Origin of the sequence: Enterobacter sp. V87_3, from assembly GCF_029967835.1 — a bacterium.
Lineage (GTDB): Bacteria > Pseudomonadota > Gammaproteobacteria > Enterobacterales > Enterobacteriaceae > Enterobacter > Enterobacter cancerogenus.
Map to the genome: position 1 here is coordinate 1 of NZ_JASCAM010000020.1, position 42983 is coordinate 42983.

General features: G+C 57.5%; 36 protein-coding genes, 2 tRNA genes and 1 riboswitch. Of the genes, 21 read left to right on the top strand and 17 right to left on the bottom strand.

The genetic code is table 11. The features are described from left to right. The first annotated feature begins 172 nt into the window (after positions 1-172). Positions 173-260, top strand: a tRNA-Ser gene (locus QLG21_RS08865). Positions 261-317: 57 nt separating this feature from the next. Here QLG21_RS08865 and puuE read toward each other — a convergent pair. The 5 genes from puuE to puuD all read right to left on the bottom strand — a co-directional run bounded on the left by puuE (position 318) and on the right by puuD (position 5888). Then, complete coding sequence (gene puuE / locus QLG21_RS08870) at positions 318-1583, bottom strand: 4-aminobutyrate transaminase (protein ID WP_088207541.1); 1266 nt, start codon at positions 1581-1583, stop codon at positions 318-320. 39 nt (positions 1584-1622) lie between these two features. Then, a complete protein-coding gene (locus QLG21_RS08875; protein ID WP_282484244.1) occupies positions 1623-2903 on the bottom strand; it encodes an FAD-binding oxidoreductase in 1281 nt (426 codons plus the stop codon). Between the two features lie 2 nt (positions 2904-2905). Further along, positions 2906-4393 carry an aldehyde dehydrogenase PuuC gene (gene puuC / locus QLG21_RS08880; RefSeq protein ID WP_058609194.1) on the bottom strand — a complete coding sequence of 496 codons (1488 nt, stop codon included), beginning with the start codon at positions 4391-4393 and terminating at the stop codon, positions 2906-2908. Between the two features lie 159 nt (positions 4394-4552). After that, entirely contained in the window at positions 4553-5110 is a 558-nt protein-coding gene (gene puuR / locus QLG21_RS08885; RefSeq protein ID WP_006174575.1) for an HTH-type transcriptional regulator PuuR, read from the bottom strand. Between the two features lie 25 nt (positions 5111-5135). Beyond that, on the bottom strand, positions 5136-5888 hold the full coding sequence (puuD, locus tag QLG21_RS08890) for a gamma-glutamyl-gamma-aminobutyrate hydrolase (protein WP_161975893.1): 753 nt from the start codon (positions 5886-5888) through the stop codon (positions 5136-5138). Between the two features lie 224 nt (positions 5889-6112). Between puuD and QLG21_RS08895 the strand changes: the two genes are divergently transcribed. Together QLG21_RS08895 and QLG21_RS08900 are read left to right on the top strand one after the other, a co-directional pair. Continuing rightward, the gene (locus QLG21_RS08895; protein WP_006174579.1) at positions 6113-7531 is read left to right on the top strand and encodes a glutamine synthetase family protein; all 1419 of its coding nucleotides are present in this window, start codon (positions 6113-6115) and stop codon (positions 7529-7531) included. Between the two features lie 359 nt (positions 7532-7890). Beyond that, entirely contained in the window at positions 7891-9282 is a 1392-nt protein-coding gene (locus tag QLG21_RS08900; RefSeq protein WP_137848921.1) for an APC family permease, read from the top strand. Between the two features lie 52 nt (positions 9283-9334). On the opposite strand, the gene QLG21_RS08905 is transcribed toward QLG21_RS08900, so the two are convergent. Both QLG21_RS08905 and QLG21_RS08910 read right to left on the bottom strand, forming a co-directional pair. Continuing rightward, entirely contained in the window at positions 9335-10336 is a 1002-nt protein-coding gene (locus QLG21_RS08905) for a magnesium transporter (RefSeq protein WP_137271903.1), read from the bottom strand. Between the two features lie 60 nt (positions 10337-10396). After that, a riboswitch (M-box (ykoK) riboswitch) is annotated at positions 10397-10566 on the bottom strand. A 142-nt stretch (positions 10567-10708) separates the two neighbouring features. Further along, complete coding sequence (locus QLG21_RS08910; RefSeq protein ID WP_282484245.1) at positions 10709-12163, bottom strand: UbiD family decarboxylase; 1455 nt, start codon at positions 12161-12163, stop codon at positions 10709-10711. 130 nt (positions 12164-12293) lie between these two features. Between QLG21_RS08910 and QLG21_RS08915 the strand changes: the two genes are divergently transcribed. Together QLG21_RS08915 and QLG21_RS08920 are read left to right on the top strand one after the other, a co-directional pair. Continuing rightward, positions 12294-12758, top strand: a complete 465-nt coding sequence (locus QLG21_RS08915; protein ID WP_058609191.1) for a MarR family transcriptional regulator — start codon at positions 12294-12296, stop codon at positions 12756-12758. Continuing rightward, positions 12758-13771: a helix-turn-helix domain-containing protein gene (locus QLG21_RS08920; protein ID WP_282484246.1), complete on the top strand. Its 1014-nt coding sequence runs from the start codon at positions 12758-12760 to the stop codon at positions 13769-13771. The genes QLG21_RS08915 and QLG21_RS08920 overlap by 1 nt, the downstream gene beginning before the upstream one ends. Positions 13772-13817: 46 nt before the next feature. Here QLG21_RS08920 and QLG21_RS08925 read toward each other — a convergent pair whose 3' ends face one another. Then, positions 13818-15203: an MFS transporter gene (locus QLG21_RS08925; protein ID WP_282484247.1), complete on the bottom strand. Its 1386-nt coding sequence runs from the start codon at positions 15201-15203 to the stop codon at positions 13818-13820. 246 nt (positions 15204-15449) lie between these two features. Continuing rightward, positions 15450-16367 (bottom strand): aromatic amino acid DMT transporter YddG, encoded by a 918-nt coding sequence (gene yddG, locus QLG21_RS08930; RefSeq protein ID WP_006174587.1) that lies wholly within the window; start codon positions 16365-16367, stop codon positions 15450-15452. 383 nt (positions 16368-16750) lie between these two features. On the opposite strand from yddG, the gene QLG21_RS08935 reads away from it, so the two are divergent. From QLG21_RS08935 to agp, 6 genes are all read left to right on the top strand, one after another. Beyond that, the gene (locus QLG21_RS08935) at positions 16751-17653 is read left to right on the top strand and encodes a dihydrodipicolinate synthase family protein (protein WP_282484248.1); all 903 of its coding nucleotides are present in this window, start codon (positions 16751-16753) and stop codon (positions 17651-17653) included. Between the two features lie 9 nt (positions 17654-17662). Then, positions 17663-19162: an aldehyde dehydrogenase gene (locus tag QLG21_RS08940; protein WP_282484249.1), complete on the top strand. Its 1500-nt coding sequence runs from the start codon at positions 17663-17665 to the stop codon at positions 19160-19162. A gap of 68 nt (positions 19163-19230) precedes the next feature. Continuing rightward, positions 19231-19908, top strand: a complete 678-nt coding sequence (locus QLG21_RS08945) for a GntR family transcriptional regulator (RefSeq protein WP_006174596.1) — start codon at positions 19231-19233, stop codon at positions 19906-19908. A 260-nt stretch (positions 19909-20168) separates the two neighbouring features. Next, on the top strand, positions 20169-21488 hold the full coding sequence (locus tag QLG21_RS08950; protein ID WP_282484250.1) for an FAD-binding oxidoreductase: 1320 nt from the start codon (positions 20169-20171) through the stop codon (positions 21486-21488). Between the two features lie 72 nt (positions 21489-21560). Beyond that, the gene (locus QLG21_RS08955; RefSeq protein WP_220711320.1) at positions 21561-22064 is read left to right on the top strand and encodes a DedA family protein; all 504 of its coding nucleotides are present in this window, start codon (positions 21561-21563) and stop codon (positions 22062-22064) included. A gap of 90 nt (positions 22065-22154) precedes the next feature. Next, positions 22155-23396 (top strand): bifunctional glucose-1-phosphatase/inositol phosphatase, encoded by a 1242-nt coding sequence (gene agp / locus QLG21_RS08960; protein ID WP_282484251.1) that lies wholly within the window; start codon positions 22155-22157, stop codon positions 23394-23396. Between the two features lie 32 nt (positions 23397-23428). On the opposite strand, the gene QLG21_RS08965 is transcribed toward agp, so the two are convergent. After that, positions 23429-23656, bottom strand: a complete 228-nt coding sequence (locus tag QLG21_RS08965) for a YccJ family protein (protein WP_006174601.1) — start codon at positions 23654-23656, stop codon at positions 23429-23431. Positions 23657-23674: 18 nt separating this feature from the next. Beyond that, entirely contained in the window at positions 23675-24271 is a 597-nt protein-coding gene (wrbA, locus tag QLG21_RS08970) for an NAD(P)H:quinone oxidoreductase (protein ID WP_006174602.1), read from the bottom strand. A 390-nt stretch (positions 24272-24661) separates the two neighbouring features. On the opposite strand from wrbA, the gene QLG21_RS08975 reads away from it, so the two are divergent. The 3 genes from QLG21_RS08975 to rutR all read left to right on the top strand — a co-directional run bounded on the left by QLG21_RS08975 (position 24662) and on the right by rutR (position 26497). Next, entirely contained in the window at positions 24662-24832 is a 171-nt protein-coding gene (locus QLG21_RS08975) for a general stress protein (protein ID WP_137848914.1), read from the top strand. A gap of 115 nt (positions 24833-24947) precedes the next feature. Beyond that, positions 24948-25862, top strand: a complete 915-nt coding sequence (locus QLG21_RS08980) for a DMT family transporter (RefSeq protein WP_101737931.1) — start codon at positions 24948-24950, stop codon at positions 25860-25862. Next, entirely contained in the window at positions 25859-26497 is a 639-nt protein-coding gene (gene rutR, locus QLG21_RS08985) for an HTH-type transcriptional regulator RutR (protein WP_006174606.1), read from the top strand. The genes QLG21_RS08980 and rutR overlap by 4 nt, the downstream gene beginning before the upstream one ends. On the opposite strand, the gene QLG21_RS08990 is transcribed toward rutR, so the two are convergent. Together QLG21_RS08990 and putA are read right to left on the bottom strand one after the other, a co-directional pair. Next, entirely contained in the window at positions 26494-26889 is a 396-nt protein-coding gene (locus tag QLG21_RS08990; RefSeq protein ID WP_282484252.1) for a lysozyme inhibitor LprI family protein, read from the bottom strand. The genes rutR and QLG21_RS08990 overlap by 4 nt on opposite strands. Before the next feature lie 100 nt (positions 26890-26989). Further along, positions 26990-30952 (bottom strand): trifunctional transcriptional regulator/proline dehydrogenase/L-glutamate gamma-semialdehyde dehydrogenase, encoded by a 3963-nt coding sequence (gene putA, locus QLG21_RS08995; RefSeq protein ID WP_282484253.1) that lies wholly within the window; start codon positions 30950-30952, stop codon positions 26990-26992. A 423-nt stretch (positions 30953-31375) separates the two neighbouring features. Here putA and putP point away from each other — a divergent pair, with 423 nt between their 5' ends. After that, a complete protein-coding gene (gene putP / locus QLG21_RS09000; RefSeq protein ID WP_273968089.1) occupies positions 31376-32884 on the top strand; it encodes a sodium/proline symporter PutP in 1509 nt (502 codons plus the stop codon). Positions 32885-33000: 116 nt separating this feature from the next. Beyond that, entirely contained in the window at positions 33001-33420 is a 420-nt protein-coding gene (locus QLG21_RS09005; protein ID WP_282484254.1) for a DUF3574 domain-containing protein, read from the top strand. 87 nt (positions 33421-33507) lie between these two features. Here QLG21_RS09005 and QLG21_RS09010 read toward each other — a convergent pair whose 3' ends face one another. Then, positions 33508-34692 (bottom strand): nucleoside transporter C-terminal domain-containing protein, encoded by a 1185-nt coding sequence (locus tag QLG21_RS09010; RefSeq protein ID WP_006174611.1) that lies wholly within the window; start codon positions 34690-34692, stop codon positions 33508-33510. Between the two features lie 251 nt (positions 34693-34943). Between QLG21_RS09010 and efeU the strand changes: the two genes are divergently transcribed. The 4 genes from efeU to phoH all read left to right on the top strand — a co-directional run bounded on the left by efeU (position 34944) and on the right by phoH (position 39525). Further along, positions 34944-35777 (top strand): iron uptake transporter permease EfeU, encoded by an 834-nt coding sequence (efeU, locus tag QLG21_RS09015; RefSeq protein WP_088207526.1) that lies wholly within the window; start codon positions 34944-34946, stop codon positions 35775-35777. A gap of 43 nt (positions 35778-35820) precedes the next feature. Beyond that, positions 35821-36948 carry an iron uptake system protein EfeO gene (gene efeO, locus QLG21_RS09020; protein WP_137848909.1) on the top strand — a complete coding sequence of 376 codons (1128 nt, stop codon included), beginning with the start codon at positions 35821-35823 and terminating at the stop codon, positions 36946-36948. Between the two features lie 5 nt (positions 36949-36953). After that, the gene (gene efeB, locus QLG21_RS09025; RefSeq protein ID WP_282484255.1) at positions 36954-38237 is read left to right on the top strand and encodes an iron uptake transporter deferrochelatase/peroxidase subunit; all 1284 of its coding nucleotides are present in this window, start codon (positions 36954-36956) and stop codon (positions 38235-38237) included. Positions 38238-38736: 499 nt separating this feature from the next. After that, entirely contained in the window at positions 38737-39525 is a 789-nt protein-coding gene (gene phoH / locus QLG21_RS09030) for a phosphate starvation-inducible protein PhoH (RefSeq protein ID WP_171007382.1), read from the top strand. Between the two features lie 526 nt (positions 39526-40051). On the opposite strand, the gene QLG21_RS09035 is transcribed toward phoH, so the two are convergent. The 3 genes from QLG21_RS09035 to QLG21_RS09045 all read right to left on the bottom strand — a co-directional run bounded on the left by QLG21_RS09035 (position 40052) and on the right by QLG21_RS09045 (position 41835). Further along, positions 40052-40139 (bottom strand) — tRNA-Ser (locus tag QLG21_RS09035). Between the two features lie 137 nt (positions 40140-40276). Next, positions 40277-40954 carry an isochorismatase family protein gene (locus QLG21_RS09040; protein ID WP_006174618.1) on the bottom strand — a complete coding sequence of 226 codons (678 nt, stop codon included), beginning with the start codon at positions 40952-40954 and terminating at the stop codon, positions 40277-40279. Between the two features lie 11 nt (positions 40955-40965). Then, positions 40966-41835, bottom strand: coding sequence for a pirin family protein (locus QLG21_RS09045; protein WP_282484256.1), 870 nt, complete (start codon positions 41833-41835; stop codon positions 40966-40968). A 110-nt stretch (positions 41836-41945) separates the two neighbouring features. Here QLG21_RS09045 and QLG21_RS09050 point away from each other — a divergent pair, with 110 nt between their 5' ends. Continuing rightward, positions 41946-42851: a LysR family transcriptional regulator gene (locus QLG21_RS09050; protein ID WP_282484257.1), complete on the top strand. Its 906-nt coding sequence runs from the start codon at positions 41946-41948 to the stop codon at positions 42849-42851. Positions 42852-42983 lie beyond the last annotated feature (132 nt).

Here is a 42983-nt window from a genome sequence, read left to right on the forward strand (position 1 = left end):
AAACCGGCGACCCGAAAGGGTTCTAGAGTTCGAATCTCTACGCTTCCGCCAAATTTGAAAGCCCTGCGATAGCAATATCGCGGGGCTTTTTGCTTTTTTGACCCTGAATCGAAAAATAGAAAAAATGTTGCTTTACAACGCGCTAATAGATGTTTATAGTGCGCCTCACTTTGGAAGCGTGGCCGAGCGGTTGAAGGCACCGGTCTTGAAAACCGGCGACCCGAAAGGGTTCTAGAGTTCGAATCTCTACGCTTCCGCCAAATTCGAAAACCCTGTGATAGCAATATCACAGGGTTTTTTCGTTTCTCACCTCCAGCTTAGTCGCGGACGACCTCCTGCAGGATCCCCAACGCCTGGCTGAACTGCGCGTCCGGGATGGTCAGCGGATAGAGGAAGCGGATAACGTTGCCGTACTGCCCGCAGGTCAGCAGCAGCAGCCCTTTCTCGAGCGCTTTCTGCTGGATCCGCTGCGCAATGGCGGCGGAAGGTTCGCGCGTCGTCGGGTCAAAAAATTCGGCGGCAATCATCGACCCTACGCCACGCACGGCGGCAAGCGAAGGACAGCCGCTTTTGATCTCCTCAAGCGTTGACTTCAATCTGTCGCCCAACTGCCGGGCACGTTCGCACAGTGCCTCGTTATCGATGATGTTCAGCACCGCATGCGCGGCGGCTATCGACAGCGGGTTCCCGGCATAGGTACCGCCCAGGCCGCCCGGCGCAGGAGCGTCCATGATGTCCGCTTTACCGACGACGCCTGAAAGCGGCATGCCGCCCGCCAGGCTTTTCGCCATCGTCATGATATCGGGCTTGTCGTCATAGTGGTCCATGGCGAACAGTTTGCCGGTGCGGGCAAAGCCGCTCTGCACTTCGTCGGCAATCATCACAATTCCGTGGGTGTCACAGAGGCGGCGAATGGCGGCAACCAGTTCCGCTGGCGCAACGTTAAAACCGCCTTCACCCTGCACGGGTTCGAAGATAATGGCTGCCACCTGTTTCGCCTCGATATCGGCCTTGAACAGGCGTTCAATCGCGGTGAGGGAATCCTGGGTGGTCACGCCGTGCAGTTCAGAAGGGTACGGAACGTGGTAAACGGAGCCGGGGAAGGGGCCAAATCCCAGTTTATAAGGCGCGACTTTGCCGGTCAGCGCCATGGTCATGTAGGTCCGGCCATGGAAGCCGCCGCCAAAGGCAATCACACCAGGGCGGCCAGTATGGGCGCGGGCGATTTTAATCGCGTTTTCCACCGCTTCTGCCCCCGTTGAGAAGAAGGCGGTTTTCGCCGGGCCCGGGATAGGCGCCAGCTCGTTGAGTTTCTCGGCTAAGGAGACGTAGCTCTCGTAGGGCACAATCTGATACGCCGTATGGGTAAACTGCTGGAGCTGTTTTTCCACCGCGCTCACCAGTTCAGGGTGGCAATGGCCGGTGTTCAGCACCGCAATCCCGGCGGCAAAGTCGATATAGTCATTGCCTTCCACATCGGTGAGCGTGGCATTCCTGGCCGAGCGGGCAAAGAAATTGCACATTACGCCCACGCCGCGCGGCGTGGCAGAGAGTCGACGCTGATGAAATTCATTATTGCTCATGATAAAGACCCTTTTTAAAACGCCAGTCGATGAAGGAAATTACACGCCGAGACGGTCGCGCAGGCTGTAGTACGCCGCGCCCATGGCGGTAAACGGAATGCGCAGGCTGCGTCCGCCGGGGAACGGGTAATGCGGCAGGTTGGCAAAGGCATCAAAACGCTCGGCGTCGCCGCGCAGCAGTTCTGAAATCAACCGACCGGCGAGGTGCGTACAGGTCACCCCGTGCCCGCTGTAGCCCTGCATGTAATAGATGTTGTTGTCGAGGCGGCCAAACTGCGGCATGCGCGACAGCGTCAGCAGGAAGTTGCCGGTCCAGCGATAGTCAATTTTTACGCCTTCAAGCTGCGGGAAGGTTTTCAGCAGTTTCGGCATGACCAGACGCTCCACGTCCTCGGGATCGCGCGCGCCATAGACGACACCGCCACCGTACAGCAGTCGGTTGTCGGCGGTCAGGCGGTAATAATCCAGCAGATAGTTACAGTCTTCCACGCAGTAGTTGTTAGGCAGCAGCGAACGGGCAAGATCGTCAGAGAGCGGGGCGGTCGTGACTACCTGCGTGCCGCAGGGCATGCTGCGCTTCGCCAGGTCCGGCTCTACTTTGTCGCCCAGATAGGCGTTACCGGCGACGATAACGTAGCGCGCGGTCACTTGCCCTTTAGCCGTGGAGACCACCGCCGGGCTGGTGTGCGCAATGTGGGTCACCGGAGACTGCTCGTAGACGCGTCCGCCGTTCAGACGAATTGCGTCCGCTTCGCCGATGGCTAAGTTCAGGGGATGGATATGCCCGCCGCTGCGATCCAGCAGCGCGCCGGTGTAGCGTTCGCTGTTCACCTCGCGGCGGATAGCGCTGGCGTCAAGCAGCTCCAGCTGCGTGTTGCCGTAACGCTGCCAGTTCTCCTTTTGCTCTTCCAGTGTTTCGAGCTGTTTATGGTTGAGCGCCACGAACAGGCCGCCGGGGCGATAATCGCACTGGATCTGGTAGTGCTGAATACGCTCACGAATAATCTCCCCGCCTTCGAACATCATGCTGCCCAGCATGCGGGCCGTATCGGGACCATAGGTTTTCTCGATAACGTCGATGTCGCGGCTGTAGGAGTTAACCAGCTGGCCGCCGTTGCGCCCGCTGGCGCCAAAGCCGATGCGTGCCCCTTCCAGCAGCACCACGTCGTAGCCCATTTCGGCAAGGTGCAGGGCAGAGGAGAGGCCGGTGTAACCGCCGCCGACCACGCAGACGTCGCAGCTGATTGATTCGCTCAGCGTCGGGAAGGGTTCATATTTATTGGCGCTGGCGGCGTAATAGCTGGTGGTATGTTCAGTCATGATTAAGGCTCCAGGGCAATCCAGATGGTTTTCAGTTCGGTGAATTTTTCAAGCGCGTGCAGGGACTTGTCCCGCCCGTTGCCGCTCTGCTTATAGCCGCCAAAGGGGACGGTCATATCGCCATCGTTGTAGTTGTTCACAAAGACCGATCCCGCTTTCAGACGGCGGCTCATGCGGTGGGCGCGGGAGAGATCGCGCGTCCATACCGCCGCGCCAAGGCCGTACTGGCTGTCGTTCGCCAGGCGCAGCGCCTCCTCTTCGGTTTTAAAACGGGTAACAACCAGCACCGGGCCAAAAATTTCCTCCCGGCAGATAGCCGCCTCGGGCTTGACGTCGACAAACAGGGTGGGACCAACGGCGGCAGGCCAGGCGCTGTTACGCCCGTCGAGCAGCAGAGTGCCGTTATTCATTCCGTCGCGAATAAAACCGTGCACCGCGTCAGCGTGACCGGCGTCAATCAGCGTACCCATGGTGGTATCAGGATCCAGCGGGTTTCCCGGCTGCCAGTTCTGCGCCTCGGCTTTCAGGCGGCTGAGAAACGCGTCAGCGATGCTCTCCTCCAGCAGCAGGCGGGTACCGGCGATGCAGACCTGTCCCTGGTTGTAGAAAATGCCTGCTGCGGTGGTGCTGACGGCTTTGTCGAGATCCGGGCAATCGGCGAAAACGATATTGGCGCTCTTACCACCCGCCTCCAGCCAGACGCGCTTCATATTGCTGTCGCCCGCATCTTTCAGCAGCTGTTTCCCGGTGCGGGTTGAGCCGGTAAAGGTCATCACCTCCACGTCCGGATGCAGTGCCAGCGCCTGGCCCGCCTCGTGACCAAAACCGCTGATCACGTTGAGCACGCCGTCCGGCAGCCCGGCCTCTTTCGCCAGTGCCGCCAGCCTGATAGCCGTCAGCGGCGATTTTTCAGAAGGCTTGAGGATGACGCTGTTGCCCGCCACCAGCGCCGGACCGAGCTTCCAGCAGGCCAGCAGCAGCGGGAAATTCCACGGCACAATGGCCGCCACCACGCCGACCGGCTCGCGAACGATCATGGCCAGATCGTTATTCCCCGTGGGCGCAACTTCGCCATACACCTTATCGGCCGCTTCGGCGTACCAGCGAATGGCGCGCGCGGCACCGGGAATATCGTCCCGCAGGCTGTGACGGACAGGCTTGCCGGTATCCAGCGTTTCCAGCAGCGCTAATGTTTCGCGGTCGCGCTCGATCAGGTCTGCAAGGCTGTTGAGCACCGCTTTACGCCGGGCGGGAGAGGCCTGCGACCAGTCGCCACGATCGAAGACCGCACGCGCGGCCTCAACCGCCCGGTCGACATCGGCCTGTTTGCCGCGTGCCACCTGCGCCAGCGTCTTTTGCGCCGCCGGGTCCAGCGTGTCGAACGTGGAATTATCGGCGGCATCGCAATATTCGCCGTTAATAAATAAACGCGTTTCGATGTGGATATTTTTCGCTTTATCCTGCCAGTAGGTCAGGTCCTGAAAATGCATATTCACTCCTTCCTGTCGCAATCAGATAAATAAAGGCGGTCGCAGATAACAGGCGTCAAAAGGCCGCAGGGCGTCCCAGGTGATGACCTGTTAAATACCGTCAATAGGGCTTTTTATAAGCCCCGACAATAAGGCGTTATCGTCGGGGCGGGTCTGAAATCAGAATGTAGTGGGGGTGTGGGCACTGATAATTCGGCAAATCCCTGCCGAGGTGTTGCTGAAGCTGTGCGGTATGCCGGTATTAATGGCATAGCTCTGCCCTGCAACCAGGTGATAGTGCTGACCGTTAATGGTCAACATAATTTCACCTTCCAGAACGGTGCCTATCTCCTCACCCTGATGTTTGATTCTCTCCCCGGTTGTGGTTCCAGGCTGGTAAGTTTCAAAAATCATCGCCAGCGTACGGTTCGGGTTTCCGTTGTGAACCAGCTTCATCGAAACGCCCTGACTGCCCATTTCGATAAGATCGTCCTGATTGATAACCACCTGCGGTTCATCAGGCTTTTCGGGTTCAGAAAAGAATTCCGAGAGCGACAGCCCATAGACTTTCAGCAGCTTTTGCAGCGTACTGATGGCAGGACTGACTTTGTCCTGCTCTATGGTGCTGATGGCACTGTGTGTCAATCCAGACAGTTCGGCGGCACGGCGTTGTGAGAGACCCAGCTGTTGGCGGATCTCAGACAGACGTTTCCCTGGCGCCAGTCCGTCATCGCTCATAGTTGCATTTCCTTAACTGTAGTGGTCAAAGCCGCTGTTTTTCAGCAATGTGGCTCTGACAGGCGGTGATAAAACCCTCAAACAACATACGCGACAGGGCGTATTCGCTACTGTTCCATTCGGGATGCCATTGTACGCCAAGCGCGAAAGGATGGTCATTTACGCTGACCGCTTCCACCAGCCCGTCTGTGGAACGTGCTTCCACACGCAGCCGTGGCCCTAACGTTTTTGCTCCTTGTCCGTGCAGCGAGTTTACCCAAAACGTGTTGCAGCCCGGTATCAACTGAGAAAGTAATCCTCCTTCCTGAACCTGTACTTCATGAGAGGGTGCGTACTGCATCTCAACCGGCAGTTCAGGATCTTCGCGATGTTCAAGCAGCGCTGGCTCATCGAAAAGACGACGATACAGAGTCCCTTCAGTGGCGACAACCAGTTCCTGTAAACCACGGCAGATGGCGAAAATGGGGATGCGCCTTTCGAGCGCGGCGCGGATCAACGCCATGCTCAGAAGATCACGCCCGGGATCGGCGTCAGGCTCATCGCCGTTTTCACCATAAAGGTGCGGCTGCACGTTGCTGGGGCTGCCCGGCAGGTAAATGCCGTCAAGCTTTGAGAGTAAAACAGAAAGCAGCTCTGGCTCGGCCAGCGCGTGGGGCAGGGCAATCGGTAATCCGCCTGCGTGAATAATGGCATTCAGGTACTTTTCTTGCAGGGTCTGGGTCTCATGACCCTTAAGCCTGTTTCGACACATCACCACGCCAATAACTGGCTTGTACATTATATTTTCCATGATCGCCCTCACAAAGTGGACTAAATTTAGGCCGGTTTCGCATATTAAACGGCCATTTCGTTCAATATTTTCTCAATCTAGCAGTGGGATCTGCCATTTGCAAACTTAATTTAACATTTGACAAACAATTTGTTTGCATACAGATTCGATAGTATGGACATTATATTTGACAGTCGAAGTCCGCGAACGCAAACCCAAAACGGTGGTAAATCATGGAAACCAATATCGTAGAAGTTGAGAACTTTGTGCAGCAGTCGGAAGAGAGGCGGGGCAGCGCATTTAGCCAGGAGGTGAAGCGCTATCTGGAAAACTATCCGAATACCCAGTTTATCGACGTACTGCTTACCGATTTGAACGGGTGTTTCCGCGGCAAGCGCATTCCGGTTGCTGGCCTGAGCAAGCTGGAAAAAGGCTGCTACTTCCCGGCGTCGGTCTTTGCCATGGATATTCTCGGTAACGTGGTGGAAGAGGCCGGATTAGGGCAGGAGCTGGGTGAGCCGGATTGCACCTGCGTCCCGGTGCCGGGTACCTTAACCCCGTCAGCCGCCGACCCTGAATATATTGGTCAGGTTCAGCTGACGATGATTGATGAAGATGGCGCTCCCTTTGACGTTGAGCCACGGAACGTTCTCAACCGACTCTGGCAGCAGCTGCGCCAGCGCGGTCTGTTCCCGGTGGTAGCGGTAGAGCTGGAGTTCTATTTACTCGATCGCAAGCGCGACGCCGAAGGGTATCTCCAGCCACCGTGCGCGCCGGGTACCGATGTGCGTAATACCCAGAGTCAGGTCTATTCCGTCGACAACCTTAACCACTTTGCCGACGTGCTGAACGACATTGACGAGCTGGCGCAGCTCCAGCTGATCCCCGCCGATGGCGCGGTGGCAGAAGCGTCGCCGGGGCAGTTTGAAATCAACCTTCACCATACGGAAAACGTACTAGATGCCTGCGATGATGCGCTGGCCTTAAAACGTCTCGTGCGTCTGATGGCGGAAAAACATAAGATGCACGCCACGTTTATGGCGAAGCCGTACGAAGAGCATGCGGGTAGCGGGATGCACATCCACATCAGCATGCAAAACAGCAAAGGCGAGAACGTGCTGGCTGATAAAGACGGGGAAGATTCCGCGCTGCTGAAGCGGGCGCTGGCGGGGATGATCGACCTGATGCCCGCATCGATGGCGCTGCTGGCACCCAACGTCAATTCGTATCGCCGTTTCCAGCCGGGGATGTATGTGCCAACCCAGGCGTCCTGGGGGCATAACAACCGCACGGTTGCCCTGCGCATTCCGTGTGGCGATCGCCATAACCATCGCGTCGAATATCGCGTGGCGGGAGCGGATGCTAACCCGTATCTGGTGATGGCCGCTATTTTCGCCGGGATCCTGCACGGGCTGGACAATGATTTACCGCTGCAGGAAGAAGTGGAAGGTAACGGGCTTGAGCAGGACGGGCTGCCGTTCCCTATCCGCCAGAGCGACGCACTGTGGACGTTTATGCAAAACGACGATCTGCGCGAACGTCTGGGCGAGCGTTTCTGCCATGTTTATCACGCCTGCAAAAACGATGAGCTGCTGCAGTTTGAGCGTCTTATCACAGAAACCGAAATTGAGTGGATGTTGAAAAACGCCTGATATCGTGCCCCGCGAGGGGCCAGTTGAGACAGTCTAATAAGTAGCATCATACGGTCTGCGCGGAGCCTGGCCGAAAAATCTGCTGGTGATCCAGCCATTTCCCGGGTGTCGCGTTAAGGAGCGCAGGCGGCAACGGGGCTTCAGTTAACGACACTGTGTGTGACGAGGAAATGAAATGATGCAGATGTTCAAATATCCGCAAGGTGAGGGAGGCCACGCTCTCCTTCGCCCTGAATGCCAGACCGCGCTGTCCTGCTGCGACGTTCTCTCTCCCTTTTTATTATTTTCTCCCTTGCCAGGCAGGTGTGTCATAAGGCTAACGTCCCGACACGTCACTGTCAGCATGGGAGGTCAGGTCTATGGCGACTAATACCTCTCTGAACGCCCCGTCTGCCATTGAAAAACCCCGCCTGCGCAAGTCGCTAAAGCTCTGGCAGGTGGTGATGATGGGGCTGGCTTACCTGACGCCCATGACGGTTTTCGACACCTTCGGGATTGTCTCCGGCATCAGTAACGGCCACGTGCCGGCCTCTTATCTGCTGGCCCTGGCGGGCGTGCTGTTCACCGCCATCAGCTACGGCAAGCTGGTGCGCCAGTTCCCGGAAGCGGGATCGGCGTACACTTACGCACAAAAATCAATTGGCCCGCACGTAGGCTTTATGGTCGGCTGGTCGTCGCTGCTCGACTACCTGTTCCTGCCGATGATCAACGTCCTGCTGGCGAAAATTTATCTCTCCGCCATGTTCCCGGAGGTGCCGCAGTGGATCTGGGTGGTTGGCTTTGTCACCATCCTGACGCTGGCAAACCTGAAAAGCGTGAGCCTCGTTGCCAACTTCAACACCCTGTTCGTCCTGGTGCAGGTGTCGATTATGGTGGTTTTCGTGGTGCTGGTGGTGCACGGGCTGCACAACGGCGAGGGGGTGGGGACCGTCTGGTCGCTCCAGCCGTTTATCAGCCAGAACGCCCATCTGATACCGATCATCACCGGGGCGACCATCGTCTGCTTCTCGTTCCTCGGGTTTGATGCCGTTACGACGCTCTCCGAAGAGACGCCGAACGCCGCGCGGGTCATTCCGAAAGCGATCTTCCTGACCGCGCTGTACGGCGGGCTGATCTTCATCATCGCCTCGTTCTTTATGCAGCTCTTCTTCCCGGACATTAGCCGCTTTAAAGATCCCGACGCAGCGCTGCCGGAAATTGCGCTGTACGTGGGCGGCAAACTGTTCCAGTCGATTTTCCTCTGTACCACGTTTGTTAATACGCTGGCGTCGGGGCTGGCGTCGCATGCCAGCGTTTCTCGTCTGCTGTATGTCATGGGGCGCGACAACGTCTTCCCGGAGCGCGTGTTTGGCTACATCCACCCGAAGTGGCGCACGCCTGCTTTGAACGTGGTGATGGTTGGCGTCGTTGCGCTTTCCGCGCTGTTCTTTGATCTCGTCACCGCCACGGCGCTGATCAACTTTGGCGCGCTGGTCGCCTTTACCTTTGTCAATCTGTCGGTGTTTAACCACTTCTGGCGGCGCAAAGGCTACAACAAAACGTGGAAAGATCGTTTTCACTATCTGCTGCTGCCGCTGATCGGCGCAGCAACGGTCGGCGTGTTGTGGATCAACCTTGAAGCAACGTCCCTGACGCTGGGGCTGGTGTGGGCCGCAGTGGGTATTCTGTACCTGACCTACCTGACCCGACGCTTCCGTAAGCCACCCCCGCAGTATCAGGCCGCCAAGGTTGAGCAGGCCTGGGATTCCTGATGGCTCCCCATGGCGCGCGCCGTCGTTGAAAAAGGCGCGCGCCGTTCACCCATTACTCCAGGCCCAGCGTGTACTGCGCAATTTTGAAGTAGATAATCAGACCGGTTCCGTCGATAAGCGTGGCGATAAACGGCGCGGAAACCACCGCCGGATCGATACCGCAGCGCTTGAGCACCATCGGGATCACCGAGGAGACAATCGCGCTCCACAGGGTGATGCAGACAAGCGTCAGGCTGACGATGATCGTAATCTCGACCCCGATACCCATCATCCAGGCGCGGAAACAGCCCGCCATGCCCATGGTGATGGCAATCATCATTGAGGTGGTCATCTCTTTACGCAGCACGCGTCCGACATCCTTCAGCCCGACTTCCCCCAGCGCCATGGCGCGCACCAGCGTGGAGGTGATCTGCGTCCCGCTGTTCCCGCCGGTGCCGATCAGCAGCGGAATAAAGAACGCCAGCGCGATGGCGGACTCCAGCGCTTCTTCGAAATGCTGGAGCACCGTGCTGGTGTAAGCCTCCGCCACGAACAGCAGCAGCAGCCAGACCGCGCGCTTCTTCCACAGACTGAACGCGCTGGTCTCAAGATAGGGCTTTTCCAGCGGCAGGGTGGCGCCCTGAAGCTGGGCATCCTCGGTGACATCGTCTTCCAGCAGATGGGCTATTTCGCGCTCGGTCAGGCAGCCCACCAGTTTGCCATGGGTGACCACGGGCACGACATCTGCGCTACCGTGGGCCAACAGCCCGGCGATATCAGCGCGCTCATCTTCCGGTTTAACCTGCACAAACTGCGAAATCATCAGCGCTTTTACCGGCTGCTCCGTATCGGCGGCCTGTAATAATTTACGCACGGCAACCATGCCCGCCAGGCGGCCACTGTCTTCGATAAAAATATGCGATGGAATATCATCGTCTTTTAATTTTTCGAAAAAATGCGCGCGTGCCAGCGCCACGCTTAATGAAATATCGAGAACAATAAAATCGGTATTCATATATTGCGCAACGGCGCTGTCATTGAATGCCAGAGAGTGATTGTGAATAGCGTAAGACATAGTGAATTCCCTTTGAATAATAAAATCTCTCAGGGGCGAGCAAGACAGGGCATGTCGAAGAAGAGATCCCCACGTCCTGGGTTCAGCACTGTACACCGTATCCCGCAAGGGAAGTTATACTGACAAAGCCTTGATTCGACAGTGCCTGTTTTACCCTGTGCCGGTTCTCTCGAACCCACCAGAGCGATAACGTGTATTTGTACAGGAGCCTCGCCATAACGAGATCGTTGTAAATCGAGTGGAATAATACGCATTTTTTAACGGCGTGCTGTGGAATTTAAATGACGTTTATGAAGCGTTTAAAAGAATATATTTTTTAAGATGATTGATGTGCGGTTTAATAACGCCTCCGCAGAGGCGTTGATTGTTCACTTATTCGTTATCCAGTACGCGCTGGCGAATTTCCGCAGGATAACCCTGGTCAAAAGAGGCATGCAGATGGTGAGTGGTTTGCAGGGTATCAAAGACCACTTTCGGCCCTTTGCCCGCGACGTACTCCTCTTCGTCGTAGCACTGGGGCAGGCGAATCACCCGCCGATCGTGAAACACCGCGCGGCGGCCAACAGGATGCACGCGGGTCGACAGCACCCACACCACCTCGCGCAGATTGGTGGGGTCGAAATCGTCATCCACCACGTACACTTTCGGGATAAAGACCATCGCGTCGGTACTAAACAGCACCTCACCGATACGCTGTGACAGCGCATCGCTGGTCATGCCCGGCAGACGTTCCCGCCAGTTTTGCGGCATCACTACCAGCAGCCAGTGCACGGTTGAATCCTCCGGGATCCAGGCAGTTTTGACGGGCAGGTTCGCGTCGCGCAGATGGGTTAACGCATCGGCAGCCAGCCCCATGGCCCACAGGTTGTGAGACTCATCGGTTGGCCGTCCGGTGATCGACATCGGCCAGATCGGGTCATCGCGGTGGGTAATGGTGTCGACGTGGAAGGTGGGCTGCGCCGAAGAGCCTTCGCCGAGATAACCGCCGTACTCCCCGTACGGGCCTTCCTGGCAGTCGCGCTCGATGGAGACGTGCCCTTCAATGACAATTTCCGCGGTAGCCGGCACGTCCAGATCGATACTCACGGCCCTGACCACCGGGACCGGCGCACCTGCCAGCGTGCCGATATAGTCAGCCTCATCGGCGTGGGCCGGAATGGGGATCCCGGAGACGCAGGAGATGGCAGGGGCGGGCCCCTGAACCAGCGCATAGGGCATCGGCTGCCCCCGTTTGACCCATTCGGTCCAGATTTGCCCGATATGCTGGCTTGGCACGATCAGCCCTACCATGCGCTTACCGTCAACCTTCATCACCCGGGCAATCGACCAGTTGACCCATTTGCCGTCTGGCGTTTTGACGATCAGCGTGCCCCAGGTATTGGCATAGCGACCGCCGTCTTTATCATGCGCAAAGGGGATTGGGAAGCGGTCCAGCGTGGCCTCGTCACCGCGTAAAATATTCTGCTGGCAGGGGGCGTCGGCGGATCCCACGCGCACGGGCGGGATACCGGGCTGGCTGCGCGCTGCCGACAGGGCTTCGATAATCTCGGGTCCGCTGGCGTTGGGTGCCAGCCCTAACGACATGGCAACCCGGGCGTAAGGCATGTCGGCGCGGGAGGAGAGGCTCGCCGGGGCACCAAACAGGCGAAAGCCCGGGGTCACTCCCGCAACGTTGTGGAACAGCGGGGCAGGAGACTGAGTTTCGTAGCTGCGGCGGGTTATCGCGCTCGGTTCATAATCGCAATCAACTTCACGAGTAACGTGCGCAATGTCGCCCATCTCATCCAGCGCAGTGATAAAACTTCTTAAATCATCATAATATTTCATGCGGCACTCCTCAGGCCTGGCATGGAAACATCCTGTAGAATGCGATAAAGTCCGTTCAGGTTTATAGTTTAAGTTCAAACTGTTTGTGTTCGAATTATATGTTTGTCGTTATCAGGAGTCAAGAGAGCCGATGTCAGAAAAGCCCGATCTCATTCTTGCCGCGCCGCTATGGCCACACGGTGACAGTTCGTTAATGCATCTGATGCGTCGGGCAGGGCAGTACTCCTCGACGTGCTGGTCAAAGTGCGTTGATACCGGGCTCTCTGCGGTGCAATACGCCATACTGGTGGTGCTGGCCGAAGAAACCGTCTGCGACCAGCAAACGCTGGGCAACCGGGCGGGGTTTGATAAAGCCACCGGAACCTATGTCATCGATCGCATGACCAAAAGCGGACTGCTCAACGTGCAGACCGACCCTGCCAATCGTCGCCGCAAGCGGGTCACGATGACCGCCGACGGCGAAGCGATGCTCGCCCGGATGATTGAGCAGGCGAAAAATGCCGAAAAAACTATCGCAGCGGGGCTGGACGCGCAGGACATCGCCGATCTCAAGCGCTTGCTGAGCAAGCTGGGCGGATTGCAGGAGCCAACCTAATGTCCTTACTCCACGCCGGACCGAAGCCGGATTTGACCATCGGTTTTTTGCTGATGCCCCAGTTCACCCTGGCATCCGTTGCCGGGCTGGTGGAGTCTTTGCGCTTTGCGGCAGATGAATCCTTCTCCAGTCGCCAGATATTCTGCCGCTGGGAGTGGATGACCTGCGATAACCAGCCGGTCACGGCCAGCTGCGGGCTGCCGGTCTCCCCGACGGCGACGCTCGATTTCAGTAAAGCGTGGGACTACTTTGTGGTGGCGGGCGGGCTGCTTGAGGAGACGCGCAACCCGCCGCCCTGGCTGCTGCAGGCGCTGCGCGAGTTGCACGCGAGGAATATCCCGATAATCACCCTGTGCAGCGGGGCATTTGTGGCGGGTAACGCCGGGCTGCTGGACGGGCGTCACTGCGCGATCCACTTCACCACCCGCGATGAGTTCCGCATGCGTTTCCCCAGGGCGATTCCGGTCATCGACAAAACCTACATCAAGGACGGCGGCATTATCTCCTGTCCCGGCGGCACGGCGATCGATCTGGCGGCCGATCTTATCCGCCAGCACTGCGGGCTGGTTCGCTCCCAGAAGGTACTGAAATATCTGCTGGTGGACGACGCCAGTCAGCCTGCCGGTAAGGCGAAGCAGAAAGCCCCACTCAACGCCCCGGACGTGTATGAAAACGAACTGGTGACCAAGGTGATCGGCTTTATGAAACATCATCTTGATTCACCGATCCCGCTGAGCGACGTAGCGACGTTTGCGGGCGTCACCTTCCGCCAGCTCAATTTGATTTTTACCAAGTGCACCGGCCATTCCGCAGCGGTTTACTGGCGCACCCTGCGCCTTGAGCAGGCCCGTAAGCTGATGGCAGACTCAAGCAACAGCATTACGGCCATCGCTGCCGCCACCGGCTTTTCGGACGCCTCGCATCTGATCGCGTGGTTTCGCAAGCAGTACGGCGAAACGCCCAGCTCGTTTCGCAAACGGCGCCGGGAAGTTGAGAAACTGGTGAGGGAATAACGCAGTTTGCGTGCCGGGCCAGCGCAGCGCTACCCGGCGTAAGACGTCAGAAAATCTGCCGTTTCGGCATGACCGCCTGCATGGAGACCTTGTCACGCGGGGGCGTCTCTTCAAGCGATGAGGCATCTTCCAGGCTACGGGCTGTGGTCTCAGGTGCAAGGAACCATGACACCACCAGGCCAAAGAAGGTGATGGCCGCCGCAATATACATCGTCGGGCCTATGCCCAGGCTTTGCAGTGATACCGGCACCAGCCAGGTCCCCACGGCCGCGCCAATACGCGACAGCGAAGTGCCAACGCCGACTGCGCCCGCGCGGATTTCGGTGGGGAAAATCTCGTTCGGGTAGACCAGCTGCAGCACCTGTGCGCCGCCAATGAACAGGGCGTACAGGCCAAACATCAGCAGGATCACCGCAGAGGGGCCGTCGCGCAACAACCCTAGCAGCAGCAGCGCCAGACCCGACCACAGGAAACTGTGCAGCAGCAGCCTGCGGCGGCCAAGGATGTTTACCAGGCGGGTAGCGATAACGCAGCCGACCACAAACAGCAGGGTAATGGCAACCGAGCCGTAGGATGCCCAGCCGCCGGTCAGGTGCAGCGCGTCCAGCACTTTTGGGGCAAAGGCGTACACGGCGAAAACAGGGATGACGGAGCAGGTCCAGAAGACGGTGACAAACGCCATCCGTTTGCCATAGCCGGAATGCAGCAGGCTGGCAAAGGAGAGGTTTTTGCTCTCGGCCTGCACGGGCAGGTTATCCAGACCAAAACCGGGACCATAGACGCGGCGAATAATCGCTTCAGCCTCTGCATGACGCCCTTTACTCATCAGCCAGCGCGGCGATTCCGGGGTACCCAAACGGACCAGGAACAGCAGCACGCCAATAACGGCGGTGCTGGCAAGCGCCAGACGCCAGGCGTCAGGCCCGCCAAATCTGAGGATGGCTTCGCCCGTCAGATAGGCGGTTGCCGCCCCCGCGAACCACAGAATAGTCAGGGTGGCGAGACAAGGCCCTCGATTTTTCTTTGGCAGAAACTCCACCAGGAAGGCGGTTGCTACCGGGTACTCAATCCCCACGGCCACGCCATTCATAAAGCGAAGGGCAAACAGCATCTCGCCGCTCTGCACCCAGTATTGCGCCACGGAGCAGACCACGAACAGCGTCGGGCCAACGAAATAGAGCACGCGGCGGCCGAGTCGGTCGGTCAACGCGCCGCCGATAAACCCCCCGAAGAAAATACCGATCAGCGCCGAGGCGGCAATCAGCCCCTCCCAGAAGGCGCTCAGGCCCAGTGCGGGCGAGACTTTCATCATCGCGATGCCGATGATGCTTAGCACGTAGCCATCGACAAAGGATCCGCCGCCCGATCGCACGGTCAGCAGTCGGTGGAAACGATTAAGGGGAACATCTTCTACAGAAATGGTCTTTGACATGGTAACTCCTGTCTTTCCCCGACGTCGTTGAATTAACGGCTGTAACAGTCCTTAAAAGCGATGGAGGCTTATTACAGGCGCACGCAGACGGTGCCGTTAATCAAACGATTACGGTATAAATGTCGGTCAGGTAAAATAAGTAAAGCGTGATGAATAAACGGGTTTTTCTGTTATTGAGAGTTTTTCATTATCAATACTCCTCCGGTGCAGGATGGTCGGATAAGATGTTTTTTTATTATTAAGGTCTTACTTACTTTCATTGATGACGGGTAATTTCTTTGCGGCCACGCTGCGGGTAGACCACCAGCACATCAGCGACCCCAGGCTCACCATCGCGGTTCCTTGCCAGAAGGAGAGCGTCAGATGTGAGTTCAACATAAACGCGGCGAGCACCGCCGAGATAATCGGAATAAAATACGAAGCGGCAGCCAGTACCGTCACGTTGCCGTGAAGAATACCGACGTTCCAGGCGGCGTAACCAAAGCCCATGGCGATGGCGGCCAGCAGCAGGCTAATACAGGCGTGCCACGAAAGCACAAATTCCGGCTGCGGCGACGTCAGGTATTTCACCCATAATGTCAGGGCGGTTAACATAAAGAACAGGGTGATCCCGTTACTGCCTTTGGCAATTATTTTGGTAACCACACAATATATTGCCCAAATAATGGCACCGCTAAAGGCCAGTCCATAGCTGAGCGGGTTTTCCATGACGTTGCGCGTCATTTCGCTGAACGAAAATCCCTGTTCCCCGCCTAATACCCGACATATTCCTGCGACCGCTAAAATCACCCCCGGAATAATCAGCGGGCGGGTTTTTTGCCGGTTGACGATCACCGCCAGCAGGATGGTCATGCTCGGCCAGAGATAATTCACCATCCCGACTTCAATGGCCTGCCGACCCGAGTGGGTAAAGCCCAGCGACAGTGACAGACAGAGTTCGTAGCACACGAACAGGATGCTGCCGAGGATCAGATAGCCCGGCGGAAACTGCCGCAGCTTCGGAAAGCCAACGGTGAACAGCAGCAGCACTGCGCTACAGCTGTAAATCAGTGCCGCGCCGCCCACCGGCCCGAAGCCTTCGCTCACGCTTTTAATCAACCCAACGATCGCGCTCCACAGCAGGATGGCGAGTAATCCGATGAGCGTGGCTTTCTTCTGGGGCATACCCTGTACCTCTGTTTACATTTGGATCACAACCATGGCGGCTGGCTGTTAAATTCTGGTTAAATCTTGCCTTAAAACTATGCCGCCGTCGGAGCGCTGTAAATACGTCCCGGAAGCCAAAAATTCCGGAATGTGATCGTTATCTGAAATCATGTAGAAAATTACTACGACGAAAAATAACTTTTAATACATTAATATTTAATGTTTTTATTTTTAGTGTGCGTAGAAATATACAACAGAAGCGTATTTATTTTGTATTTTTTATGTATACACGAAATATTCATTTATTGACCTCCTTCACGCCGATGTGCAAATTTTTAACAAACGCAGCCTGGCGGGCTGCCGTATCGACCCGAGGGTCGCGCATTTCTCTGGAGGTTAACGTGTTAACATTTGAAGGTATTTACACCCCGGCAATTACCCCTTATGCGGCCGATGGCAGCATTGATTTTGCGCGCTTCGCCGAGGTGCTGGAGTCGCTGATTGAGGCTCGCGTTCACGGCATCATCATCGGCGGCTCAACAGGTGAGTACTATGCCCAAAGCGCGCAGGAGCGTAAGGCGCTGGCCGAACATGCGCGTCAGGTGATTGGCACTCGACTCCCGCTGATTGTCGGCACGGGGGCAACCCGCACCGAAGACGCGGTGGACTATGCGAAGCACGCCCGCGAAATCAAGGCCGATGCGATTCTGGTGACCTCGCCGCCGTACGCGCTGCCGACCGAGCTGGAAAACGCCCATCATGCGCTGACGGTCGATAAAGCCGCCCAGCTGCCGATCATGCTCTATAACTACCCCGGCCGGATGGGGATCACCATGGGTGAAACCTACTTCCGTGAGGTGAGCCGCTCGTCCAACGTGGTCGCCATCAAAGAAAGCTCGGGCGATTTTAACAACCTGCACCTGCTGGCCTGCACATTCCCTGATATTGCGCTCTCCTGTGGCTGGGACGATCAGGCGCTGGAATTCTTCGCCTGGGGCGCGCGCAGCTGGGTGTGCGCCGGGTCTAACTTCATTCCACGTGAACACGTGGCGCTGTATGAGGCCTGCGTGGTGGAGAAAGACTTCGACAAAGGTCGTCGGATCATGGCGGCCATGATGCCGCTGATGCATTTCCTGGACGGCGGCAAGTTTGTACAGTCCATCCGTTACGGCTGCGAACTGAACGGCCTGACATCCGGTCAGGTGCGCGCGCCGTTACAGGATCTGAATGAAGTAGAAAAAGCGCAATTGAAAGCGGTGATAACTGAAGTTAAACGCAACGTGGCGGCGGTAACGTCGGCGTAAGGAGAAAAGATGAACAAGCTTCAGACGCTCGGGGACGTGATGCGCCTTACGGACCATCTTCAGATCCCGGATAACGCGTTTATTAATGGCCGTTTCACCGCGGCCCATTCCGGCCAAACCCTGACAACCTATAATCCGGCGACCGGTGAACCCCTGGCCGCTATCGCCGCCTGCGATGAAAACGACGTGAACGCGGCAGTCAGCGCGGCGCGTGGTGCATTTGAGACAGGCAGTTGGCGCAAGCAGACGCCGGGTGAACGTAAGGCGGTCTTGCTCAGGCTGGCGGCGCTGATGGAGCAGGAGTGTGAGTCGCTGGCGGCGCTGGAAAGCCTTGACAGCGGCAAGCCGTTCAGCGAGTGCCTGGCGGTGGACGTGCCGGAAACTATTCATGTTCTGAAGTGGCACGCGGAAGCCATCGACAAGCTGTATGACCACACCGCGCCAACGGGCAACGCGCTGGCGCTGGTGGTGCGCGAGCCGATTGGCGTGGTGGGCTGCGTCCTGCCGTGGAACTTCCCGCTGCTGATGCTCGCCTGGAAGATCGGTCCGGCGCTGGCGGCAGGCTGCTCCGTCGTGGTTAAACCGGCAGAGCAAACCTCGCTGACGTCGCTGCGCGTGGCGGAACTGGCGTATGAGGCGGGCGTTCCGGCGGGCGTGCTGAATATCGTCACCGGAACCGGCAAGGCGGTCGGGGAGCCGATTGGGCTGCATCCCGACATCGACATGGTCAGCTTTACCGGATCGACCGCAACCGGGCGTCGTTTCCTGCATTACGCCGCCGAATCTAACCTGAAAAAGGTCGTACTGGAGTGCGGCGGCAAAAATCCGGCGCTGGTGTTTAACGATGCCGATGATGTCGCGGCGGTTGCCGGGCATGTGCTTAACGGTGCGTTCTGGAACATGGGCGAGAACTGTTCTGCCACGTCGCGCCTGCTGGTACAGGAAGGGATAAAAGAGGCGCTGCTGGCAGAGATGGCGAAGCAGATCGGCACCTGGACGATGGGCAATCCGCTCGATCCGAACAACCGTCTGGGAACGATGGTCTCGCCGGAACACTTCAGTAAGGTAAGCCGCTATCTTGATATTGCGCGTCAGGAAGGGCTGCGCGTGCTGCACGGCGGCAGTACGGAGATGGGCGCTTATGTGCAGCCGACGGTGATCGACGGCGTTACGCCGGAAAGCGCGCTGTTCCGCGAGGAGATATTCGGCCCTGTGCTGTGCGTCACGACGTTTAAAACCGAAGCCGAAGCCGTTGCGCTGGCGAACGACACCCCTTACGGGCTGGCTGCATCGGTTTATACCGGCAGACTCAATCGCGCCGTTCGCGTCTCCCGCGCTATTCGCGCCGGGACGGTGACCGTGAACTGCTTCGGGGAAGGCGACGCCACGACGCCATTTGGCGGCTATAAGCAGTCCGGTTTTGGCGGGCGCGATAAGTCAGCCTTCGCGCTCGATCAGTACACCGAACTGAAAACCATCTGGATTGACGTTTCTGACGAGGATGACTGAGGAAATTTGCCGTCGCGCGCCTTTATCTGTAGGTTAATCAGCATTACAGGCAGTTTCAGGAGGCGATAATGAGAACGGGCAAAGCTGCGCTTTATGAGGATCTCAAGCGGCTTATCTTGACGATGGAACTGGATCCCGATGCGCTGCTGGATGAAGCCAGCCTGACGGCGCAATACGGCCTGTCACGCACCCCGGTGCGCGAAGTGTTTCAGCGCCTTGCGGGGGAAGGGTATCTCGAGATTGTCGAAAAGCGGGGCGTAAGGGTGATCCCCATGAGCCACGCTACGCTGCGCAACTTCTTCCTCGTGGCCCCGATGATCTATGCCGCGGTGGGGCGCCTGGCGGTTCAGCATTACAAGCCTGTGCAGTTAAAGGCGCTTAAAGAGGCGCAAAAGCGCTTTCGCAAAGCGGTTCAAAACCAGGATGCCGACGCGCTGGCGCTGGAGAACAACCGCTTTCACGAGATCATGGGCGAGATGGCGGCGAACCCCTATCTGCAGCCGAGCCTGGGCCGTTTGTTGATAGACCACTGCCGTATCGGCCACACCTTTTTCCGTCCGCAAAATGAGGACATGGAGCGGCGGTTACTGTTGGCCGCCGATCATCACGATGCGTTTATCGCCGCGCTGGAAGCACGCGATGAACAGACGGTAGTCGATCTGGTATTTGAACACTGGGAGCTGTCCCGGGAAAACATGGAGATCTTCATCGCGCCGCAGGGGTTAAAGGCCGATGAGCGCGTGTAGATATTTGATTAATCTCACCTGACGTTCCGCCCGCGGCCTCCGCTGGCGGGCGTTTTTCACGACATTTTTTTCCTTTATTCGCCGTTCATCGGGGGCTTTTTCATGCCCAAAATTAACCTAAAATTAACTATTTTTATACTTGTTGTATACATGAGATATACATCACGTATTCATTATTCCAGTCTGGCTACCATGTTTTTCAGCAACGCTTAGTGGTCGTAAGCGAAAAGAAAAAATGACAGCGTACCGGAGTAAATCACGTGCAAAAGATCACCTCACTGCCTGCCGATGACGCCCTGCCAGGGTGGTATCACACCAGTCCATCGCGCATCCCTCGTCCTGCCCATGTAGGGCAAAAACATGCCCGCTGGGCGATCGTTGGAGCTGGATTAACCGGGCTTGCCGCCGCCCGACAGATGGCGCTGAATTTCCCCGATGATGAAATTGTCCTGATTGAGGCGCAGGAGGTGGGCTTTGGCCCGTCCGGTCGCAACGCGGGCTTTGCCATCGACGTCCCGCACGACATTGGGGCGAAGGACTACATCGGCGATGTCAAAACGGCAAATCTGATCCTCCGGCTCAACACGCTGGGGCAAAACTATCTGCGTGAGGTTGTTCAGGAGCACGGTATTGCGTGCCAGATGTCCGAGTCCGGGAAATACCGGGCGGCGGTTGGCGAGCAGGGGATAGCGATTCTGGAAGCTTATCGCAGGGGGCTTGAGAAGATTGGCCGGGAAACGCAGATGATTGCGGGTCACGATCTTCCCGACCACATCGGCACGTCGTATTACAAACAGGCGCTTTATATTCCGGGTACTATCCTTTTGCAACCCTCGGCGCTGGTAAAAGGGCTGGCAAACAGCCTGCCCGCGAACGTCACGATCTATGAGTACACGCCCATTACGTCGATTAACTACGGCGACAAAGTGACACTGGTGCATGATAAAGGCAGCATCACGGCAGATACGCTGATTCTGGCGAACAATGCCTTTGCGTCGCACTTTGGCTTTCTGCGCGGACGCCTGCTGCCGACCTTCCTGTACGGTAGCCTGACGCGGCCCCTGACCGCTGATGAGCAATCTCAGCTCGGCGGCAAGCCGGTCTGGGGGGTGATCCCGGCGCATCCCTTTGGCAGTACCGTGCGCCGGACGGTGGACAACCGCATCCTGGTGCGTAACAGCTTCAGCTTCCATCCGGATGGTCGCCCGCGCGAGCAGCACCTGAAACGGTTTATCGCCAACCACCGTAAATCCTTTGAACGCCGCTTCCCGACCCTGAAACAGGTGGATTTCGAATACTCCTGGAGCGGTGCGATTTGCCTGTCGGAGAATCACGAGGGCTTTTTCGGCCAGCTTGCGCCAAACGTGTACGGCGCGCTGTGCTGTAACGGCCTCGGGATCACCCGCGGTACGGCTACCGGCAAGCTGCTGGCGGATATGATTGCCGGCGAGCGCAATGAGCTGATTGATTTTCTTGCCGCCTCGCCGGGGCCGAATAAGACGCCGCCGGAGCCGTTCCTCTCTGTGGGCGTTAACTCGGTGCTCAGGTGGGGGCAGTACCGGGCAGGGCTCGAGGTCTAAGCGGTTTAGACGCCATTCAGGCACGTTCGTTTCTAATAGCAGGACTGACGAAACAACGATCCGGAGTGAAGCATGGCGTGGCTGGACAATCTGCTGAACCATTTTGCGCACTACCCGGCGCATCTGTTCGCGCTGCTCTTTGCAATGGCGCTGGCAAAATCGACGGTTATCATCTCCTCCGTGCTTCCGCCCGCCTCGGTAATGCTGATCGCTGGGATTGCTGCGGGCCTGTCCAGCCTGCATCCGGGGCTGGCGTGGCTCGCCGTCGCGCTGGGTGCCGCCCTGGGATCGGTGCTCAATTACCACCTCGGCCAGCGGATGGGGAACACGCGCACCATTACGCGGCTCACCGCAAAACATGCCGATACGTTTTTGCGCGTGCAGCACCGGCTGCAGAAAAACGACGTCCTGGTACTGTTCACCGCGCGCTTTCTGGCGGTACTGCGCTATATCGTCCCGCTGACCGCCGGTATGCTAAGGCTGAACGCCGGCAAAGTGTATCTCGTGAGCCTGATTTCAGCCTGCGTCTGGGCAGCGTTATACGTTGCTGCGGCCATGGGGATCGCGATTTTCTAATCTTATGAGCGGTTTGAGAAATGCTTCCCGGAAAATTGTCATCAATCTGTCACACTTAACGCGACATCAAAACCGAGTGAGGAATAAGGGATGAGAAAAGCACTACTCGCTGTTGCAGTGGCAGGTTGCGTATCAGTCACCTTTGGCGCTCAGGCGCAGGACACGCCCGAAGGATACCAGCTGGAACAGGTCTTAATCATGAGCCGCCATAACCTGCGCGCGCCGCTCGCCAATAACGGCAGCGTTCTGGAGCAGTCCACGGCGAAGCAGTGGCCTGAGTGGGATGTGCCGGGCGGCCAGCTGACCACCAAGGGCGGCGTGCTTGAAGTCTACATGGGCCACTATATGCGCGAATGGCTGGCAGCGCAGAAGATGGTGACCTCCGGTGAATGCCCGCCAGCCGACACCGTGTATGCCTACGCCAACAGCCTGCAGCGCACCGTGGCAACCGCGCAGTTCTTTATTACCGGGGCTTTCCCGGGCTGCGACGTGCCGGTGCATCATCAGGAAAAAATGGGCACCATGGACCCGACCTTCAACCCCATCATTACCGACAGCTCGCCGGAATTCCGCGAAAAAGCGCTCAGTGCGATGGCATCAGAACGACAGAAAATGCAGCTGGACGAGAGCTACAGGCTGCTGGAGCAGATGACCAACTTTGCTGATTCGCCGTCCTGCAAGGAGAAGAAGATCTGTTCCCTGACGGATGCAAAAGATACCTTCAGCGCGGATGTCGACAAAGAGCCGGGCGTCTCCGGGCCGCTGAAAACAGGGAATTCGCTGGTGGATGCCTTCACTCTGCAGTATTACGAAGGGTTCCCGATGGACCAGGTCGCGTGGGGCGAAATCAAAACCGACCAGCAGTGGCGCATACTGTCGAAGCTGAAAAACGGCTATCAGGACGCGCTGTTTACCTCTACAGCGGTGGCACAAAACGTCGCGAAACCGCTGGTGAAGTATATCGACAAGGCGCTGGTCACCGACCGGACCACCTCGCCAAAAATAACGCTGCTGGTGGGTCACGACTCCAACATCGCCTCGCTGCTGACGGCGCTGGATTTCCAGCCGTATCAGCTTCATGACCAGCAGGAGCGCACGCCGATTGGCGGGAAAATCGTCTTCCAGCGCTGGCACGATAAGAACGCCAACCGCGAGCTGATGAAGATTGAGTATGTCTACCAAAGTACGGAGCAGTTGCGTAACGCCAGCGTGCTGTCACTGGCATCCCCGGCGCAGCGCGTGACCCTGGCGCTGAAAGGGTGCCCTATTGATGCAGACGGATTCTGTCCGATTGATAAGTTTGATGCGGTAATGAACAGCGCGGCAAAATAGCGGAAAATCCCCCGCCGCGGCGGGGGACATAGTCAGACGTTTTTACGTTCGATGGTTTGCTCACCCCAGAACAGGGAGTCTTTGTCCGTTTTCCCGAAGGCCAGTTCCAGAACCTCATCGCTGCCTTCTTCCCATATCTGCTCTGCCAGCTTCTCGTCATATTTTGCGACTTCAAAGATAGCTTCGGCGATCTCCGGCGAGGTGTTGCGTAAACTGGCCCATTCACCTACGCGGTGGGCTTTCGATTCTTGAGTTGGCATGCTTGTCCTCCTGTTGGGTTAGCCGAAAAGTTTTTTGGCCAGACCCGCGACGTGTTCACCCTGATAGCGGGCGATGGAAAGCTCTTCATTACTTGGCTGGCGAGAGCCGTCGCCACCGGCAATGGTGGTTGCGCCGTAAGGTGTGCCGCCCCGAACCTCAGACACATCAAACAGCTCTTGCGCGCCGTAGCCAATCGGCACAATCACCATCCCATGATGAGCAAGGGTAGTCCAGGTTGAGGTAATCGTCTGCTCCTGGCCGCCGCCGGTCCCGGTTGAGCTGAATACGCTCGCCAGCTTGCCGTACAGCGCGCCAGACGCCCACAGTCCTCCGGTTTGGTCGAGGAAGGTGCGCATCTGGCCTGACATATTGCCGAAGCGGGTTGGGGTGCCGATGATAATGGCATCGTAGTCGGCCAGCTCCTGCGGCGTGGCCTGCGGGGCGTTTTGTGTTTTTCCCCCGGCTTTGGCGAACGCCTCGGCGTTCATGGTTTCCGGTACGCGCTTCACCACAACATCCACGCCGTCTACTCTGTTTGCGCCTTCTGCAACCGCGTGAGCCATGGTTTCAATGTGTCCATACATGGAATAATAGAGCACCAGAACTTTTGCCATTTTGCATCACTCCTCGTTTGTTGTTCTGACAGCGAATCGCTGCGTTACTTTAAAGATATGTCGTGATGGGCAGACTGCAACTTTTCAGGCCATTTCTTTGATTTATAACAATATGTTAACGTTTCGTCTCTGTAGCAAAATGAAACAACTTTCGGCCGTCAAATTTTTGGAATGATAAGAGAGGCTTATGGATGGCCGTCGCGTTATCTCATACAAAAGGCTCAGATCATGTTGCAGGATATTACCTCTGGCTTGCCGGATAGCCTCACTCCGCTAAGCTTAGTTTCACGCGACGCAGATAAAGGTACTGCGCTGACGTCGCCAGGTGAAAGAATACTCTTTTACTGAATGCAATATGATGTCTAATGTTTCACACTCTGGAGGTTAGAGATGGCAAACCATCGTGGTGGTTCAGGTAATTTCGCAGAAGACCGTGACAGAGCATCAGAAGCAGGTCGTAAAGGTGGCCAGTCAAGCGGGGGTAATTTCAAAAATGACCCTCAGCGTGCATCAGAAGCTGGCAAAAAAGGGGGGAAAAACAGCCACGGCAGCAGCAAGTAGTACGCCGGGTTGACTCCCTGCCGCCGGGTCTCCCGGCGGTTTTTTATGCCCGTAACATTGAACTGGAACGCAAGGCATCGCACACTAGGGCATTGATTCTTTTCGCCGGTGCCGCATGTCAGTTTCACGCTTTACACTCTCCGTTAAACCCCAGGAAGCCATTCTCATTTTGATCACCATGTTCTGGGGCGGAACCTTCCTCGCCGTCCAGTACGCGGTCACCCTGAGCGATCCCTTCTTTTTTGTGGGTCTGCGCTTTGCCACCGCGGCGATTGCCGTGGCGTTAATCTCACTGAAAACTCTGCGCGGGCTGACGCTCAAAGAACTGAAGGCCGGTGTGGCAATTGGTATTGCCATCGCCATGGGCTACAGCCTGCAAACCTGGGGGTTGCAGAGCATCTCCAGCAGTAAATCTGCATTTATTACCGCCATGTACGTGCCGCTGGTGCCGCTGTTGCAGTGGCTCTGTCTGGGGCGGATGCCGGGGCTGATGTCCTGCATCGGGATTGTGCTGGCCTTTATTGGCCTGATTTTGCTGGCCGGACCGGAAAATAACCTGCTGGCGCTGGGGCCGGGCGAGCTGATCACCCTCACGGGTGCCATTGCCATTGCGGCAGAAATTATTTTGATTAGCGCCTGGGCGGGAAGCGTGGACGTTAAGCGGGTGACGGTGGTGCAGCTTGCTACCGCCTCGCTGGTGGCGTTTGCCGCCATGGTTCCGGCGGGGGAGTCGGTTCCGCCAATGTCCACCGGGCTGGTTGTGGTTGCCCTGGGGCTGGGCATTTTCAGCGCCATTATTCAGGTCACCATGAACTGGGCGCAGCGCAGCGTATCACCCACGCGCGCGACGGTTATCTATACCGGTGAGCCGGTCTGGGCGGGTATTTTCGGGCGCATCGCTGGCGAGCGCCTGCCGCTGCTCGCGCTGCTGGGGGCGGCGTTCATCATCGCGGGCGTGCTGGTAAGCGAGCTAAAGCTCAGGCGCAAGAAAAAGACGCGGGTCTGTGACGAGCCGGGAGAGCAGGTATGAGCCCGCGCGCAGCGCCAAAAACCGGCAAGCGTTCCCTGGCCGTCAGCGCCAAAAAGCAGGCCATTCTCAGCGCGGCGCTTGAGACCTTCTCGCAGTTTGGCATTCACGGCACGCGTCTTGAGCAGGTGGCTGAACAGGCCGGGGTGTCGAAAACCAATCTGCTGTACTACTACCCGTCAAAAGAGGCGCTCTATGTGGCGGTGATGAAGCAGATCCTGGATATCTGGCTCGCGCCGCTGAAAGCGTTTCGCGAAGAGCTGGCACCGCTGGTCGCCATCGGGGAGTACATCCGCCTGAAGCTCGAAGTTTCCCGCGACCATCCGCAGGCGTCCAGGCTGTTCTGTCTGGAGATGCTGCAGGGCGCGCCGCTGCTGCAGGCTGAGCTGACGGGCGATTTAAAGCAGCTGGTTGACGACAAGTCGGCAATCATTGCCGGATGGGTAGCCGCCGGGAAGCTGGCTCCGGTCGACCCGCAGCATCTGATCTTTATGATTTGGGCCTCAACGCAGCATTACGCTGACTTTGCGGCCCAGGTGGAAGCGGTGACCGGAAAAACGCTGCGGGATGAGGCGTTTTTCCAGAGCACCCTTGAAAACGTCCAGCGGATGATAATCGAAGGCATCCGCGTGCGTTAGTGCGACGGGGGAAGGGGGCAGCTCAAATCGCCTTCTTCACACTGCATTAAGGACGCAAGATAGGCCTCGCGCTCGGTGGTTTTTTCCGCCAGACACTGATTGGCGATCATCGGCTGGACGCTGCCCCCCGCACTGCCGGAGGCGGCAAACGCGCAGTCTGCATCCCTTAAGACAATCCATGCCTGCTGCGCTTTTTTCAGTAGCGGCTGCTGTGCGGCGTCGGCGCGCTTCATGACCGTCTGATACGTTTGGTTCAGCTTTTTATCTGCTGCCTGATACTGCTGCGCGGTACAGCTGTTCATGTCCGTCTGGGTGTTGGCGCTGGCGCAAACATCGGCCAGCGCGCTGGTGCTAAACAGCAGTGCGGCGCCCGCAATAAGTAATGGTTTCATCTTCTCTCCCTACAAAAAAGCCGGATACGCTGCGCTTATCCGGCCTACGGTAACGTATGTAGCCCCGGTAAGCGTAGCGCCACCGGGGGATTTTACACAATTAGCCGATAGTCATCAGGCTGGCGTTGCCCCCTGCGGCGGCGGTATTCACGCTGAGCGAGCGTTCAACGTACAGACGCTCCAGCAGCAGATTTGTTTCACCGCGGGCAAAGCCCTGCACCGACACGATGGCCCCGCTGCGGGCCGCCACCTGCTCGCACAGCTCGCGCAGCTGATCCGAGTCGCCGTGGTAGATCACCGCGTCAAACGGCTGGGTGAGAAGCGCATCCGGTTTCGCAAAGTGAATGCGGGCGGCCACCTCTTTCGGCAACTGCTTGGCGAGATCGCGGTGCAGCGCGTCTTCCGGCCACAGCACCTCACAACCCGTGGCGGCAGCGGCGGCCAGCTGTACCAGCGCGTCCTGCTCGTTATCGGCCATGCACAGTACGCGCTCGCGCGGCATCAGCGTCCAGGTGTTGCGCTCGCCGGTCGGCCCCGGCAGCAGACGCTGGGTACCGGCCTGCGCCAGCTCGCCGTACTGCTGCGCCAGGGTGCGCAGTTCCGGACGCTTGTCGGCCCACTTGATGAGCGCGTCCAGCGGCTGCGTGAGTACGGCCTTGAGCTGCGCATCTACCGGGTAGGCGGCATCCTGGCGCGCCAGGGTAACGCTCAGCGCATTTTCCGGACGGTTTGCCAGCAGACGGTACAGGTACATCGGTCCACCCGCTTTCGGACCGGTGCCGGACAGGCCTTCGCCGCCGAACGGCTGCACGCCCACCACAGCACCCACCATGTTGCGGTTGACGTACAGGTTGCCGACTTTCGCGCTGCCGGTAACCTGAGCGATGGTTTCATCGATGCGGGTATGCACGCCGAGCGTCAGGCCATAGCCGGAGGCGTTAATCTGCCCGATAAGCTCGTTCAGGTTGTTTCGGTTGTAACGCACGACGTGCAGCACTGGCCCGAAGACCTCTTTTTTCAGCTCGTCGAAGCTTGCCAGCTCAATCAGCGTTGGCGGGACAAAGGTGCCGGTCTGCCATTCGCGGGCATCTTCGCTGTTCTCACGCACCGCCTGGAACACCGGGCGGCCTTTGGCACGCATTGTCTGAATATGGTTCTCGATATTCTCTTTCGCCTCGGCGTCAATCACCGGCCCAATGTCGGTGGTGAGGCGTCCCGGGTTGCCCATGCGGCATTCGGCCATCGCGCCGCGCAGCATTTTCAGCGTATGGTCGGCAATGTCATCCTGCAGACACAGCACGCGCAGGGCCGAACAGCGCTGACCTGCGCTGTCAAACGCCGAGGCCAGCACGTCAACCACCACCTGCTCGGTGAGCGCGGAGGAGTCGACGATCATGGCGTTCATCCCGCCGGTTTCCGCCACCAGCGGCGTTGGGCGTCCTTGCGCATCCAGACGCGTGGCGATGTTGCGTTGCAGCAGCGTCGCCACCTCGGTGGAGCCGGTAAACATCACGCCGCGTACGCGGTTGTCTGAGGTCAGTTTTGCCCCAACCGTTTCACCGCGGCCCGGCACCAGCTGGACCACGCCCGCAGGCACGCCCGCTTCGCGCAGGATAGCGATACCCTGGGCGGCAATCAGCGGCGTTTGCTCGGCCGGTTTCGCCAGCACACTGTTGCCTGCGGCGAGCGCGGCTGCAATCTGGCCGGTAAAGATCGCCAGTGGGAAGTTCCACGGGCTGATACAGACAATCGGGCCAAGCGGACGGTGCGTTTCATTATCGAAATCATCGCGTACCTGCCCGGCATAGTAATGCAGGAAGTCGACCGCCTCGCGCACTTCGGCGATGGCGTTGCTGAAGGTTTTACCCGCTTCGCGCACCAGAATGCCGATGAGCTGCTGCATCTGATCTTCCATCAGCACCGCCGCGCGTTCCAGAATGGCGGCACGCTCCTGCGGCGGCGTCGCGAACCAGATTGGCGCGTTGTTCACCGCACTCTCCAGCGCCTGCTCCACTTCCGCTTCCGTGGCTTCACGCGCGTAGCCGACGATATCTTTTGGCTCCGCCGGGTTGATCACCGGCTGCATTTCACCGTCGTCGACGGCGTGCTCAAGAATCGGTTTTGCCTGCCATTTCTGCAACGCGCTGTTGAGCAGGGCAGAGGAGAGCGATGCCAGACGGTGTTCGTTGGCCAGATCCAGGCCCGCGGAGTTAACACGGCCTGCGCCGTACAGTTCGCGCGGGTGGGCAATTTTCGGGTGCGGCAGACCAACCTGACCTTCCTGCGCCGCCATTTTTTCAACGGCCAGCACCGGATCGGCCACCAGTTCATCCAGCGGCAGCGTAGTGTCGGCGATGCGGTTGACGAAGGAGGTGTTCGCGCCATTTTCCAGCAGACGACGCACCAGGTAGGCCAGCAGGGTTTCATGCGTCCCGACCGGGGCATAAATACGGCACGGGCGGTTCAGCTTGCCGTCGGCCACTTTGCCGGTCACCTGCTCGTACAGCGGTTCACCCATGCCGTGCAGGCACTGGAACTCGTACTGTCCCGGATAGTAGTTCTGCCCGGCCAGGCTGTAGATCGCCGCCAGCGTGTGGGCGTTGTGGGTGGCGAACTGCGGGTAGATCAGGTTCGGCACGCCGAGCAGTTTTTTCGCACAGGCGAGGTAAGAGACGTCGGTGTAAACCTTGCGGGTGTAGACCGGATAACCTTCCAGGCCTTCCATCTGCGCGCGTTTGATTTCGCTGTCCCAGTAGGCGCCTTTCACCAGACGGATCATCAGGCGGCGACGGCTGCGGGAGGCGAGATCAATCAGATAGTCAATGACGAACGGGCAGCGTTTCTGGTAGGCCTGGATCACAAAGCCAATCCCGTTCCAGCCCGCCAGCTCCGGTTCAAAGCACAGTTTTTCCAGCAGATCGAGGGAGATCTCCAGACGGTCGGCCTCTTCGGCGTCGATGTTAATCCCGATGTCGTACTGACGCGCCAGCAGGGTCAGGGATTTCAGGCGCGGATACAGCTCTTCCATCACCCGGTCATACTGCGCGCGGCTGTAGCGCGGGTGCAGGGCAGAAAGCTTGATGGAGATGCCCGGCCCTTCATAAATGCCGCGCCCGTTGGAGGCTTTACCGATGGCGTGGATCGCCTGCTGGTAAGAGACCATGTACGCCTGCGCGTCGGCGGCGGTCAGCGCCGCTTCGCCCAGCATGTCATACGAGTAGCGGAAGCCTTTGTCCTCGAGCTTGCGGGCATTTGCCAGCGCTTCGGCAATGGTTTCCCCGGTGACGAACTGCTCGCCCATCAGGCGCATCGCCATGTCCACGCCTTTACGGATCAGCGGCTCGCCGCTCTTGCCAATAATGCGGTTCAGCGAGCGGGAGAGATTCGCTTCGTTATGGGTTGACACCAGTCTGCCGGTAAACAGCAGCCCCCAGGTGGCGGCGTTAACGAACAGCGACGGGCTGCGGCCAATGTGTGACTGCCAGTTGCCGTTGCTGATTTTGTCGCGGATCAGCGCATCGCGGGTGGCTTTGTCGGGAATACGCAGCAGCGCTTCCGCCAGGCACATCAGCGCCACGCCTTCCTGTGAGGAGAGAGAAAACTCCTGCAACAGGCCTTGCACCATCCCGGCGCGGCCGGTGGCATTTTTTTGGTTACGCAGCTTATCGGCCAACTGGTACGCCAGGCTGTGCGCCTGAGCGGCAATGTCCTGCGGCAGGCGGGCCTGCTCCAGCAGCATCGGCACGGCGTCGGTTTCGGCCCGGCGGTAGGCGCCGGTTATGGCTGCGCGGCTGACGGACTGCGGCAGGATCTGCTCGGCGAACTCCAGGAATGGCTGATGGGTCTCTTCGACAACAGCGGCGGTTTCTTCGCTTTCGTTCGCTGCGCCAGCCAGCAGGGCAGGCAGCTCGGGCAGCCCTTCGTCGCTCTCCAGCCTTTCGAGATAATTATAAATCGCCTGCTTGATTAGCCAGTGCGGCGTGCGGTCAATGCGGGTCGCCGCGGTTTTAATCCGTTCGCGGGTAGCGTCATCCAGCTTAACCCCCATGGTGGTCATCCCCATGCCAAAACTCCTGTTGTTCTGTAAGCGTGTTCAATCGTTAGCGTGAAATATCCACCATGTTGCAACTTTGTGCAACCGTGTTAAATGTGACCTGTGCTGCAAGCTGGCAAATGGCTTAATTGTTAATGGCTGGTTAGCTAAAAAATGCCGAAGGCGAGGTCGTCTGTAGCGCGGTTTTATGCGGAACTTAACAGTTTTGAAAGGTGCAACCCGTAAAAGCGTGAGCGAGTGCAACCTATAGGAAAGACGTATCAAACCTGGGATGTATTTGATGTAAATGCCGTGTTAAATCGTTTGTGTGCGAGCACTGCTTCCGGCAGGATACGCGCGGCCAACAGAAATACAGACACTCATTACCCCGTTCCGGTAATGACATAACAAGGCAACCCGGACGGTTGTCGCTCGACAATTTGGAGAATTTGAATGGCAATTAGCACACCGATGCTGGTGACATTTCTCGTTTATATCCTCGGCATGATCCTGATAGGGTTTTTGGCATGGCGTTCAACGAAAAACTTTGACGACTATATTCTGGGCGGCCGCAGCTTAGGCCCGATGGTGACCGCGCTCTCTGCGGGTGCCTCCGATATGAGCGGCTGGCTGCTGATGGGGCTGCCGGGCGCGATTTTCATTTCCGGGATTTCAGAAAGCTGGATCGCCATCGGCCTGACCGTCGGCGCATGGATCAACTGGAAGCTGGTGGCGGGCCGCCTGCGCGTCCACACCGAAGCCAACAATAACGCCCTGACGCTGCCGGACTACTTCACCGGCCGCTTCGAAGACAACAGCCGCATCCTGCGTATTATCTCTGCGGTGGTGATCCTGCTGTTCTTCACTATCTACTGCGCCTCCGGCATCGTAGCCGGTGCACGTCTGTTCGAAAGCACCTTCGGCATGAGCTATGAAACCGCGCTGTGGGCCGGTGCCGCCGCAACCATCATCTATACCTTCGTGGGCGGGTTCCTGGCGGTAAGCTGGACGGATACCGTGCAGGCCAGCCTGATGATCTTCGCCCTGATCCTGACGCCGGTGATTGTGATTTTCACCGTCGGCGGTTTTGGCGAATCGCTGGAAGTGATCAAGCAGAAGAGCATCGAAAACGTCGATATGCTGAAGGGGCTTAACTTCGTGGCCATCGTCTCCCTGATGGGCTGGGGTCTGGGCTACTTTGGTCAGCCGCATATCCTGGCGCGCTTTATGGCGGCAGATTCTCACCACACCATCGTCCATGCACGTCGCATCAGTATGACGTGGATGATCCTCTGTCTGGCTGGCGCATGTGCGGTCGGCTTCTTCGGGATTGCGTACTTCAATAACAACCCGGCGCAGGCAGGGGCGGTGAACCAGAACGCCGAGCGCGTGTTCATTGAGCTGGCGCAGATCCTCTTTAACCCGTGGATTGCCGGTATCCTGCTGTCTGCGATTCTGGCGGCGGTGATGTCGACCCTGAGCTGCCAGCTGCTGGTCTGCTCCAGCGCAATCACCGAAGACCTCTACAAGGCGTTCCTGCGTAAAGGGGCGAGCCAGAAAGAGCTGGTGTGGGTGGGGCGTTTCATGGTGCTGGTGGTGGCGCTGGTCTCCATCGCGCTGGCGGCTAACCCGGAAAACCGCGTGCTGGGGCTGGTGAGCTACGCGTGGGCAGGCTTCGGCGCGGCCTTTGGTCCGGTGGTGCTCTTCTCGGTGCTGTGGTCGCGCATGACCCGCAACGGCGCGCTGGCGGGGATGATTATCGGTGCGGTCACCGTCATCGTCTGGAAACAGTTCGCGTGGCTGGGCCTGTACGAAATCATTCCGGGCTTCATCTTCGGCAGCATCGGCATTGTGGTGTTCAGCCTGCTTGGCAAGGCACCGTCTGCTGCGATGCAAAAACGCTTCGCTGAAGCGGACGCGCATTACCACTCTGCACCACCGTCTAAGCTGCAGGCAGAATAATTTTTCCACGTCACACCGTAGGCCGGGTAAGCGCAAGCGCCACCCGGCTTTTTTCTTGCCAAAATCCGTCATTTACGGTGATATCGCTGCACTTATAACGATGAGGATAGCGAACAATGACAATCAAAACAGGGTTGATGGTGGCGGCATTACTGATGCTGGCAGGCTGTAACGCGCCCGCGCAACGCGCAGCCGTGGAGACCTGCAAAGCAGATAACCAGATGCAGCAGACCACGCTCTATTTCGGCTTAAACCGTCCTGCAGGCGCGCAGATCACCGGCAACGAGTGGCAGCAATTTGTCGATCAGGACGTGACGACACGTTTTCGCGACGGCTTAACGGTGTTTGACGCGCGCGGTCAGTGGCTGGGTAACGACGGAAAAGTGGCGCGGGAGCCGAGTAAAGCGCTGATGCTAATCCATGCCCACGATGCGCAGAGCGAAAAGAATATCGAAGCGTTGCGCGGGATCTATAAATCTCGCTTCGCGCAGGAGTCGGTGATGCGGATCGATCAGCCGGTGTGCGTGCAGTTCTGATAAAACCAGACCCGGTGGCAGCTACGCCTTACCGGGCCTACAAATCCCGTAGGCCCGTGCAAGCGAAGCGCCACCCGGCAAAGCATCTTACAATACCAGCCCCGCAAAACTCGCCGACAGCAGGCTCACAAGCGTTGCGCCATACACCAGACGCAGACCGAAGCGCGAGACCACGTTGCCCTGACGCTCGTTAAGGCCTTTAATCGCTCCGGCGACAATGCCGATAGACGCAAAGTTAGCGAACGACACCAGGAAGACGGATAAAATGCCCAGCCCGCGCGGTGACATCTGATGGGCAATTTTTTGCAGCTCAATCATCGCCACAAACTCGTTCGCCACCAGTTTGGTTGCCATAATGCTGCCGGCGTGCAAGGCATCGTGGAGCGGGATCCCAATAAGCCACGCCAGCGGATAAAAGACGTAGCCCAGGATCTGCTGGAAGCTCATACCAAATACGCTGGAGAAGAGGGCGTTGACCGCACTAATCAGCGCAATAAAGCCAATCAGCATCGCCAGAATAATCATCGCCACTTTAAAACCGGCCAGAATATATTCGCCGAGCATTTCAAAGAAGCTTTGCGATTCATGCAGTTTTTCCAGCTTAATCTCTGATTCCGCTTCCGGGCGCGCCGGGTTAATAATCGAGAGAATAATAAAGGTGCTGAACATGTTGAGAATAAGCGCCGCAACGACAAATTTGGCATCGAGCATGGTCATATAGGCGCCGACAATCGACAGGGAAACGGTCGACATGGCGGTGGCAGCCATTGTAAACAGACGGCGCGAGGAGAGATCGCCCAGGACGCCTTTGTAAGCAATGAAGTTTTCCGACTGGCCGAGGATCAGCGAGCTTACCGCGTTAAACGATTCCAGCTTGCCCATGCCGTTCAGCTTTGACAGCAGCGTGCCGATCACGCGAATAAAAATCGGCAGAATACGCCAGTGCTGGAGAATACCAATCAGCGCCGAAATAAATATAATCGGGCACAGTACGCCGAGGAAAATAAACGCCAGCCCTTTTTCACCCATCCCCCCGAAGACAAAATTCGTCCCTTCGGCCGCGAATTTCAGCAGGGACTCAAAGAATCCCGAGACGTAATGAATAATAAACAGGCCGCTTTGCGCGTGCAGGAAAAAAAAGGCCAGCGCAATTTCAATAACGATCAGCTGTAAGACAAAGCGAATACGAATTTGACGGCGATCGAAACTCACCAGCCAGGCAAGGGCGAGGATTATGACCAGCGCCAGCAGGAAATGGACAATGTTATACATAGTGTGGTTACGGTTGGTTTTTGAGGCCGACATTTAGCCACAGCGCTGATTAACCGTAAATGGGCATTTTCGTTATAACTTATAAACTTAATCATAACTGTGCTAACTATTACCCGGCGATCCGTTTACATCTCGTCATCAAAACGCCCCATATTTCGCTTGTTTTTCTCTCAGCCGTAATGATAATCACTATCAAAAGAATTTACCTTTCTTTGCATCAGTTGACCGCGATAAACATTTAAGGTGTCGGCATGTTTGTTCCATTTCTCATTATGTTACGTGAAGGCCTTGAAGCGGCCCTGATTGTCAGCCTTATCGCCAGTTATCTGAAGCGAACCCAGCGCGGGCGCTGGATTGGCGTGATGTGGGTGGGCGTTTTTCTGGCGGCCGCGCTCTGTCTGGGGCTCGGAATCCTTATCAACGAAACCACCGGCGAATTCCCGCAACGGGAACAAGAGCTGTTTGAAGGGCTGGTCGCAGTGATTGCGGTGGTGATCCTCACCTGGATGGTGTTCTGGATGCGCAAAGTGTCGCGCAACGTGAAGGTGCAGCTGGAGCAGGCGGTGGACAACGCGCTGCAAAAAGGCAATCACCACGGCTGGGCGCTGATCGCGATGGTCTTTTTCGCCGTCGCGCGTGAGGGTCTGGAATCGGTGTTCTTCCTGCTGGCGGCATTCCAGCAGGATGTCGGCATCTGGCCGCCGCTGGGTGCCATGCTCGGGCTGGCAACCGCCGTCGTGCTCGGCTTTCTGCTCTACTGGGGCGGCATCCGCCTTAACCTGGGCGCGTTTTTCAAATGGACCAGCCTGTTTATTCTGCTGGTCGCGGCCGGGCTGGCGGCGGGGGCGATCCGCGCCTTCCATGAAGCCGGGCTGTGGAATCACTTCCAGGACGTGGCGTTTAACCTCAGCGGCATTCTCTCCACCCATTCTCTGACCGGAACGTTACTGGAAGGCATTTTTGGCTACCAGGAAACGCCAAGCATCAGCGAAGTGGCGGTGTACTTCCTCTACCTTATTCCGGCGCTGGTGCTGTTCTTTATGCCTTCGCGCCCCAGCACTCAGCCGTCGCAAATCGCGCCGTGAAGTGCATAATTTAGTTACAACATACTTTTAAACGGGAAAGGTCATGGCAATTCAATTTCGTCGTAGTGCGTTACAGGTTGGTATGGCGGCGCTCTTTGCGTCTGCATTATCCGCGCAGGCCGCTGATATTCCGCAGGTGAAAGTCACCGTGAATGATAAGCAGTGTGAACCGATGACCATCACGGTTAACAGCGGTAAAACCCAGTTTATTATTCAAAACCACAGTCAGAAGGCGCTGGAGTGGGAGATCCTCAAAGGCGTGATGGTGGTGGAAGAGCGCGAAAATATCGCGCCGGGCTTCACCCAGAAGATGACCGCTAACCTGCAACCGGGTGAATATGATATGACCTGCGGTCTGTTGACGAACCCAAAAGGGAAACTGATCGTCAAGGGCGAAGCCACTGCTGACGCGGCCAAAGGGGATGCCCTGCTGAGCCTGGGCGAGGCCATCACCGCGTATAAAGCGTATGTCATGAAAGAGACTGCGGATCTGGTTGCCGGAACAAAAGCCTTTACCGACGCGGTGAAATCAGGGGATATCGAAAAAGCGAAATCCCTGTATGCCCCAACCCGCCAGCACTATGAGCGTATCGAACCGATTGCCGAGCTGTTCTCCGACCTCGACGGCAGTATCGATGCCCGCGAAGATGACTACGAGCAGAAAGCCGCCGATCCTAAATTCACCGGCTTCCACCGCCTTGAAAAAGCTCTGTTCGGCGACAACGCCACCAAAGGGATGGAGAAATATGCAGAGCAGTTGAACAGCGACGTGCTGGACCTGCAAAAACGCATCAGCGAGCTGGCATTCCCGCCGTCAAAAGTGGTGGGCGGAGCAGCAGGCCTGATTGAAGAAGTTGCGGCGAGCAAAATCAGCGGTGAAGAAGATCGCTACAGCCACACCGACCTGTGGGATTTCCAGGCGAACGTTGACGGCGCACAGAAGATTGTTGATTTGCTGCGTCCTCAGCTGCAGAAAGAGAACGGCGAACTGCTGGCGAAAGTCGATGCTAATTTCAGGAAAGTCGACGCTATTCTGGCGAAGTACCGCACCAAAGACGGATTTGAAACCTACGACAAACTGACCGACGCTGACCGTAACGCGCTGAAAGGCCCTGTGACCACCCTGGCGGAAGATCTGGCTCAGCTGCGCGGCGTGCTGGGTCTGGACTGAGTAGAATGAACAAGCAAGACGAGTATGACGTCGCACAACCGTCGCGACGTCGGTTACTGAAAGGGGTAGGGGCGCTCGGCGGCGCGCTTGCCCTGGCGGGAGGGTGTCCGGTGGCACATGCGGCAAAACCGCAGAGTGCCCCCGGCACGCTGTCACCGGATGCCCGCATGGAGACCCAGCCGTTTTACGGCGTGCACCAGTCGGGCATTTTGACCCCGCAGCAGGCCTCCATGATGCTGGTGGCTTTCGATTCACTGGCAAGTGACAAAGCCGACCTGGAGCGTTTGTTCCGCCTGCTGACGGCACGTATCGCGTTTCTCACCGCGGGTGGACCAGCCCCGGATACGCCAAATCCGCGCCTGCCGCCGATGGACTCCGGTATTCTGGGGCCGTTTATCGCCCCCGATAATCTGACAATCACCGTATCGCTGGGTGAATCGCTGTTTGATACACGCTACGGGCTGACCAAACAAAAGCCCATTTCACTGCAAAAGATGACGCGTTTTCCCAACGACTCCCTCGACGCGGCCCTCTGTCATGGCGATCTGCTGCTGCAGATCTGCGCCAATACGCAGGACACGGTGATCCACGCCCTGCGGGACATTATTAAGCACACGCCGGACCTGCTGAGCGTGCGCTGGAAGCGGGAAGGGTTTATCTCTGACCACGCTGCCCGCAGTAAAGGAAAAGAGACGCCGGTCAACCTGCTGGGCTTTAAGGACGGCACGGCCAACCCGGACAGCAGCGATGCCACGCTGATGAACGAGGTGGTCTGGGTGACCGCCAGCCAGGGGGAACCGGCGTGGGCGGTGGGCGGCAGCTATCAGGCGGTGCGGATCATTCAGTTCCACGTCGAGTTCTGGGATCGCACGCCGCTTAAAGAACAGCAGACGATCTTCGGTCGCGATAAGCAAAGCGGCGCGCCGCTCGGCATGAAGAACGAGCATGACGTGCCCGACTATGCCCGCGACCCGCAAGGGGACGTGATTGCGCTGGATAGCCATATCCGGCTCGCCAATCCGCGCACGCCAGAAACACAGTCCAGCCTGATGATGCGCCGCGGCTACAGTTACTCCCTGGGCGTGACAAACGCCGGCCAGCTCGATATGGGGCTGCTGTTTGTCTGCTACCAGCACGACCTTGAGAAAGGCTTCCTGACGGTGCAGAAGCGGCTCAACGGCGAAGCGCTGGAGGAGTATATTAAACCTATCGGCGGTGGCTATTTCTTTGCTCTGCCTGGACCGCGCACGCCAGATGCCTATCTCGGTCAGGGTCTGATCGAAGCCTGATAATCGTCCCTGCGATTGTTCGCAGGGACATTATTTTTCGCGATGACTATCTTGTTGTTATTTTTCTGTAATATTTCTATATGAGACTGAATCCACTGCAGGTGCAGTCTTAAAAGTTGCATTATGGTAAAATAAATGTTGCATTTATGATAATCCCTGATGTACTTAAGATAAGACAGCGGTAGTTCCCGGCAGTGAAACTGATTCACTATGGAGATCGCGAATGGTAGCGTCCTGTACTGGACAAGGTAAGCGTAACAACCGCAGCACCCGGCGCGGAGGCTCTGACTCCGGCAGCGATCTCTTCACTACAGATTTATCCCCCTCAACGCAACACCCTCTTACTACCGACGTGCAAAATGGTGCGCGTAGCCGTTTTGTGTCGTCATCCGGCAAAGCAAGCAATGGCTTACAAGGAAGCCAACCCTCTGATGTTTGTGCGCATAATCGTGCCGACGCTGGCGCGTGTGATGAATACCAACAACTCAAGGTGCTATCCATGGGAAGACAAAAAGCAGTGATCAAAGCTCGTCGCGAAGCAAAACGTGTGCTGAGACGGGATTCACGTAGTCATAAACAGCGTGAAGAAGAGTCGGTCACCTCGCTTGTGCAGATGAGTGGCGTAGAAGCAATTGGCATGGCGCGGGACTGCCGTGATACTTCCCCAATTATGGCGCGGAATGAAGCTCAGGCGCACTACCTGAATGCTATCGAGAGTAAACAGCTCATCTTTGCAACCGGTGAAGCCGGATGCGGGAAAACCTGGATTAGTGCGGCCAAAGCGGCAGAGGCGCTGATCCACAAGGACGTGGACAGAATTATTGTCACCCGTCCGGTACTGCAGGCTGATGAAGATCTCGGCTTCTTACCCGGTGATATCTCAGAGAAGTTTGCTCCCTACTTCAGGCCCGTTTATGACGTGCTGGTGAAGCGGCTGGGCGCATCCTTTATGCAGTACTGCCTGCGGCCAGAGATTGGCAAGGTGGAAATCGCGCCGTTCGCCTATATGCGCGGACGTACATTTGAAAATGCGGTCGTGATCCTTGACGAGGCTCAGAACGTGACTGCAGCGCAAATGAAGATGTTTTTAACGCGCCTCGGGGAGAACGTGACGGTCATCGTCAATGGCGATATCACCCAGTGCGACCTGCCGTCGGGCGTCAAGTCCGGCCTGAGTGACGCCATGGCTCGTTTTGAAGAAGACGAGATGATTGGGGTGGTACGCTTTACCAAAGATGACTGCGTGCGTTCGGCGCTGTGCCAGCGAACGCTGCAGGCGTACTACTGAGTGACGTGTTGTGTTCAAGGCCCGGGGAACCGGGCTTTGTTTTTTGTGCGGTTTGTTGCGCCGGGTGGCGCTGCGCTTACCCGGCCTACGGGGCCGATGCGGTTTTACCAAAGGTTAGGACGTTTTCCCTCTCCCCTGGGGAGAGGGTTAGGGTGAGGGGCCCAGACCGCACAAGGGTGAAGTGCAACATGCAAAAAAAAAGCCCGTACTTTCGTACGAGCTCTTCTTTAAATATGGCGGTGAGGGGGGGATTGACTCGCTGCGCTCGCCCTTCGGGCAGCCTGTTCGCTGCGCGCCCAGTCTGTCCAACGGGCTGCCGCCCGTTGTCGAACCCCGGTCGGGAGTTCTCATCCCCCCGGGGGTGTGCAACATGCGAAAAAAAAAGCCCGTACTTTCGTACGAGCTCTTCTTCAAATATGGCGGTGAGGGGGGGATTCGAACCCCGGTCGGGAGTTCTCATCCCCCCGGGGGTGTGCAACATGCGAAAAAAAAAGCCCGTACTTTCGTACGAGCTCTTCTTCAAATATGGCGGTGAGGGGGGGATTCGAACCCCCGATACGTTGCCGTATACACACTTTCCAGGCGTGCTCCTTCAGCCACTCGGACACCTCACCATATTGTTTTGCTGCCTGACCGCTTGGGGGGCAACGGGGCGCTACTATAGGGAGTTGCGCTAAAACGGTCAAGCAGATTTTCTGTATTCGTGCTTGTTCGGTTAAGCCTTAATCAGCTTAGGTCGCAGCACGGGGTATTAACGCTGTGAATCGAGCATTTCGCCGTTTTTCACGACCTCCTGCGCCTTACCGTAGCTTTCGATCAACAGCTGATAGGCCGGGAAGATATGCGTATAAACCTCAGCCCACTGTGCAGCGTCTTCACGATTCCATGTCCGCTGGATCTCAGAAGCCACGGCAGCGGTATCCATTGGCACAACGCCCGCCTGAACCACACGGGCCAGGGTGATCTCCTGCGCCATTTTGCTGTAGGTGCCAGAGGCATCAATCACCGCAAACACTTTATAGCCGTCCGCCACCGCGCTGATGGACGGGAACGCCATGCAGACGCTGGTGATGGTCCCGGCAATAATCAGCGTGTTACGCCCGGTGGCTTTTACCGCTGCCACAAACTCTGGGTTATCCCAGGCGTTAATCTCACCTTTTCGGGCTACGTACTGGGCGTGCGGCGCGTTGGCGTGGATCTCCGGGATCAGCGGTCCGTTTGGCCCCTGCGGAACGGATGCAGTGGTAATCACCGGGATCTGTGCAAGCGTTGCGATTTTTGCCAGTGCTGCCGCACGGGCGCGCAGTTCCGGCATAGGCATGTCGCCAACGGTCTGGAACAGCCCGCTCTGATGATCGATAAGCAGCATGACCGCGTCATTCGCATCAATGACCGGGCGGGAACCGTTAAAATTTGCAGGTGTAGACATGTTCTTCTCCTTTATGACGAGAGGATCTGGCCAAAACGGCCTGAGTTGAAATCACGGATAGCTTCTGCGATTTCGGTTTTACTGTTCATCACAAACGGGCCGTAACCGACGATCGGCTCGTTCAGCGGTTCGCCCGCCATCAGCAGCACTTTGGTATCGCTGTTGGCTTCCAGGTGGACGCTGTCACCTTGCTGGCTGAGCACCACCAGCTGCGCTTCACCCGCCTGCGCGGTGCCGTTCACCGTGACGCTTCCTTCCAGCACCACAAGCGTTGTGCTCCAGCCTTCGGGCTGATGGAAGGTGTGGTAGCTTCCCTGATTCAGCGCCATATCCCAGACGTTCAGCGGGGAGAACGTTCGGGCCGGGCCGTCAGTCTCGCCGTAGCGGCCTGCGATCACCCGCAGCGTTCCACTGTCGTCCGGCAGCGTTACCACCGGGATCGTCTCTTTGGTGATGCTTTGATAGCCGGGTGCGGCCATTTTGTCTTTCGCAGGCAGGTTGACCCACAGCTGCATCATTTTGAGTTCCCCTCCTTTTTGCGAGAACGCGCTGGAGTGAAACTCTTCGTGCAAAATGCCCGAGCCTGCCGTCATCCACTGCACATCGCCCGGTCCAATCACGCCGCCTTGTCCCGTCGAATCGCGATGCTCCACTTCGCCGGAATAAACAATGGTGACTGTTTCAAATCCACGATGAGGATGCTGACCAACGCCGCGTTTTGCCCCGTCAGCCGGGAAGGTAAAGGGACCGGCGTAGTCCAAAAGCAGGAACGGGCTGAGCGGCTCACCGTGCGTCTGATATGAAAACATCGAGCGAACCGGAAAACCATCTCCGACCCAGTGCTGTCGCGGTGCGGTATAAACGCCTGTGACCTGTTTCATGATGAACTCCTGATGTTCTGTTGATGTAATTAGCTTATATTCAGGTCTAATGTTCCGGTAGAGCGTAAAAATGACACTCACTGTTCCGTTTGTGGAACGATGGAGAGGGTATGCAGGATCTCAACGATTTAGCCTGGTTTGTGAAAGTGGTCGAGCACGGAGGATTTGCGGCAGCGGGGCGGGCGCTTGATGAGCCTAAATCGAAACTGAGCCGCCGGATAGCTCAGCTGGAGGAGCGGCTTAGCGTGCGGTTAATTCAGCGTACCACGCGGCAGTTTACGGTGACGGAGGTCGGGCAGACGTTCTATCAGCACTGTAAGGCAATGCTGGTGGAAGCGGAGGCGGCAGAGGAGGCCGTGGCTGCGCTGCAGGCCGAACCGCGCGGTATCGTCAGGATCACCTGTCCGGTTACGTTGCTGCATGTCCACGTAGGGCCAATGCTGGCACGCTTTCTGGCGCGCTATCCCGGCATCAATCTGCAGCTGGAGGCAACCAATCGGCGGGTCGATCCGGTAGCCGAGGGGATTGATGTGGCGATCCGCGTGCGGCCGCGTCCGTTTGATGACAGCGATCTGGTTCTAAGGGTGCTGGCCGACAGGGGACATTGTCTGGTGGCGGGGCGGCAGCTGGTTGAACGCCTGGGCGCACCGCTTACCCCCTCGGCGCTGAGCGACTGGCCGGGCTTAAGCATGGGAGCCGGTAAACAGGTACATAAATGGGATCTCTGCGGTCCGCAGGGCGCAAAAGCGGAGATCCATTTCACGCCGCGCTTTATTACCACCGACATGCTGGCGCTACGCGAAGCGGCGATGGCGGGTGTGGGCGTAGTGCAATTGCCGATTTTGATGGTGAAAGAGCAACTTGCCTCCGGTGAACTCGTTCGGGTACTGGAAGACTGGGAGCCAAGACGGGAAGTGATCCACGCGGTTTATCCGTCCCGGCGCGGGCTGTTGCCATCCGTCAGAACGCTGGTGGATTTCCTCACCGAAGAGTATGCACGTATGGTGGAGGAATAATAATCCCCTCTCCCCTGGGGAGAGGGCTAGGGTGAGGGCCCCAGACCGCACCGTTCGGGTGATTGACCCACTGCGCTCGCCCGTTGTCGAACCCCGGTCGGGGGTTCTCATCCCCCCGGTGGTGTGCAACAT

Bases quoted from the DNA above. Each gene is read 5' to 3' on its own strand.
- puuE (WP_088207541.1), bottom strand. From the start codon at position 1,583: ATGAGCAATAATGAATTTCATCAGCGTCGACTCTCTGCCACGCCGCGC.
- QLG21_RS08875 (WP_282484244.1), bottom strand. From the start codon at position 2,903: ATGACTGAACATACCACCAGCTATTACGCCGCCAGCGCCAATAAATAT.
- puuC (WP_058609194.1), bottom strand. From the start codon at position 4,393: ATGCATTTTCAGGACCTGACCTACTGGCAGGATAAAGCGAAAAATATC.
- puuR (WP_006174575.1), bottom strand. From the start codon at position 5,110: ATGAGCGATGACGGACTGGCGCCAGGGAAACGTCTGTCTGAGATCCGC.
- puuD (WP_161975893.1), bottom strand. From the start codon at position 5,888: ATGTACAAGCCAGTTATTGGCGTGGTGATGTGTCGAAACAGGCTTAAG.
- QLG21_RS08895 (WP_006174579.1), top strand. From the start codon at position 6,113: ATGGAAACCAATATCGTAGAAGTTGAGAACTTTGTGCAGCAGTCGGAA.
- QLG21_RS08900 (WP_137848921.1), top strand. From the start codon at position 7,891: ATGGCGACTAATACCTCTCTGAACGCCCCGTCTGCCATTGAAAAACCC.
- QLG21_RS08905 (WP_137271903.1), bottom strand. From the start codon at position 10,336: ATGTCTTACGCTATTCACAATCACTCTCTGGCATTCAATGACAGCGCC.
- QLG21_RS08910 (WP_282484245.1), bottom strand. From the start codon at position 12,163: ATGAAATATTATGATGATTTAAGAAGTTTTATCACTGCGCTGGATGAG.
- QLG21_RS08915 (WP_058609191.1), top strand. From the start codon at position 12,294: ATGTCAGAAAAGCCCGATCTCATTCTTGCCGCGCCGCTATGGCCACAC.
- QLG21_RS08920 (WP_282484246.1), top strand. From the start codon at position 12,758: ATGTCCTTACTCCACGCCGGACCGAAGCCGGATTTGACCATCGGTTTT.
- QLG21_RS08925 (WP_282484247.1), bottom strand. From the start codon at position 15,203: ATGTCAAAGACCATTTCTGTAGAAGATGTTCCCCTTAATCGTTTCCAC.
- yddG (WP_006174587.1), bottom strand. From the start codon at position 16,367: ATGCCCCAGAAGAAAGCCACGCTCATCGGATTACTCGCCATCCTGCTG.
- QLG21_RS08940 (WP_282484249.1), top strand. From the start codon at position 17,663: ATGAACAAGCTTCAGACGCTCGGGGACGTGATGCGCCTTACGGACCAT.
- QLG21_RS08945 (WP_006174596.1), top strand. From the start codon at position 19,231: ATGAGAACGGGCAAAGCTGCGCTTTATGAGGATCTCAAGCGGCTTATC.
- QLG21_RS08955 (WP_220711320.1), top strand. From the start codon at position 21,561: ATGGCGTGGCTGGACAATCTGCTGAACCATTTTGCGCACTACCCGGCG.
- agp (WP_282484251.1), top strand. From the start codon at position 22,155: ATGAGAAAAGCACTACTCGCTGTTGCAGTGGCAGGTTGCGTATCAGTC.
- QLG21_RS08965 (WP_006174601.1), bottom strand. From the start codon at position 23,656: ATGCCAACTCAAGAATCGAAAGCCCACCGCGTAGGTGAATGGGCCAGT.
- wrbA (WP_006174602.1), bottom strand. From the start codon at position 24,271: ATGGCAAAAGTTCTGGTGCTCTATTATTCCATGTATGGACACATTGAA.
- QLG21_RS08975 (WP_137848914.1), top strand. From the start codon at position 24,662: ATGGCAAACCATCGTGGTGGTTCAGGTAATTTCGCAGAAGACCGTGAC.
- QLG21_RS08980 (WP_101737931.1), top strand. From the start codon at position 24,948: ATGTCAGTTTCACGCTTTACACTCTCCGTTAAACCCCAGGAAGCCATT.
- rutR (WP_006174606.1), top strand. From the start codon at position 25,859: ATGAGCCCGCGCGCAGCGCCAAAAACCGGCAAGCGTTCCCTGGCCGTC.
- QLG21_RS08990 (WP_282484252.1), bottom strand. From the start codon at position 26,889: ATGAAACCATTACTTATTGCGGGCGCCGCACTGCTGTTTAGCACCAGC.
- putA (WP_282484253.1), bottom strand. From the start codon at position 30,952: ATGGGGATGACCACCATGGGGGTTAAGCTGGATGACGCTACCCGCGAA.
- putP (WP_273968089.1), top strand. From the start codon at position 31,376: ATGGCAATTAGCACACCGATGCTGGTGACATTTCTCGTTTATATCCTC.
- QLG21_RS09005 (WP_282484254.1), top strand. From the start codon at position 33,001: ATGACAATCAAAACAGGGTTGATGGTGGCGGCATTACTGATGCTGGCA.
- QLG21_RS09010 (WP_006174611.1), bottom strand. From the start codon at position 34,692: ATGTATAACATTGTCCATTTCCTGCTGGCGCTGGTCATAATCCTCGCC.
- efeU (WP_088207526.1), top strand. From the start codon at position 34,944: ATGTTTGTTCCATTTCTCATTATGTTACGTGAAGGCCTTGAAGCGGCC.
- efeO (WP_137848909.1), top strand. From the start codon at position 35,821: ATGGCAATTCAATTTCGTCGTAGTGCGTTACAGGTTGGTATGGCGGCG.
- efeB (WP_282484255.1), top strand. From the start codon at position 36,954: ATGAACAAGCAAGACGAGTATGACGTCGCACAACCGTCGCGACGTCGG.
- phoH (WP_171007382.1), top strand. From the start codon at position 38,737: ATGGGAAGACAAAAAGCAGTGATCAAAGCTCGTCGCGAAGCAAAACGT.
- QLG21_RS09040 (WP_006174618.1), bottom strand. From the start codon at position 40,954: ATGTCTACACCTGCAAATTTTAACGGTTCCCGCCCGGTCATTGATGCG.
- QLG21_RS09045 (WP_282484256.1), bottom strand. From the start codon at position 41,835: ATGAAACAGGTCACAGGCGTTTATACCGCACCGCGACAGCACTGGGTC.
- QLG21_RS09050 (WP_282484257.1), top strand. From the start codon at position 41,946: ATGCAGGATCTCAACGATTTAGCCTGGTTTGTGAAAGTGGTCGAGCAC.